The organism is Archangium sp., from assembly GCF_036277355.1.
GTDB lineage: Bacteria > Myxococcota > Myxococcia > Myxococcales > Myxococcaceae > Archangium.
On record NZ_DASUNC010000016.1, the window covers coordinates 113,951 to 171,621 of the forward strand.

The window sequence follows — 57,671 nt, forward strand, 5'->3', positions numbered from 1 at the left end:
ATCTCGGGTGCGCGCGTGCTGTTCCGCAGCATCCGTCCCATCCTGGAGGCCGCCCGGCGCTCCAGTGCCAGCACCACGGGGGGCGCGGCCGCTCCCCTGCCTCCCGAGGTGGCTCCTCCGGAGACCCAGGCCCTGCTCGAGGTGCGCGACCTCGTCTTCAAGCACACGGGGGCTCCCCGGGCGGTGATCGAACGGGCCTCGCTGACGGTGCGTGCCGGTGAGCGCGTGCTGCTCGAGGGACCCTCCGGCTCCGGCAAGTCCACGTTCGCCTCCATCCTGACGGGACTGCGGGGACAGGGCTCGGGGCTGCTGCTGCTGGGCGGCCTGGACATGGCGACCTGGACGCGGGACGGGTGGGGCGCGCAGATAGCAGGGGCTCCCCAGTTCCACGAGAACCACGTGGTGTCCGGCACGCTGGCGATGAACCTGTTGCTGGGGCGCACGTGGCCTCCCACCCCCGATGACCTGAGCACCGCGAAGGCGCTCTGCGAGGAGCTCGGCCTGGGGGAGTTGCTGGCACGCATGCCCTCCGGATTGATGGAGCTGGTGGGCGAGCGCGGCTGGCAGCTCTCGCACGGGGAGCAGAGCCGTGTCTTCGTGGCGCGGGCGCTGCTGCAGCGGGCCCGGGTCGTGGTGCTCGATGAGGCCTTTGGCGCGTTGGATCCCGTGACCATGCGCAAGGTGATGGCGTGCGTGGAAGCCCGTGCCTCCACGCTCATCGTCATCGCGCATCCCTGAGGGAGGCGCTACGCCTGCCGAGGGCCGTCACCAGGCGGTGTGGCGGTAGTCCTTGAAGAAGTTGCCCCACACGAACTGGCGGGTGTTCTCCGACGTCATGACGGGGTCCACCACGCGGGCCGCGCCGTCGACGATGTCCAGCGGCGGGTGGAAGTCGAGCTCGTTCTGCTTGCGCTCGGAGTGCTGCGCCGGGTCCTCGTCGGTGACCCAGCCGGTGTCCACCGCGTTCATGTAGATGTTGTCCTTCGCGTAGTCGGGCGCGGAGGTCAGCGTCATCATGTTCAGCGCGGCCTTGGCCATGTTCGTGTGGGGATGTTTGTCCGTCTTCGTCCCACGCGAGAAGCTGCCCTCCATCGCCGACACGTTCACGATGTGGCCGGGCGAGGCGCGGTCGCGCATCATCAGCGGCTTGAGCTTGCCGCAGAGGATGAAGGGCGCCACCGCGTTCACCAGGTGGACCTCCAGCATCTCGGCCGTCGACACGTCCGCGAGCTTCATCCGCCAGGAGTTCATCTCCCGCAGGTCCACCTGCTGCAGGTCCGCGTCCAGCTTCCCCTTCGGGAAGAGGGCGCTCGTGTCGCCCTCCTGCTCGAGCGCATACGGCAGCAGCGACAGCGCGGCGGACGAGTGGATGCCGATGGCCGGGTCCGTGCTGCGCCACGTGGGCATGAGCGACGACGGGTCCGTGCCACCCGCGCCGAGCGTGGGCTGCACCGCCGCGACGCATTCCACGTGTCCGGCGAGCAGCGGGCGCAGCTCCGGGGGGAGGTCCTCGACGCGGCGCAGCTCGCCCGCCAGCAGGTGCTCGTAGAAGCCGGGCGGCCGGCGCACCGTCTGCGCCGCGTTGTTGATGAGGATGTCCAGGCGGTGGTGCGTCTGCTCGAGGTGCCGCGCGAAGAGCTCCACGCTGGGGGCGTGCCGCAGGTCGAGCCCGTGGATGTGCAGCCGGTGCGACCAGTCCGCGAAATCGGGCTCGCGCGCGTAGCGCTCCGCCGAGTCCATGGGGAAGCGGGTGGTGGCGATGACGCGCGCCCCCGAGCGCAGCAGCATCAGCGAGGCCTGATAGCCGATCTTCACGCGCGCGCCGGTGATGAGCGCGACCTTGCCGGTCAGCGGCGCCCGCTGGGTCCGCTTCGCGTAGTTGAAGTCCCCGCACTCGCGGCACATGGTGTCGTAGAAGAAGTGCAGCTTGCGGTACTCGGCCTTGCACACGTAGCAGCGGCGGGGCACCTCCAGGATGCGCTCCGGACCCTCCTCGGAGGGCGGGGGCGGAGGCAGCTGCGGCACGTTGAAGACGGGGGAGCGGCGCAGGGCGCGGATCTCCGTGGTCGCGCGGACGTTGCGGTCGTGCTCGCGCTTCGTCTCCTTGCGCTCGCGCCGCATCGCCTTGTGGAGCCGGGAGAGGGTGGTGCGCTCCGGGTTCAACACGCGGCCGGCCGCCTCCAGCATGGCCTTGCGGTCCGCCTCGGGGATGCCGTTGAGCAGCATGCGGTTCTCGGCGATGGCTCCGAGGATGCGCGTGACCTGGTGCACCTCCTCCAGCGACAGGGCGGACGAGGTCTCCGTGGACGGGGGCAGCTGGGCTTGCTCGGCGTTCTTCATCGCACCGGTGCATACCTGCCGGGGCGCCGGGAGAAAAGGGTCATGGAGGGGCCGGGCCTGGTGGGTGGGAGGGGGGCCCTGCGGCCGGGCGCCGCTCAGGGGCGGGTGGAGGACTCCGGCTCGGGGGGGAGGAAGGAGCGGTGAGCCTCTCCGCGCGTTCTCGAAAGCTTGCTCGCCGGGAGAGAAGCCCCGCCGCCCGGATCGGCGGGTTCCTTAGCCAAATGAGTGTGCGCTGCGCGCGACTTGGGGCGACGTTCGCCACCTTCGAGCACTTCTTTACCGCGGAGAGCATCAAGGAAGGCCCTTGCCTGCTCGTGCGTGAGCTGCGGCTGCTTCCCACTCTCCTTCAATGAAGATCTCCAACTTGGAGCCGTGGTTCGCGCCGCTCTCCTGCACCCTTACTCGTGCCTCTTGGTCGCTTCCGGACTCGAAGGCGATGTGCGTGTACGGGCTGTTCCCGTCCCAGACCGTCCCAACGATGGCCAGTCGGACAACTGCCCCATCGTCAGGCCGGCTTCGGGAGGAATGTCTCCATGCCCCCCACCGGTTTTGAAGCCCTACCGCCTGCTCCCTCCCCAATGAGAAGCACCACGGGAGTACTCCCCGCGCCTATCCCCGGGAGAGAGGCGGGTCGTACAGCTCGTACGTCCCCTGGCCGGTGTTGCTGATGCCTCCCACGATCAGCAATCGGCCGTCGTTCAACAGGGCCGCGTCATGGTGCTCACGATCCACTTGCAGGGAGGCGACGCGGTTCCAGGACGCCAGGTGCGGATCGTACAACTCGGCCCCCGTGAGGATGCCGACGGCCTCGTGGTAGCCTCCGGTGACGAGGACATGTCCGGTGTCCAGCAGGGTCGCGGTGTGATCGCGGCGGGGTTGTTCCATGCGGCTGGTGGCCTGCCAGGTGCCGGTGGCCGGATCGTACAACTCGGCCGAGCCGCTGGTGTCCTCGATGCGGTTTCCTCCGGCGACCAATACGCGTCCGTCCTTCAACAGCGTGGCCGAATGATCGTACCGGAGGGTGCCCATGACTCCCGTGAACCGCCAGGTACCCGTGGTTGGATCGTACACCTCGGCGGAGGCGAGCCTCTGGGTGGAGGTGTTCTCGCCCCCTGCCACCAGCACCCGCCCATCCTTCAGCAGCGTGGCAGTGTGCGCGCCCCGGGCGGTATTCAGGTTGCCGGTGGTGGTCCAGGTGTTCGTGGCCGGGTCATACACCTCGGCCGAGGCATGCCGCGTGCCCGAGGCATTCTCGCCCCCTGCCACCAGCACCCGCCCATTCGGTAGCAGCGTGGCCGTGTGTTTGATTCTACCCTCGCGTATGGGGGCCGCGGCCCGCCAGGTTCCGGTGGCCGGGTCATACAGCTCTGCGGTGGATGGTTTGTCCTCGCCCCCCATCACCAGGACGCGGCCATCCGGCAGCAACGTGGCCGTGTAGGTGCGGCGGTTGGCGGAGGTATCGCCGGTGGGCACCCAGGTATCGGTGCGCGGATCGAAGATGTCGACCAGGGGAACCCAGTCTCCGAGTGCGAGCACCCGGCCATCCAGCAGCCGCACGATGCGAGCCTTGGCCTTCTGGCTCCGGCCCGCCGGCTTCGGGATGCTGAGCGAGCCCTTGCGCATCCGGAAGACGTGCCGGCCCAGGAGCGAACTGTTGTGGCTGGTGCGGGTCAGTCCCGTCGCCGCGTTGCCGTCGAGCAGCGCACCGGGGAGCCGCGAGCCGGGAAAGCCGAAGAATGTGTCCGGTTTGCCCGTGCCCGCGGAGAAGCCCGCCGCCGCGGACTGGCCTCCCAGGCCGCCGTTCCCTCCGCTGGCGGCCCCGGACTCCCACTCGAGGCGGTCGTAATTCATGACGATGTCGAAGTTGCCCAGCCCCGAGTCGTTCCTGTCCACCAGCAGGAGTTGGAAGCTGTTGAGCTTGTCGGTGCGCTCCCGGCTGTAGCCGACGGAAATCCAATTCACGCAGAAGGCCAGGTGGCCATCGAAGCGCACGGTGCCGTATCTGACACGTCCGGAGCCCGCCGCCCGCGTATCCACGTCCGCCAGGAAGGGGGCGATGATGGGAATGCTTCCGGCCGTCACCTCGAAGGGGATGTATTTGTAGAGCGGCGCCTGGAATGTGACGCTGCCATTCGTGTTGATGTGGAGCCGGGTGTAGAAGGTTCCGAAGAAATTGATGGGAAATCCCAGCTCGATCGGACCCACCGAGCCATCATCACTGGCTGGCAGTACGTAGGCGTTGGAGCCCTCGTCCATGAGGATGGGTTTCGGGGGGGAGCCACTGGCTTCGTTCGAGATGTCTGGCATTGGCATTGCCTCCAGTCTTCAGTTTCCAGCCGGGCGTAGCTCCGCGGGGACATGGCGCCCGAGTTTCTTGTACTCGCTCGCGAAGCCTCTCAAGAGGTCTGTGTACTCAATGGGACGCGCTTCCTGGCGCGCGAGCACCGCCGCGAGCAGCACGGCATTGCGGATGTGGCCACCACTCAGCTCCGCCATCGCGGCCAGCCGGTTCAGGTCCTTGGGCGCCACCCGGTGCCCCTCCCCGAGGTGCGCCTGCCAGAGGGAGCGCCGCTCCTCGGGTCCGGGCATCGGGAACTCGATGATGGAGTCCAGCCGCCGCATGAAGGCCGGATCGAACCGGCCCTTGCTGTTGCTCGTCAGGAGGGCCACCCCATCGAAGGACTCGATGCGCTGGAGGAGGTAGTTGGTCTGCGCGTTGGCGAAGCGGTCGTTCGAATCGCGGATGTCCGTGCGGCGGCCGAAGAGCGAGTCCGCCTCGTCGAACAGGAGCATCACCTCGGCATGCTCGGCCCGCGCGAAGAGCTGCGCGAGGTTCTTCTCCGTCTCTCCAATGTACTTGCTCGACACGCTGGCGAGGTCCACCCGGTACAGCGGCATTCCCAGACGTGTGGCGAGCCAACCCGCCGCCAGCGTCTTGCCCGTGCCGGAGGGGCCCACCAGGAGCGCCGTCACGCCCGTGCGGTAGCGCGTGGTGGCGGAGGCACCGAGCCCCTGGGCCAATCCCTCGCGCGAACGGCAGCGCAGCAGCAGCGCCTGGAGCTCGGCGGTGAGGGGCGGGTTGGCCACCAGGGCCTCGTCGCTGATCGGCTCGGGCAGCGCCTGGGCCAGCGAGCCCAGCCCGGCGCCCTCGGCCGACCACGCCGCGGCCACCAGGTCCCGTGCCTCCGGTGCCGCGCGGCCCGCCACGGCGGCGTGACGCCGCGCCAGGCGGCTCAATTGGGAGATCCTCCCCGCGCGGTGGCGGTGGGCGCTCGCGAGGTGTTCGGCCAACGGGGCGTCTCCCAGCGCCGCCTCCCAGAGTGCCCGGCGCTCCTGCTGACCGGGGACGGGCAGCGTCCAGGTGAGAAGGTTTCCCTCGGGCCATTCGAGGTTCCCCTCCGGCCCGCTGGTGAGCAGGACAGGGCCTTCGTAGAGGGGCGGGGAGGGGACGAGCTTGCGCTCTCCGGGGCCGAGGTCGAAGCAGAACACGGGCAGCAGCGAGCGCAGGTGGAGATAGGGGCCGAGCGCCTCGGTCCGGTCGGTTTCGAGGAAGAGGGGTCGCCGGCCCATGGCGGTGGCCAGCGCGGCCGCCACGGTGCGGAGCTCCGCCGTGGAGCCGCCGCGCAGCAGGAGCGCGCTGCGCGGATGGGCGGCGAGGGTGTCCGCATGCCGGCGCACCTGGCCGAGGAGGGAGGCGGGGAGGAGGAACTCGGGGTAGGGGCCGGGCCCGAGCGTCGTTCCGGGCCACGAGGCTTCCTGGCCGCGCAGCGCGAAGTAGAGGGGCAGGGGCAGCGCGAGCGTCTGCTCGGCGAGGGGGGCCTCGGTGCCGGAGCGGGAGAGCAGCCCGCCGCGCACGGCGGTGCCATGGGCGAGGCCATGCAGTGGAAACAGTCCCGGGGGAGCCGCCTCGGCGAAGGCCGAGGAGACGAGGCCCAGCGAGGGACGGGAGGTGCTGGCGGGGTGCTGGAGGAAGGCGAGGGCACGGCCCACCAGGGGCTCCTCCTCCACGGCCGCCGCGAGGGCCACGGTGAGCAGCTCCAGGAGGGAGAGGTTCAGCTCCCGGGCGAGCCGCACGAGGGGCGCGTCGCCGGGGGTGGGCGTTTCGAGGCAGGCCCGCGCGGCCGTGAGCCAGCCGGGGTGCGAGGCTTCGACGCCCTGCCGGGCGCGGAGCAGGACCCGGAGCTCGTCCGGGGTGTCGTCCTCCGAGGGGTCGAGCTTCCGCGCCAGGGCCGCCAGGGCGCAGTCGCGCAGGGTGAGGAGCGTTGCTGAGGGAATACCCATGGGGATTCTCCTGCTCGAGATATTTTTGTCATTCCCAACTGCGGAACGACCAGTCCGCAAGAAGGTCGTCGATACCGCGATACTGTGTTTCGCGCATGGTGTTACCCCAGTACTCGGCGGAGACGAGAAGATCATCCCAGCGGCGAGTACCGGGCTGCCTTGTCAGGCAGGTCATCAGGTCGTATGTCGATTCGACGATTACAAGGCATTCCAGGCGCCGCCCCGCCTGCCATCTGTCTTCCTTCGCCGGAAGCAATTCGGGTGTATGGGAAAACAACTGCTGGGCCGGGTCGACGGACTTGAGAAACTCATCGCTCTTGAGGCGCACGAAGCCGTGCAACTCCCACAGGGTTCTCAACGACCGCGGAATTTCACCCATCTCTCCTTCGAATCGATCGATGCACGATGGCGGCGTGGGCTTTCCAGCCATCATGAATCCATCTTCGTAACCATTGATTCTGTTTTCATCCCAATCCTTGAGCTGATAGACCAGGATGTGGCCCGTCCCGCAGACTCCGATCTTCGCGTCGAGAATGCTCCTGGACAGGTAATCGACGAAGCGTGGCAGGACCTCCGATGCAGGAGCCCAGAGCTCACGGACATGGACCGCGTCGGGGCTCTTGACGAGCGCGAGCCAGGCTTCGGGCACCTCGCCGCTCAACCTGTCGAGCTCCTGTTCTTGGCCAATCAGTCGTGGGCACCAGTGCCCGCATTTGCCTAGAAAATCATCCCAATTCAATGTTCACTCCCCTCGCTCATCTTGCCGCGGCGAGCACGTCCGCTCGCAGTGTCTGCAAAAATGCATCGATTTTGCTGCCACCAGGCGGGTTGATGATGTTCGTGTAGACTTGGCTTGTCAGTGGTCGATCTTGAGTTCCCGCCGGCTGCTCCAGGGTTTTTTTGATGCCGAATAGCTTGTCGTGGATGATGTCCTCGATCTTGTCCTTGGTGAATTGCTCCAATTGTGCCTGGGTGGCCTTGGCATATTGGTTGCCTACTGGAACGCTGGCTGGGGCGTGTCCGGCGTGACGCTTCAGGAGCGTCCAGGGACCCTGTGCGTTGTCACAGGTTTTACACTGCGCGTCCTCTGTCACTGCGGGGCCTTTTGTGCTGGTTCCCGCGGAAATGATTTTCTTGACCCAGCGATCCTGTGTCGTGACTCCGAATTTGTGAAACACTCCTTCGATTGCTTTTTCCCAGACGCTTTGGGAGATGACGCTGTGCGGACGAGTGTCGCCAACCCGGCCAGAGAAAGCTCCTCCCGAGCCGATGGTTTCGGTGACGGTGCCGCAAGCGGGGCAGACATCATCCTTGTAGATCTGAACGATCTCGGCATCGAAGGTCTCGCCGCTGACCCCATGCTTGAAATGAGCCGTGGTCTTGTATGCTGGCCATGCTGGTTCGTCGAAGGTGACGGTTGCTCCGTGCCGGTCCGCGGCTTCCCGGCAGATGGAGCGGAAGAATTGCTGCGAGGGAAGTAGGTTCTGGGCGTGCTTCTCGATCTCCTTGATCAAAGGATCCAGGTTCTTCAGTGCGCCTGAATACGTCGCAAGACCCACGACCGTGGGATTGATGTTGCCATCGAAGCTGATCCCCCTATCGGAGCGGGTCACCATCACCTTCGAAACTCCCGTCTGCTGGGCGATCTTTGCTCCCACCTCTGCTACGGACTCCGACCTCTCGAGGGGGTCGTGCTTGACTGGCGGAAGCGTGAGCTGCCCGCTCGGCCTGTCGTATCGAGCATCTTGGTGCTCCGCGAGCAGTTTCTTCGTTACCTGCCTGGGATCGCCTCCGGCCTTGTAGACAACAGACCCCGATTTGATCGTGGCCAACTCCCTGGCCAGGGCGGGCGACACCTTGTTCATGGTGGCCGAATGCGGTTCGACAAGCGTCTTGGGGACCGTCTCTCCACCCTCCTCGCCAACCCTCTCGCCCTCGTCCTTGCCCGGCTTGCCTTTCCCTGGCTTCCCCTTGCTGTCTTTGCCAGGTCTGATCTTGTCCTCTGCGGGTTTCGTACTCGCGCTCTTCTTGCTTCCCTTCTTCCCACCTGGGGCGGGCGCCTTCGCGGGAGCGGAGGCACTCTTGCCACCCGCGCCTTTCTTGCCACCGGCGGGTGCGGCCGCCGCTCCTCCCTCGTCCCACTTCGCCGGCTGGTGGTCCTCGCCGCCCTTGCTCTTGCCCGGCACGCTCTGGCTGAGCAGGTCGCTCATGAATTTGCCGCCGTCGAACTCCACCTCCGTGAACTTCACCGCCGGCCACTGCTTGGAGCCCAGCACGTGCTCCACGTCCGCCCCGATTCCGAACTCCCCCGGCAGCGGGTACTCCAGGCTCCCCAGCGGCCACGTCCACTTGTCGTCCGGCAGCGGCGACCACCACGGGCTGTCCACCTCGAAGAACAGGTCTCCCCCCAGCCCCAGGAAGGGCTGCGCCGCCAGCTCCATGTGGCCCTGAATGTAGAACTCCCCCGCCGCACCCGCCTTCTGCCGGTAGCCGATGATGGGCGTGGCCTCCACGTAGCCTCTCACTCCCGTCAGCGCCCACACTCCCACGCCCGCCTTGATGTCGTGGCCGAGCAGCTCGACGCCCACGCCACCCTCGGCCCGCAGCCGCAGGCCCGCGAACGCCGAGATGTTCAGCGTCGCCTGCAGGTTCAGCTCCTTGTCCACCCGCTTGTCCGTCGAGTACTGCCCCGACAGCTTGATGTTGTAGAGCTTGCCGGGTCCGATGGTGGCCAGTGCCTCCAGCCCGACGTTGGCGAACACGAACACGTTGCCCACCACCGGCAACCCATAGGCCGCTCGCGCCTCCAGCTTCAGCAGGCTCTTCGTCCACTCCTTCTGCTCGAAGAGGATGATCTCCTTGGGCGGGGCGATCTCCCCTCGCACGGTGGCCTCACCCGTGCTGCCCACCACCACCTTCGCCTTGCCGGTGAGCCACTCCGTCAGCGAGAAGTCCAGCTCGCCCCAGCCGCAGAAGGCGCGCGGTCCTGGTTTCGCCTGCGCTCCGGCCGCGCCCGGGCTCGCGGCTCCTGGGGCCGCGCTTGGAGCACCCTCGCCACCCGGCGTGGGAAGTCCGCCGGCCTGTGGGTCCTTCGTCGTGATGTCGCGCGCGGTGGCCGCATCCGTGGCGAGCAGTGTGATGCTGCCCTTGAGCCGGTCGCCCGCGTAGCTGGCCGTTCCCTGGATGTCGAGCACCCCCTGGTTCAGCCGCGCGTCGGCCCCACCGGACACCTTGCCGATGGACACCTCCAGGTGCGTCTCGCCGGACAGGCCCGTCTCGGGGCTGTAGCTCACCTGGAGCTTGCCGCCCGAGCCACCGGGGAGCTTGACCTCAGCCTGGCCGCCGAAGCTCACCTGGCCATTCTCGAAGCCGAGCTGTCCGCTGCCGGTGACGAAGCCGCTCAAGGTGAAGTCCACCGACTCGGCGCCCAGCTTCAGGACTCCGTTCTCCAGCGTGTTGTGGATCGACTTGATGCCCAGCTTCGACAGGCCCTGGAGGCCCAGGGCTTCAGGCTCCTTGCCGAGCATCCCCAGCAAGGACGAGTCGTTCCGGGGCACCGCGCGTCCGGGTTTGCCGAGGGCGGCATGGCCGGTGATCACGTTGTTCTCGATGCTCACCACCAGCACCAGCCTCCCGCCGAGGATGCCGTCGAGCGGGGGCAGGGAGAGCGGCAGTGCCGCGCCCTGGCCCGTGGTGCTGTAGCCGCCCTCGCCCTCAACGAGCTCGAGCTCACCCGCGGCGAGATTCCCGAGCCGGGCCATGGCCCTCCCGTTCTCGTCGAGCCGCACGGTGGAGGCGTCCAGCATCCCCTTGCTCAAGTCGATCTCGCCCGGCTGGGCCTTCGGGTTCGTCTTGGGCGCCTGTTGGAGCTCGTCCCGCAGGTAGCGCGGGAGGGTGCTCTCGCGGCTCCGGGCCGTGGAGACGTTCCCCTGGGGTTGCTTCCGGCGCCCCTCCTGCACGGAGGCCGGCGAGGAACTGGCGGACGGCTTGCGAACGGGTTCAAAGGCCATGCGCGTTCCTCACGACTCTCCGTAAAGGTAATGGAAGCGCACCACCCGCCCGAGCCAGGGAACCCATCCTGGATCCACATCGAGCCCCGCGCTGCGTACGCGGATGTCCACCTGCTGGATGTCGAACAGGATGTCGACATGGGTGCGTGTCGCGGTGATGCGCGCGGGACGGCGGATGAGGGTGTGGAGCCCGAGCCGTGCCTGGAGGCGGCACCATCGCCGGGCCTCCGTCAGCAGGCCCCGGAGCCTCGGGCCGAGCTCCTGCTCTTCATGCGGTGTGAGCGGGCTCGCCGCTTGAGGGGCGAAAACCACGCGCGAGGGATCCGCCGCGGGCGCGCCGAGCCGCCCGGCGATGAGTGTGAGGAAGCGGTCGGGCAGATCGAGCTCGGCGAGAGACGGGTGCTGCTCGAGCAGTGTGGCGATCCCGAGCCGCTCGAGAACGGGCACGAGGAAGAGGAGCCCGCCGACCACGGTGGGACGAGGGTGCTCCGGCCACTCGGCGGGTGACACCGTCGCTGGCGCGAAGGAGGGGTCCGGCGGCTCCGAACCGCGCTCGAGGGAAGGTGGCTGCGGACGGAGGGTGGGCTCGTGCGACACGGGGCGCGTGCGCGGCGCGGCGAGGCGGGAGGCTTCCTCCGAGCTCATCTCCCTCGCGGCAGCCTTCCGAGCGGAGCTTCCGGGCGTCGGGAGTGCGGTGTTGCCGGCGGGCAGCCGCGAGGCCGCGGGCGTGGGCGTGAGCGTGAGCGTGGGTTCCTCCTCGGGGCGGGATGGCACTGCGCTGGAACCCTCTCCGGGTGGAAGTGCCTTCGCGAGCGCAGCGCTCTCGGTGGAGGCGGGCACGGTTTCTTCGTGTCCGCCGTTTCGCTGCGTCACCAATGCCGGTGGGGACACGAGCCTGGCGGCGAGGTGCGCCGCACGTTCGAGCAGCCGCGCGTCGGCGAGCCGCCCCCGCCGTTCGATGACGAGAGCCGCCGCTACAAGCCAGATGGAGCGAGCATCCGTGGCGCTCCACGTCTCCACCCATCGTGTCACCGCGGCACGCAGGGCGGGGGAGCGCGGTTCTTCCACTGGCGCACGGGAGGCCATTTCCCCGGGACGAAGCACCGGGGCCGATGGTGCTCCTCCGAAGGACCGGACCAGTTCCGGGCCCTCCTGCCAACGCAGGGACTGGAGCAGGACGTCGAGGAGCCCCTGGGCATGCAGCGTCTCGACGAGCCGTACCGCGGCGGCCGGTCCCGCGCTCGTGCGCAGGGCGGTGGAGAGCGTCAGGCGCAAGGCCTCGTCGCGCGGCTGGGTGGGGTGGAATCCTGGCACGGCGAGGGGCCAGAACCAGGCGGCCACGGATGAGCCACGTGCCAGCCGCCCCGCGAGCAGCGTGGAGGGCTCCGCGTCGTCCCGGAAGAAGACGGCCCCCCGGCGCGCGGCGGATGAATCCTCGGCGTGGACCGCGGACCGGGACAGCTCGCGCACCCGTTGCTCCAGGGTGAGCGCGAGGCTCGAAGGCGGAAGGTGGCCGTGGATGACCCCCACCGGGAGTGAGCGGATGAGGAGGACCCGGCCAGGGCCCGCTTCGGGGAACGAGGCGGTGCGCAGGGCGTCCTCGAGCAGCAGCGCGCCGTGGCGCACGAGGGCCTCGTTCCTCGCCGATAACCGGAGGGTGTCCACGCGTCGCATCGGTTCACCACTCGGCGCCCATATAGGGGAGCAGCGCGCCCGTGCCGCGGGCGGGATCGGCGAAGCGTGCCGACGTCTTCTCCGGCAGGTGCACCGTCGTCGACGAGGCGGACAGCACGCGCGCCTTCACCACGCTGGAGGAGAGGTCTTCCACCACGGCCTGGACGGTCTGCTCGCCGGAGCGGATGAGCACGTGCATGCCGATGCGCACGCGGGCGGGATCCACGGCGAGCTCGAGGGTGCCGCCCACCCTGGCCACGGATGGCTTGGAGACGTGGCCGGAGAGCAACTCGTCGACAGGGGCGTGGCTGGCCAGCAGCAGGCAGATGCGCACCAGGTCGTTCATCAGCGACATGGCCTCGGGCTCGGTGGTGACCACGCGCTGGAAGAGCCAGTCCACCAGCGTCTGCATCTCCCTCCGCTCCGTGACCTCCAGCTCATCCCACCGCGGAAGCCGCGACAGATCATGCAGGTCCACGGGAGCGTCGTACTGGCTGAGCTGCTCGGCCCATTCCAAGCGGATGACGGGCAGCACCTCGCCGAAGCGCTGATAGAGGCCGGTGGCCACCTTGGAGATGTGCTCCAGCTCGGTGGCCGTGTTCCGGGCCACGTCCGAGCGGCCATGGGCCATGTCGATGAGGTCGCCGAGGGAGAGCTGCGCGTGGGCGCTCTGCTGCAGTTCCAGCCACGTCTGCGTGTAGAGGACGGCGGGCTCGAAGCGGATGAAGGCGCCACGCTGGCGGGCGATGAAGTCCTCCCGGGCCGACATCAGCCGCGAGAGTCCCAGCGCGAGGCGCGTGGGCGTGCGTCCGGAGATGATGGGCAGCGAGATGGGCATTCGCTGGAGGGCGCGCACCTGCGCCCGGGCGAAGGTGCGGTGGATCAGCTCGGTGCGGTCCAGCCCGCGCAGCAACTGGGGCGCGAGGGTGAACCACTTGAGGGACGAGTCGCGGACGAACTCGACGTAGGCCAGCAGCTCGGGCGGCGCGGCGTCGGTGCTGGCGAACACCTCGGGGAGGATGTCCTTCACGAGCCCCGGATCCAAAAGCCGCGAGGGTGTGTCACGGGTGAGCTCGCGGTGGCGGGATCGTTGGAAGACGAGGAAGGGCACGTGCTGCTCAAGGATCTGCGCGCGGCGCTGGTTGACGGCGTCGATGCGGGCCATCTCCTCGGCGAGCAGGGCGCGGGCCACGGTGACGTCCTGGCGGCCCTCGGCCACCTCTCCGTCCACGAGCCGCATGCGCTTGTCGAGCTCGGACCAGAAGGCCTCGATGCGGTCGAGGGTCGCCTTGTAGTTGCTCACGGAGCCCACGCGCGTCGTCATGCGCAGCTCCAGCGTCCGTAGCAGGGCGAGCGTGTGCTCCAGGTGCCGGAGCGCCGTGGAGAAGTAGTCGGACTCCGTCCACTTCAACCGGGCCTGGGCGAGTGCCCGCCGCACGTTCTCCGGTTCCTCATCGAGCCGGCGGAGGGCATCCTCGAGCAGCGCCGCGTTGTTCACCAGGTCGCGGAGGGACAGGTCCTCCCGGACGACGGTCTTCGTGTCGATCGTCGTTCTGCCCGGCCAGGTGACGGGAAGGAGCTCCACCCTCCGGGGCGAACTGCCGGGGACAATCTTCGAAATCCCCAGCAGGAACATGTTCGTGAGGTCGAGCCCGATCTCCTTCACCCGGACGATCTTCTTCACCAGTTCGACGAGCTGCGCGGTCAGCTCCCTCCGGACCGTGCTGGCCTGCTCCAGCGCTTCCATGGCATCCGACAGGCGGATGCGCGCCAGCCCCACGCGCGGATGGAAGCGCGTGAGGAAGTCGCCGTTGCTGTTCTGGGTCACCAGCGGACTGCCCACCAGGGTGCTGCCGAAGGTGGCGGACACGGCGAGCCGGCTGGCCTCCGTGCTGCTGGTGAGCATCAGCTCGCGGACGTGTTGGAGCTCGTCCTGGATTCGCGCGCTACTGGTGCGTACGAAGTCCAGGGCCTGTTTGTGTAGGCCCTCGATGTTGCCGATGAGCCCTCGCAGTCCCTGCTGCCTCACTGTCACCCGCGTGCTGTCGGCCACCTTCTTCAGGTGCAACAGCCCGTTATTGGAGGCCATGAGGACATCGATGGGGTTGGTGCCATCGAGCACGACGCTGAAGGACTGGCGGCTGGTGCTCACGGAGAGGAACTGCCGGGTCAGCAGCTCGGCGGTCTGCCAGCGGCCCTCGTCGAACAGCCGGTACGTGAGGGGCCCCGGCATGGGGAACGTGTCATCCCACCAGAACGCGTGGATCCTCCCGTCCCCCTTGGAGACGACCTCGAGTGCATCGGCGTTCGTCTTGCTCACCATCTGCATGCCGAACTTCCAGCTCCCGGCGTCGTACCAGCCGTGCCGGATTCCCTGCGTCGCGCCATTGCTCAGCACGAGCACGTCGAGCCGCGGAGACCTGTCGTCCGCCTTGGAGATACAGGCCGCGAGCTGGAAGCCCTTGAGGCTCTTCACCTCCACCACGTCGAGCGTCGCGTCTCCGTCCGCCTGGCGCAGATCGGGACCATCGCCCTCGTGGAAGCACGAGAGGTGGTGGAGCCAGTACTCGGCGTAGCTGGGGTCCGATGGGGATCGGCCCAGATAGAGCAGCTCGAGCCGTCCCGCCGACGGGCTGAGCGCCACGATCTGGTTCACGGTCCTGCTGACGCTGGTGTTCAGCACCTGCACGTCCTGGGGCGCGCCGTCGAGCCAGGAGACCTTCAGGATGCTGCTGGTCGTGCCCACGAACGCGTCGATACGCCCGGGACCCCAGGAGACGGCGGTGAAGTGCAGGATCGAGCGGGGGGAGATGCCCGCGCCCAGGTACTTGGGCACGCTCGTCACCCAGCCCGTGGGCGTGCGCCGCATGAAGGCGACGCGGGGAAATCCGGGGGTGGGTCTGTCCTTGAGCAATGGGTTGTAGGCGAGGATGACGATCACCAGCTCGCCGCCGCTCCAGACCGCTTTGAAGTCCAGCCAGGCCGCCGGGTAGTAGAGGAAGTCGCGCGCCACCGGCGAGTCCTTGGTGAAGCGGCGCACGGACAGGTACGAACTGGAGAAGGACGAGTAGTACCGGGTGACCACCGCGAAGGTGCCCTTCGTCGGCGAGACCGCGGTGGACACCGCGCCGGAGTCCCATCCCAGTTGCTCGGGCTGGGCCCAGGTGCCATTGAGCCACAGGGCCTCCTCGAGCACGGGCACGGTCTTGCCCTCGGTGCCGTAGGTCGCCTCCTCCGGTCCGTACTGGCTCGGATCGAGTGGCACCTCGCCCTCGTATTCCCCGGGGATCCACGCGGGATCCTCCGTAGGGTAGCGGTTCGACCGTTCACCCTCGAGCGCGTTGAGCAGCAGCGTGGCCTTGCCGCGCAGGTCCGTGCGCCGCCGCAGCCATTCTCCGAGCCGCTCGAGTCCGGAGGTGATGGCCTTGGGGAAGGCGGGGTCGAGCAGCTCGCTCTGGAGCAGGCGGGGCTCGAAGTGGGCCTCGGGCACGGGGACGAGCACGCGCACGCGCTCCTGCGCCGAGGTGTCCAGCGGCGCGAGCGAAGCACTGGCGAGCGCCACCGCGTCGAGCTGCTCCAGCGGCATGGGGGCCGCGTCGATGATGAAGGGCGCGGGGAAGAAGCGGTGCGTCCACTGGCGGAAGTCGACGGCCTGCTTGGGCAGGCGGCCCACCGGAGGCAGGAAGGCGAAGGACTGGATGGCGGTGCCATCGGCGAGCTGCTCGGACGAGAAGGTGTCGAGGTGCTCGGAGAACTGCTGGAGGCGGGCCTGCCAGAGCAGGGGATTGCCGTGTGCCTCGAGGAGCGGCGGGCGGCTCCGGGGCGCTCCACCCGTGCGCACCACGCTGGCGCTGTCCGCGAAGAGCGGCGTGGCGGGCGCATCCACGTGCATGGGGGGCGTGAATCCGATGAGGGCCAGGGGCACGCCCACCTCCTCCCAGGGCGCGTACGTCTGGTGGGGGCGCTGGCGCTCGGCCTCGAAGAGGGTCCAGGCCAGGCGGTTGCGCCAGGCGAGCGCCTCCGGGTCGGGCATGGGCCAGCTGTCGGGCCAGGCGAAGAGCACCAGCGCGTAGCCATCCACCAGCCGCTGGTCCTCGAGCGCATGCCGCTCCGGATCGAGCTCGGCCGGGTCGTTGGGAGCCGGCGGGTCTTCCCGCTTCGACACCACGGGCACCAGCACGAGCACGGCGGCCCGCAGGCCCTGGTGTGTCTGGGTTGCCTTCACGCTGGCCAGCACGTCGAGGTCGAAGCTCGAGGTGTCCTGGCCCTCCCGCAGCCGGAAGACCGGCACCTGGTCCACGCGGACACGGGTGGCGCGGGGCTGCAGCACGTCCTCGCCACTGACGGTCAGTCCCAGGCCGGGGCCGACCTCGAAGACGTGGAGGTCTTCCTTTCCATCCGCTCCGGGTTCGCGATCCAGGCGGACCTCGAGGCCGGCCACCACGCCAGGGGCCACGAGCTGGCCGCGCAGCGCGAGCCGGCCCGAGCGCTCATGCTGCTCGCGGGAGAGGGATTCCGCCGAGAGCGCGCGGTCCGTGTAGAGATGGGGGCGGACGCGCCAGCCGGCGTTGACGAAGGTCCGCGGTGGAGGCTCCACCTGGAGGATGTGCTCGTCGGGGAGAGGCGCCTTCAGTGGTTTCGTGCTCATGGGCTACCTGTTCACCGCTTGAGGCCTACGTAGGGAAGGAGGGCGCCCGTGCCGCGGGCGGGATCCGAGAAATACGCGGAGGTCTTCACCGGCAGGTTCACCGAGGGCGCCGTGGCCGACAGCACGCGCGCCTTCACCACGCTGGAGGAGAGGTCCTCCACCACGGCCTGGACGGTCTGCTCGCCGGAGCGGATGAGTACGTGCATGCCGATGCGCACGCGGGCCGGGTCCACGGCGAGCTCGAGGGTGCCGCCCACCCTGGCCACGGACGGCTTGGAGACGTGGCCGGAGAGCAACTCATTGACCGGAGCATGGCTGGCCAACAACAGGCAGACGCGCACCAGGTCGTTCATCAGCGACACGGCCTCGGGCTCGGTGGCGACCACACGCTGGAAGAGCCAGTCCACCAGTGTCTGCAATTCCCGCCGCCGGGTGACCTCCAACTGGTGCCACTGGGGCAGCCGTGAGAGGTCATGCAGGTCCACGGGAGCGTCGTACTGGCTGAGCTGCTCGGCCCATTCCAGGCGGATGGCGGGGAGCACCTCGCCGAAACGCTCGTAGAGGCCGGTGGCCACCTTGGAGATGTGCTCCAGCTCGGTGGTCGCGCGTCCGCCCACGTCCGAGCGGCCATGGGCCATGTCGATGAGGTCGCCGAGGGAGAGCTGCGCGTGGGCGCTCTGCTGCAGCTCGAGCCACGTCTGCGTGTGGAGGATGGCGGGCTCGAAGCGGATGAAGGCGCCGCGCTGGCGGGCGATGAGCTCCTCCCGGGCGGACATCAGCTTGGAGAGTCCCTGCGCGAAGCGCACCGAGGTGCGGCCGGCGATGAGGGGCATCTTGACGGGCACCCGCTGGGTGGCGCGCACCTGTGCCCATTCGAAGGTGCGGTGGATGAGCTCGGTGCGGTCCAGTCCGCGCAGCAGCTGGGGCGCGAGGGTGAACCCCTTGAGGGACGAATCACGGATGAGCTCGACGTAGGCCAGCAGCTCGGGAGGCGCGGCGGCGGTGCTGGCGAACACCTCGGGGAGGATGTTCTCCACGAGGCCCGCATCCAGCTGCCGCGAGGGCGTGTCGTGGGTGAGCTCGCGCTGGCGGGGGCGGTGGAAGACGAGGAAGGGAACATGGTCCGCGAAGACCTGCCTGCGGCGCTCGTTGATGGCGTCGATGCGGACCGTCTCCTCGGCGAGCAGGGCGCGGGCCACGGTGACGTCCTGGCGGCTCTCGGCCACCTCGCCGTCCACGAAGCGCAGACGCTTGTCGAGCTGGGACCAGAAGGCCTCGAGCTGGGCGAGGACCTCCTTGTAGCTCTCCATGGCGCTCGCCTGGGGAATCGTGCGCCGCTCCAGCTCCCGCAGCAGGACGAGCATGTCCTCCAGGTGTTGCACCGCGGTGGAGAAGTAGTCGGTCTTCTCCCACCGGAGGGGTTTGTGGTTGAGCAGGGCCCGGTCGACGGCCTCCAGCTCGTTCCCGATGCGCTCGAGCACGGCGTTGAGCGTGCTCGTGTTGGTCACCAGGCTGGACAGCAGGATGCTCTCCCGCTCGACGGCCTTGCTCCGCGTGCCGTCCACATTGGGGATGAGGATGGCCTCGATGCGCGTGCTCATGTCGTAGACCTTCACGACCCCGGCCACCGTCATGCCCGTCACGTCGATTCCGAGCTCCTTCACCAGAGCCACGAGGCGGGCCATCAGCTGACGCCGGGTCGCGGTCGCCTGCTCCATCGTTTCCCGGGCGTCCTGCTCGCTGGTGGGATCCTCGTACTCCGGCTCGTAGCGCTTCCGGAGGAAGCGCGTGAAGTAGCTCTCGATGTCGGACCGGGCCGCCAGCGGGCTCTGCACCATGGTGGCGCCGAGGATCGGCGACACCACGAGCCGGCTGGCTTCCGTGTGGCCGCTGATCATGAGCTGGCGCACGTTCTGCGTGTCCGCCTGCAGCTGGGTGGAGCCGGCGCGGATGAACTCGTCCACGCGGCCCAGCAGGCTGTCCGTCTGGGTGAGGAGCCCCCGGAGCCCTTCCTTCTCCACCAGGGCGCGCGTGCTGTCGGGCAGCATCTTCAGGTGCTGGAGTCCCTGGGTCGAGGCCAGGAAGAGATCGATCTGGCTGGTGCCGTCGAGGATGACACCGACAGGCTGCGCGCTGTTGTGGAGCTGCACCTGCGTCAGCGCGACGGGCGTGGTCCAGCGGGTGCCGTCGAACCAGCCGTACATCAGTGGCGAGGCCGCGGTGGTCTCCCGCTTCCACCAGAAGGCGTGGACCCGGCCATCGAGCCGTGACGCGGCCACGAGCACATCGCCCGCGGTCGTGCTCACCGGCTCCGTGTCGAACTTCCAGTCCGTGGCGTACCGCCCGTGGAAGAGTTTGCCTTCACCCATCACCAGGGCATCGAGCTGGGCAAGGCCCGTGAGGCAGACCGACAGGACGTTGCCCTTGGCGTCGGTCGTCTCGACCATTTCGAACTGGCTCAGCTCCTCGCTGCCCTCCGTGTGGAAGCCGGAGATGTGGTGGAGCCAGGGGTTGTTCTCGGAATCCGGCTCGCGCCCCAGGAAGAGCAGCTCGACACGCCCATCCTTGGGCCGCTGGAGCGACACCATGGCACTCACCTGCCTGCCCGCGGCCTCCGGGAGGGGAACTACCGCGGGTTGCTCATCCTTGCCATGCATCCAGGTGCACTTCAGGAGCTGGTAGTTCGTGACGGAGCCCGTGTCCGTCACCGTGGTGCGCTCCACGGCCATGAACGTGTCGAGCCGCCCCGCTGCCCAGGACACGGTGGCGAAGTGCGGGACGCGTGTTGCCGTCACGTGCTCCAACTCCACCCCCTCCCGGCCCGTGGCTTCCAGGTGATGGTAGATGCGCAGGAAGAACGTGCGGTCCGACCCGGTCGTCGTGACGGTCCCCAGGGGAGCGGGGGGCGGGATGGCCTGGCTGATGAGCGCAACGAGCACGAGCCCGTCCCCGCTCCAGACCGTCCTGAATCCCTCGAGGCGTTGATCCGCGCCGAGCGGCACCTTGGGGATGCTCTCCCAGGGCTGCCAGGTTTCGTTGTAGCGGGTGTGCATCAGGGTGGCGTCACCCTGACGGGAGACGAGCGCGAACTGGCCGGCCCTCGAATCCGCGGTGGCCACCTCGTTGGTTTCGATTCCCAGCAGCGCGGGCACGTCCCAGGTTCCGCCCTGTCCCCATTGCAGCAGGGCCTCCTCGAGCGCGGGGACGGAGTTGCCCTCGGTCCCGTAGGCCTCCTCCTCTGGCCCGTACTGGGCCTCATCGAGCGGAGCCGTGCCCGGTACCTCTCCCGGAATGGAGGAGGGATCCGGCTCCGGGAAGCGGTTCCGCTTCTTGCCCTCGAGCACGTTGAGCAACAGCGTGGCCTTGCCGCGCAGGTTCTTGCGGCGCCTCAGCCACTCGCCGAGCCGTGCGAGCCCGGAGGTGATCGTCTCGGAGAAGGCGGGGTCGATGGCCTCGCCCCGCAGGAGGTTCGGATCGAAGTGGGCCTCGGGCACGGGGACGAGCACGCGCACGTGCTCCTGCCGCGAAGTATCCAGCGGCGCGAGCGAGGCGCTGGCGAGCGTCACCGCGTCGAGCTGCTCCAGGGGCACGGGGGCCGCGTCGATGATGAAGGGCGCGGGGAAGAAGTGGTTCTTCCACTCGAAGAGGTCGACGGCGCGCTTGGGCAGCACCCCCACCGGAGGCAGCCGGGAGAAGAAGCGGACGGAGGTGGTGAGCTGCTGGGGCGGGATGGAGGCGAGGTGCTCGGAGAACTGCTGGATGCGGGCCTGCCAGAGCAGGGGATTGCCGTACGCATCGAGGAGCGGAGGCCGGGTGCGAGGCGCTCCACCCGCGCGCACCACGGAGGCCCGGTCGGCGAACAGCGGCGTGGCGAGGTCATCGATGGAGGCGGGTGGCGTGAAGCCGATGAGGGCCAGGGGCACGCCGACCTCTTCCCAGGGCGCGTACGTCTGGTGGGGGCGCTGGCGCTCGGCCTCGAAGAGGGTCCAGGCCAGGCGGTTGCGCCAGTCGAGCGCCTCCGGGTCGGGCATGTGCCAGCCCCGGGGCCAGGCGAAGAGGACCGGCGCGCAGCCGTCCACCCAGCGCTGGTCCTCGAAGGAGTAGGCCTCCGGGTCGGTGGGATCGGAGGGGTCGTCCTTCCGGGACACCACGGGCACCAGCACGAGCACGGCGGCTCGCAGCCCCTTGTGCGTGGCGGCCACGTCACTGTTGGACAGGATGCTGATGTCGAAGCTCGAGGGATCCTGCCCCTCGTCCAGCCAGAAGGCCGGCACCTGGTCCACGCGGACGCGGGTGATGCGAGGCAGCAGCACGTCCTCGCCACTCGCGGTCAATCCCAGACCGGAGCCGAGCTGGAAGAAATGGACGTCCCGCTTCTCGAGCTCGTCGTACCGGGTCTCCAGGCGGACCTCGAGGCCGGCCACCACGCCGGGGGCCACGAGCTGGCCGCGCAGCGCGAGCCGGCCGGAGCGCTCGCGCTGCTCGGTGGAGAGGGACTCGGCGGAGAGGGCGCGGCCCGTGTGGAGATGGGGGCGGCTGCGCCAGCCGGCGTCGACGGTCGGTCTCGGCCGGGGCTCCACCTGGAGGATGTGCTCGTCGGGGAGCGACTCCTTCAGCGGTTTCGTGTTCATGGGCTGCCTTCCCTCGTGTCCGGGACTAGTAGGGTGGGTGCTCGTAGTTCTTCCTGAACGCGGCGACGGCATCGTCCAGCGTCTTGCCCGAGCTCAGCGACTCGTAGACGGTCTCCTGGAGGAGCCCGCTCTTGCCGTCCGTGATGGCCAGGAACGCGTACTTGTCCAGCTCGGCCACGGAGCTGGCCCGCGCGAAGTGGGGCAGCGCGATGACGTACCGGTATCTCTCGGCGACGGCGTTGATGAGCTGCGAGAGCCCCATGCCCCGGTTCGCGTAGGTGTAACGTTGTTGCACCCCCTGCACCGTTCCGGAGTTGATCCACTTCTGGCGCAGGATCTCCCCGCCAACGCCCGCCAAGAGCGGCTTGCCCGACGCGGAGTCTCCCTCCAGGAAGGAGCCCCTCATCAGGGTGTAGGCCCGGGCGATCGCGAGCGCCGTGGCGCGCTTCGGGAGCGAGCCGAACTCGTCGTAGAGCTCCGCTTCCCGGAGGACCTTCGTGAAGTCGTCCTCGAGATCATCCGGCTCCTCCACGGTCTGGCCGATGGCCGCTGGCTTGTAGGGGAAGTTCCGGCGGCGCGCGTACCAGAGCGTGGTCGCGCTGGAGAGGAGGTTGCTCCAGGCGGCGTCGGCCAGGCTGGGCCCGGTGGCCGAGGTGGAGGTGGTGGTGTCGGCCGCGAGCGCCGTCCTCCGCAGCGTCAGGGCCCGGAGCGCCTCGCCCGGCTGGCGTCTGGCCACGAGCCCCGAGGCGGTGGCGCGCAACTGCACCGTCGCGCTCCGCTCCGCGGGGAAGAGCGTGGAGAGGGCCTGGTCCATGGATTGGCGGGGCACCGGGACCAGTACCAGCACCGAGGTCGACGACAGCTCCTCGCCCGTGCGCGTGAGGTCGATGGGCGAGAGGAAGAGGCTCTCCTCCAGCAGCGCGCCCAGCTCATCCTCGGGGACGACCGAGAGCTCCACGTCCACCTCGGGCGGGAAGAAGACCTCGGTGAGACTCTTCGGGTCCACGGCCGCCACCGGGAGCGGGCCGGCCGGGGGCAGGGTGAAGAAGTGCTCGCTCGCCGCGAAGCGCTCGCCGCGGTTGGATTTCTTCCGGTCCGCGAGGACCTCCTTCAGGTGCTGCTGGTACTGCAGCAGGTGGGCCTCCCTCAGCGCGCGGGGCGCCTGGCTGAAGCCGAGGAAGTCCGTCTGCTCCGAGCCCACCTCGCGCCGCACCAAGTACTTGTCGATCCACCGGATGACGCCATGGTCGAGCGCGATCATCGCGATGGGCAGCGCGTCCACGGGAGGCCTCATCCCTCCGTTGCGCACGAAGGTCTCGTGGGCCACCCGCGAGCGCCGGGACTCGTAGCCCGCCCCCGCCTGGCTGTCCGGGTAGGGGATGAGGGTGACGGCGGTGGCTTCGATGATGTCGCCATCCTGCGCGGTGCGCGTGCCGCCCGCCGAGCTGGGGTAGGAGGCTACCGGGTTCGCCGTGTACTCCACCGGCCTCAGCGCCACGATGTAGAGCCCGGAGCGGTTGCGCGCTGTCTCGCGCGGAATCTGCGCGAGCCCGAAGGCCGCATCGAGCCGTTGGATCTCCGGGATGTCGTCCAGCCGGACGTTCGCCAGGTCGCGCGGGATGACCACTGCTTCACCCGAGTGCGTGACGCCGTGTCCGGCCGTGATGCGCAGCGCGCGCGGATCCGGTCCGTTCTCCACGTGGAGCCCCGCCACGACGCCGATCCCTCCTCCGCGGCCGAGGTCCGCCTGCCGCGTGAGGAAATAGGTCTGCTCGCGTGTCAGGTCCCTGGCCGTCAGGAAACGGCCATCGAAGAAGAAGGAGCGCAGCCTCCGGTCGTCATGGACCAGGGTCCCCGCCGTTTCGAGCTTCTTGACCACGTTCGGCTCGAGCTGCTCGCGGGCCGGTCCTCTTGTCGTATCGAACATCGCACCCAACCTCTCTGGTTTCTTGATGTCTAGATGCCCAGCCAGCGCGTCAGCGCCGCCACCGTGACGGCGAACGGACGCAGCTCGTTGTCCACGATCACGGTCCCCGTCCGGACGGGCCGGTTGCCGCTATCGGTACTGCCGGAGACGCCGATCACCACCCGCGCGAGGAACACCCAGGCGGGATCCGACTCCTTGCCCTCCGGCTGGCTCTTGTCGAAGCGCAGCTCGTCCGGAAGGAAGGCGCTGCCCCAGAGCTTGTCCAGCAGCGCCGGGCGCCCCGGGTGCCACGAGTCGAGGATCGCGTTCTTCAGCGCGCTGCGCCGCGCCGCCATGTCCCCGGGAGCCGAGGGAGCCGGCCAGGGCTTGCCGCCCGTGGGCAGGGGCCAGGGGCTGTCGGGGACGTTCGGAGGATGGAGCTCCGTGCGAGGCACGAGCCGCAACTCGTAGCCGTCCCGCAGGCGCGCGGGCGACACCGCGTCCGTTGCGTCGTAGAGGCCCGAGGCCATCGCCGGCGTCCAGCCGCGCTCGTACACGCGGAAGCGCAGGAAGAGATCGGCCACCACGCCCTGGTCGGGCAGGCCACTGACGGCCGGTCCGACGTTGAAGTCGGTCTTGGTCCGCCGCAGCAGCTTGCCGGGCTCATACCCCTCGAACCAGCGCTTCACCCGGATGCAGGACTTGGAGGACACCTCCACCTGCCGGCCCAATGGATCGAGCGCCAGGCCCGGGTAGACGGCGAGCTCTCCCTCCTGGATGGGGTCCAGGGCGTTCGTCTCATGGGCCACGCGCAGCCCGGACGCGGTGCCCACCCCATGCAGGGTCGCGAGCGCCCGCGCCAGCCGGCCCCGGTGGTACGTCTGTTCCGTCACGAAGTCCGCGGTGTCGAGGAGGACGCCAGTCGCGTAGTAATTCCGATCTGGCGCCTCGTTCTCGAGCAGCGGATCCTTGGGCGTGCTCATCGGTCAACCTCCTGCGTGAAGTCGAGGGTCGAGGCTGGGCGGGCGCTCGATCAGGTTCTTGCTTCCGAGCGCGCTCCGCCCCACGCGCATGGGTTGTGGCCTGGGCTTCGGGCCCAGATACGTGTCGATGCCGACGAGCGAGGCCACTCCCACCATCAGGGGCTGGCTCGCCAGCTTCACCGCGAGGCTCACGTGCGCGGGGGCTTCCTGCTCGGCCACGCGCTGGATGAGGCCGAACTCCTGGGCATCGAAGTCCTGGTGCACCAGCACCGTGACGCGATGGGCCTGCTGGTTGAAGAACTCCTCCACCGCGGCCTCCTCGGCCGCCGTCTTGGGAAGGTCCTCCCCGAAGAGCGCGAGGAACTCCTTGCGCCGCTCGTCACCCAGCAAGAGCGTGTCTCCCACGAATGAGTTGCCGCTCTGGTGCAGGCCGGGCAGGAGTGGATCCTCGTCGTCCGACAGGTCGATGCCGAGGAGGGTGGAGAAGGTGCGACGCAGCCGGAACTCCTCCACGATGACCAGGCCCCCCCGCGACACGGCACCGCCCGTGAGCGCATCCAGGGCCCATGACAGGCCGCGCAGCGTTCCCCGCCAGGGCCGGATCGCCGGGGCCGCCTCCAGCATCTGGCGCCGCCGCTCGCGCGAGAGCGCGGGATCGAAGGAGACACCGAGCCAGGCCGCCAGCCACTCGAGCGACTCCTCCGGCACCGTGCGGGGATCCGTGAGCAGCGAGGCGCTCGCGATCCGGTCCTCGAGCGGGGTGAGGATGCCCTCGGCGAGACCGAGGAAGCGCTCGAGGAAGTCGGCGGGGGTGCTCGTGCCCTTCGCATCGGCGTCCGGGCCGAAGAGCTGCTCGCGGTAGAGCTCCGGCAGGTAGTGCTCCGCGTAGGAGAAGCGAGGGCCATGGGCCCGGAGCGCGAAGAGCTCGGGAGTGGAGCGGCCGTCACCGACGAGCTGGACGCGCACCCACAGGTAACGCCCCTGGAGCGTCCGGACGTGCAGGCCCGCACGCTGGACGAGGACGGTGAAGAGCCCCCGGTGCTCCGGCTCGGGCGCTTCGGTCATCAGTCCGGGGTGGAAGGGCAGCTCCGAGGGCGTGGGCAGCCATACGCCTCGGGGCACATGGAGCGCGGTGCTCGCCGGAGCCACGTCGCCGAAGACGTGCTCGTGCCAGGCGGACGGATCGTCCTCCAGGGGACGCTGGGGCGTGCTCGTCGCGGCGAGGAATACGCGGATGCCGCAGCGGGGCGGAATGCAGGCCTCCAGGTAGAGCCGGTGCCAGATGGCGCGGGCGCTGCCTCCATCGATCAGGGGCGTGCCGGCGCCCGTCTGGTTCCGCATGGCGCCCGTCGGCGCGAAGGACGGCAGGGAAATGGGGTGCAGGGGCGCGGGCGCGCCGTCCTGCGTGGGGTAGTGCGGGGGCGCCGTCAGTCCATGCAGCAGGGGGCCCGCCGCGTACGAGGTGAGGGGGTAGTAGTCCCCGAGCGGGGCGGCGCTCGGGACATCCTCCTCGAGCGCGTAGGCCACGGCGATGATGGACGGGGTGGACGTGCGCAGGAGCACGACGATGCGATCGGCCGACAGCCACGCGAAGCTGAAGGGCCGGCGGGCACGCAGGAGGGTGATGGGCGCCGTCAACTCATTGCCCGTGAAGAAGCGGATGCGCGCATCGTTCCCGGAAGCGCCGGCGCTGGCGGCGTCGTACACCCAGCTGAGCAGGGCGAGCCGGCCCTCGGGGCTGGTCGCGAGCCCCACCAGCACCTCGCCCGGCAGCGGGGGTGCATCCAGCACGAGCGACATCCTCGGGGGCTCCGTGTCCTCTTCCTGTGGCCGGAAGACCGTGGGAGCGCGCTCGCGCAACACGTCCCGGTACAGCGGAAGGCCCGAGACCCGGGCGAGCCGCACCCGCGCGGGACTCGCGGGCGAGAAGGACGTGGGACGTGGAATCGCGAAGACGCCTCCCTTCGGAGCGGGGGCGAGCCGCCACGCCTGGAAGTCCGCCACCGAGACGGTCGCCGGAGCCCAGCGGTCGCGCAGGTCCTTCAAGAGAACCTTGCCACCGCCATCGGCTACGTACAGGACGTCATCGTTCCCGAGTACCAGGTCCGAGGGTTGGCTGAGCGGATTGCCCGGGTCGAAGGAGAGCAGCCCGAGGGGCTCGGCGTCCGCTCCCGCGGCCATGATGGCGCCCTGCTGCGCGTCGAGGTACGCCCATGTCCCGAAGGCGTCGAACGTGCCCGGCGTCTGCTGGACGAGCAGCTCGGACTCGGCCTGGCCCGCGGCGTCCGAGGGCTCGTCCCAGTGGAAGTCCCCGGGCGCGCTCGCCAGCCGGACAGTGCGGCGGCTCGCGTCCCGGTGGACGTTGGAGTGCCCGTCCTTGTCCAGGAGCGGCTCCCAGTGGCGGAGGGGCTCCGCCAGCATCCAGAATCGCAGTTGGTTCGCGTCCATGTCAGCAGACCTCGGGGACGACGGGCACGGCGACTCCGGAGGTGCTCTCGCCCGCGAACGGATCCGGCGCTCCGCGCAGCGTGTCCGGCAGGCCACCGTCCGCGTCGACGACCACGGCCAGCAGCTCGGGGAGCTGCCACGGACGGAGGATGAGCTCGACGGGCGTGCTCGGATCCGGGCCGCGCAAGGGCTGCCAGCCCGGGGTGCTCTGACTGGAGCTGGCGGGAAGCGCGGCGCTGGAGGCGCCCTGGGATGCTCCCGACGAGACGGCGTCCCCCATGAAGCGGGCCGAGGTCAGCCCACCTGCGTACCCCTTCGTGGTCTGGTTGACGGGCTTCACCCAGCTGGCGCTGAACAGGCGCACGCCGGTGATGGAGTCGACGCCGGGCACCTGTGCGATCGCCACCTCCAGCTCCCGGTCGCGCACGGCCCTCGCGAGCGGCCAGCCCTCGCCCTGCGGCCCGCCCGGAGGCAGCGGCCACAGCCAGCGGAAGAGGGCCTCGCGCACGGCGTTCACCACCGTCTCCCGGCCGAAGCCCTCGCGCACGGTGATACCGGTGGCCAGGCCGAGCGGCACGTACTCGCAGCCAATGACATACAGCTCGGTGGCCAGCGGACGGCGCGCGTCCAGGTTCGTGTGCACGGCCTCCAGGAAGGGACGATCCGGGCGCGGGTTGGGCGCGCGGAAGGTGTTGGACGGTGGCAGCACCATGACGCTGACCACGCCCGGCACGTTCTCGCGGCGCTGGTGCGGCTTGAAGCGGGGCAGCACCTCCACGCGGCCCGGGGACGCGCCGGGACTGCCGGCCGCGAGCCACCGGAAGTCCTCGGCGGTGACCGCGCGCTGGCCATGGCGCAGGGTGGCCGGGATGCGCCGCTCGGCCTCGGCGAGCGTCTCCGCGTCCTGCCCGCCCAGCGTGGGCAGGCTCTGCACCACCTTCAGCGTCCCCGTGGGCGCCGTCCCGTCGAGCAGGGTGGCGTTGAGGGCCTTGAGGGTCCCCGCGGAGAGGTTGCCGGCCACGCCGCCACCCGTCCTCATCCGCGCCACGCGCACGCGCATCCCGGCGGACGGAATCCGTCCCCGCACTCCATCCCCGAAGCGGACGGTGCCCGCCTCCGCGTCGAGCTGGAACACGGCCTCGTCCCGTCCCGCCAGGGACAGGTCGTCCACGGCGGCCCAGGGCCGGTAGCCCATGCCCGGCTCCTCTACCTCGAGCTGGAGCGTCTCGCGTTCGACGGAGCCCGTGGGCAGACGCAGCTCTTGATCCGCGGTGCCGTCGCTCTGGCCGATGACGAGGGCGGTGTACGTGCGCCGCTGTTCGATCTCCACCGCGTTGATGCCCACCCAGCTCAGCGCGAGGTGGGAGAGCTTCACGGTTGGCCGCAGCCGCAGCCACGCGACGAGCCGCTCCGCGCGCTTCGGGTCATCCAGCCGCGGGGGACGGTCTCCGACGCCCGCCTTCAGGTTGTCGCGCACGTCGTTGGAGGGCACGCCGATGTCGCTGCCGGGCATGAGGAGATGGAGGACGCCGCGGCGGGTGAGGCCGAGCGTCGAGTCGTGGGCCACCGAGAGCGGGTGGTAGGTGGGGTTGCCCTGCGCGTCGGGCGTGCCGGTGAGCTCCCACTGGTGGGGGATGCGCGCGCGCGGGCCGATGTCCTCCACGAGCGCGGGCACCTCGATGGCGGGCATGACGCCCACGCTGAGCATTCGCGGGGCCCCGTTGGAGCCCGTCTTCAGCTCCGTGCGCACGGCCTCCACGCTCTGTCCCTCCGGCGCGAGCAGGGCGAGCCACAGGCCGCGGTCCACCGTGCGCTCGATGAGATCGAACCCGGCCGGCTCGCTGGTGTCGTGGGGGAAGAGCGCCGTGGTGACGTAGTACGAGGCCTGGGCGCCGGGGGCGAGCCCGTAGACGCGCGAGAGGCCGGGGAGCAGCTCGCCCAGCTGCTTGCGCTCGGCGCTGGTGATGGGCCGCTTGTAGTAGGCCTCGGCCGTCAGGTTCAGCACGGTGAGCTCGGTCCGGGTCTCGAAGGGCACGGGCCCCTTGAGCTCGGCGGACGCGCGCAACACCTGGGTAGGCTGCGGGGTCGGGCCGTCCTGGAACACGCTCACCACGCCCGTGGCGGCGGTGGCCGGCCGGAGCTGGATGCCGAGCAGCCGCAAGAAGGCGAGCCGCTGCCGCTCGGGAATGAGATTGGCCCGGTAGAGAAGCGTGTCCGCCAGCCAGGCGAACAGCTCGAGCATCGTGCGGCCCGGGTCTCCCACGCGGGCGTGGGTCCACTCGGGCGTGTGGGCCGGGATACGGGCCAGGAGCTCCTCGACGAGATCCTCGAAGCTCCGGTCATCGAGTCGGGGCGGGACGATGGGCATCCTAGGCTCCGAGGTCCAGGGTGAGGCCGAGTGCCTGCACCGCGCCATTGCGGCGGAGGCGGTAGACGAGCTCGACACGGACATGCGAGGGCGCGTCATCGACCTCCAGCACGTCGATGCGCTCCACGTCGATGCGCGGCTCCCAGCGCGCCAGCGATTCCGCGACCAGATCGCGGATGCGGCGGCGCGTGGTGAGCACGTTGGGCTCTCCGACGAGCTCCTCCAGCCCCGCGCCGAACTCCGGACGCATGAGCTGCTCACCGGGGCGGGTGCGCAGGATGACCTCGATGGCCTGGCGCACGCTGGTGTCGAGCGAGGGGAAGTGGAGCTCCCCGCGCTCGTCGGGGACGGGCAGGAGCGGGAAGCTCACCGGGGGTCGTGCAGGGGTCGTCATCACGTACTTCTCCAGTCAGCCTCACGGGAACGAGGGCGGGCGCGCCGCGGCTCGGCGCGGCAGGGGGATGCAGATCTTGATGAAGGGCAACCACCAGAAGAGGAGGTTGAACAGTGCGAGGAAGATGCTCAGCACGATGAAGGCGCAGAGGGTGATGATCGGGATGTTGAATCCGCAGATCCAATCCAGCCCGCCCGAGCCTTGTCTGGCTTTCTGCTCGAGGAAGTCCTTGGGCTTGTTGCTCGCGAGCAGGTTGAAGATGTTGCCCGGGACCTGGAAGGCCACATTGGGCAGGAACTTCTTCACGTTGTCCGGGGTGATGGGCGGAAGGGCGACCTGGACGGGTGGCAGCTTGCCGTTCTCGTACCAGGCGGCGATCTCGAAGGGCTGGCTGGGCGCGCTCCAGACGAGCGCGGGAGGACAACCGTCATCACGCCGGACGCGGATGAATCCGCGTACCTCGTAGCGGTCGCTGGAGGGATCGAACCGCCTGCGCCGCGGCAGGAGGCTTCCGAGCCGCGCGGCGGAAGCGTCCGAGGCGGCACGCACGAGGGTGGAGACATCGCTGGCCGACAGGCGCGGCCAGTTCCTGGGCATGAGGAACGTCTTGTCCGGCTTCTCGAGGACGAAGACATCGACGGCCTCCGCGAGCACGTCTCCCAGCGGGCGCTTCTGGGGCGCGGTGCCGTGCTCGCACGGGATGCGGTTGAGCGCCGCGTGCAGGCCCGCGTGCTCGAAGGCGTTGAAGACGCTCACCAGCTTGCGCAGCATCTGGGCGAACTGCTCGAGCCGTTGCTCGGCCTGCGAGACCGCGCCTCCGGAGAGCGCCGGATCCGCGCGCAGCTCGTCGGCGTACCGGATGGAGTAGCGCTTGTTCGCGATGCCCTCCAGGCTCACGCCAGTGTTGGCGGCGAAGTAGGGCGCGAGCATCAGGCGCAGCTCGTCCTCCTCGTAGCGCATCGCCTGGGCGACCTCGCCGGAGATGGCCTCGGAGCTGGAGACGGGCACCAGCCCGTAGAGGATGGTGCGGCGCGCGGCGGCGCACACGTGCGGGGGCGCCACGAAGAGCAGGGAGACGCTCTCCTCCAGGGGCTCGGGGGCGCCGAGCGTGTTCTCCAGCAAGGCCTCGAGCTCGGGATGGCCGGCGGGGTACGCGGCCCCCCGGCGCGCTGGATCGGGATCCCTGTCCTGCTCGCGTGCATCCGCCAGGGGCACCCAGCCGCGCACCTCACCCCCGCGCTTCATCCACGCCTCGCTCCGGCCCGCGCTGGAGCCGAGCCGCCGGACCACGAGTCCGCAGCTCTCGATGCGCGAGGGCTCCAACCGGGGCTCACCGAAGGTGTCGCACGCGGCTTCGAAGACGGCCAGGTGGAAGGAGTGGTGGACGGGCTGGTGCAGCTTGAGCCCCTGGGCCCGCTCACCCGCGTTGCGAACCGTCCTGGCCAGCCGCTTGCGGCCCTCGTCGCTGGCCAACTCCTCGAGGAACGCCTGGACGAAGTCCTCGTCGGTGCGCTCCACGAGCACCGGACGGTTGTCCGTCGCGGGCATCGGGCGGCCGCTCCCGGCGTCGAAGGTGAGGCCGCGGAAGATGATGGGGTGATCGCCTACCATACGTTTCCAGCTCCGGGCGTGTAGGTCGCGGCCACGACGGTGGTGGCCTGGAGGACGTCGCATTTGACGATGCCGGAGAAGGTGGACATGGCCGCGTCCACCTGGACCTGGGCGGCGCTCACCTGGACGCGGCTGGCGGAGACCTTGACCGTGAGGGGCGTCTCGATGCTGACGCCCTTCGTGTCCAGGGTGACCTTGTTGCCGGCCGCCTCGAGCGTGAGCTGCCCGCCACTCGTCTGCGTGAGGGTGACGCGCTGCCCACCGGGCGTGGAGAGCGTCACGGTGGCCTGTCCGTCCGTCTCCTCGACGATGGCGATGCGGCTGCCGCGCCGGCCCGTGAGGGTGTAGCGGTCCACTCGCTGCTTGTTTCCGCCGAGCTGCTCGGGAGCGCGGTCGGTGCCGTTCCAGAGCCCGCCGATGACGAGCGGCTGGCGGGGATCTCCGTTGACGAAGACGACGGCGACCTCGTCCCCCACGTCCGGCAGGAGGAAGGCACCCCGGCCGCCTCCGGCGATGGGGACGGAGACGCGGGCCCAGAGGGCGGCGTCGGCATCTCCCACGGCTTCGGGTGTGCTCACCAGGCGGACCTGGACGCGGGCGAGCTCCTCGCGATCTTCCACCGAGATGACGCGCCCCAGATAGGTGCCGTGCAGTGCGCCGAGGTTCGGCGCCGAGGGAGGAGTGGGCAGGGGTTGCATCAGGGGGCTCCCAGGAAGGCGCACTCGGCCTCGAAGTCGGTTTCGTACCCGTGCGTCAGGGCGTAGCGATGGCAGGCGCGGACGACGTAGTAGGTGTTGTCGAAGCGGCGGCCCAATCCCCGGAGGGTGACGTGGGTGCCCACGCGCAGGGAGGGATGGCCCTCGGAGGTGCCCTCCACGCAGACGAAGCGGCGGGCGCGTTGATCGAAGGCCGCGGAGGCGATGGCCCGCGCTTCCTCGTCCGTCATCGCGGGGATGTTCCCGAGGTGCTCCGAGCGAGCCCCGAGCGTCTCGCGCAGCAGGTCCGCGCCACGCCGGCCCGCACCGGGCCCGAGGCTCGTTCCGGTGCCCTGGCCCGAGACGCGCTGGCCCGCGCGCGCGTCCCAGCCGGAGGCGGTGATCTCGGTCACCTGGTGGGCCAGGTCCACGGTGACGCGCGCGCGCCGCAACTGGCTGTACAGCTCCAGCTCGACCGCGCCCCGGCGCACGTCCTGGCGCGGGGAGACGTGGAGCTCCTCTCCCACCACCTGCAGATCCCCATCGCGGGCGGAGAGCAGGCGCCGCAGGAAGGCGAGGTCGCTCTCGTTGAGCTGCACCTGGGTGCCGATGCGTTCGGAGAAGCCGGTGATGACGGGGCGCATGCCCAGCCGGGTGGCCAGCTCCCGGGCCAGACTGTCGATGCCGACGTCCTCGTGCACCTGGGTGCGCCGCGCGAGCCGCGCCCGCTGCAGCGCGTCCTCCGCCAGCACGAGCAGCTCGGGTCCCTCCGTTCCCTCGAAGCTCGCCTCCAGCCCGGTGACGAGCCCGCGGAAGATCTCCCGCGGCGCGTTCTCGTCACCGGCGTAGATGGCGATCGACGCGCCCAGCCGGAGGATCGCCTCGTCCTCGAAGGCCAGGCCGACCTGGCCATCCTCGAAGCGCGCCGTGTTCTCCAGACGCAGCTCGAGCGAGGACATGCCGCCCTCGGACTCCGTGAGGCGCATGGAGTTGAGGAGCTCCTTCACCTTGTCGGAGGCGCGGCCGTTGATCCGCACCGTGGGTTGGGCGGAGTAGATGCGCGAATGGCTCAGTTTGCTCTCGGGCATGGGCTTCCGTCCTCAGTCCGCGTGAAGCCTCGTCCGGCGCCACGCCCTCATCCGCAACTCCCGCTGCACGTCCTCGGCATGGGGGGGCCGCGACGTGGCGGCCTGCTGCTCCGGGGGCGCTTGTTCCATGGAGGGCTGCTCCGGCTCTCCGGGCTCCCCCTGCACGCTGCCAACCACCTCGCCAATCGAGACGATGCCCATCGCTCATTCCTCCTCGAACCGGATGCGCGCCCGGGTGCTCCCACCGAGGCGCGAGCCCCGTGTCCTCATCCGCCCGCCCAGTTCGAAGAGGGCACCGTCATCCGTGGCGTGGGTGTGGGTCTCCACGCGGTTCGCGAGCCGGCGGGGATCGAGCCGCTGGGTGAGCGTGGCGGAAGGCGTCCTCAACCCCGCGAAGGCGGAGAGGGCCGCGGGGGCGCCGCCCGGAGAAGCGCCGCCGCCGGGCGTGACGCCGAAGCCCGCGGGAGGGGCGAGCGCCGCCGGCGCATCGACGGTGAGCGTCGGCGAGCGTGGAAAGCGCATGCTCTCCTCGCCGTTCTGGGCCGCGATGGCGCGCCCGGCCTCGGGAGCTCCTCCCCGAGTGGCCGTCGTGGTGGTGGAGCCTCCCAGCTGCGGGGCGCTGACCTCGGCGGGGCCCGTGGTGTCTCCGGTGTCACTCCAGCCGGCGGCCTTCGTGTTGGCCTCTCCGCGGGAGAAGATGTCCTCGTCCTTCGTCATGCCGAGCGACACCGTGGAGCGCAGCGGCACGCCGTCCACCGAGAAGAACTCGAGGGTCTCCTTGTAGGAGTCCACGATGCCGGTGAAGCTGAAGGCGCCCCAGTCGAACGTGACCTGCGGGGGCGGCTGGTTCTTCTCGCCCAGCAGGCGCGCGATCTCCACCGTCTTGTCGCACACGTTCTCGAGCGTGTCCGTCGTGTCGAAGACGAGGTCCACCGAGAGCTTCGCCGAGCCCTCGTTGACGACCTGCGAGCCCCCGTTCTTCTTGCTCTTGCCCTTGCTCTCTCCGAGCCGGGTGGACAGGGTGAGCGAGAGCGTGGCCGGGTTGAAGTGCGCCGGGATGATCTTGTTCGTGCGCTTGATCCGGAACTCGGCGGTCTTCTTGGGCGCGGTCATCGTGTCATCCTCCCTTCGTGTTCAGGGTTTCGAGGAAGAGCCCCTCGTGGGCCAGGTGCAGCTCCTCGATGCCCACGTCGGTGGCCCTGGCGTTGAAATCCGCGGCCTTGAACTTGATGGGCAGGGCCCGCTCCAACCTCCACGCGAGCACCACGGTCTGCTCCGTCCCGGGCGGCTCGGGCAGTGCCTTGAGCTGGATGCTCACCGTGCAGCGGTGGCCGTAGTCCCCGCTGGCGACGCGCTCGAACCACTTGAAGAGCCTGCCGTCGCGGGAGATGCCGCGCTTGAGCACCACCGTCGCGAACGTCACGGGGCCGGCCCGTTGGATGGCGCCGAGGTTCAGCCCACCGGCCTTGATGACCTTGGGCTCCATGGTGGCTTCCAGGCCCGTGCACTCGGAGAAGGCGCCCGCGAGTGGAGGATTCAGCGTCCCTCCGACGCCCTTGGGCAGGGGCGCCTCCTGGAAGTAGACCTCGAAGCGGAACGCGAACAGGGGATCCATCGGCGGGGTGCCGGGCTGGTTCATGGTGAGCCCTCCGTGCGCAACGAGATGGCGCCTTCCTCGGCCACGGTGAGGATCACGTGGAGGCGTTCGATCGCCGCCGCGGCGTCGAACTCCACCTCCGCCACCAGCCGTCCCGCATCGATGTCGTCCTGGGTCATGGTGGTCCGGTCGCAGCGGACCTGGAACGCCTCGCGCGCGTTCGTGCCGCGCAGGGCGCCCACCTCCCAGAGCCGGACGAGCACGGCCTCGAGCCGGTACACCAGCGCGAGCCAGGTGCGCGCCTGGGAGGGCTCGAACACCACGTCCTGGCCCACCCGCCGGGCGGCGCGCAGGAGCACGGACAGGAGCCGGTTCACCCCGGCCTGCCGCCAGGTCTCGCTCGGGCTCGTGGTGACGTCGGAGAGGACGCGAAGGCCACCGGGCGACGGCCCGAGCATGGACACCCGCTCCAGCAAAGGGCGCACCGTCCCCCCGGCGAGCACCACCGGGGGCGGCGTGGAGAGCGTGCCCCGGGCCATGAGGGGGAATAGGTCCTGGACGTCCGCCAGCTCCAGGTTCATCGCGTTGCGGAAGGTGCCGCGCAGGAGCGCGTTGCGGGCGAGCACGCCCGTGAGCAGGCCCTCGGGGCTCTCGAGTCCCTCGGGCAACGCACCGGAGCCGGGCGTGCGGGCCCACGGATAGACGAGCTGCACGAAGGCGCTCTGGAAACGTTGGAGATGGCCCCTCTCGAGCAGGAAGCGGTAGGGCGTCTCCTCGAATATGCCCGGCAGGGGGATGGCCGCCACGAGCTGCACCTCGCGGACGTGGCGGCTCAGCAGTGTCTTCAGCCGCACGAGGAAGCGCGACCAGCGTTCGTAGCCGGCCTCGTCGCAGCGGGGCGCGGCCCGCGTGGAGGTGAGCGCCTCCCCCGGCCGCGGGGGCTGCTCGGTGCAGTCGACGAACACCTCCGGGCTGGCCGGGACCTGGACGGGAGGCGGCAGGGGCTCGGCGTCCACCGCGAGCGCGGCGGCGAGGTCCGGCACGCAGAGGAACGACACGTCCGGCAGCCCGAAGAGGTGCGCCGCTCCCTTCCAGGTGGTGCGATCCCGGGGCGAGGCCTCGAATTGCTCCCCGGTGCCGGGGAGCAGCTTGTCCGGCCAGGTGGCCCGGAGGTCACGGCTGGCCTTCGTGGGCCAGGGCTCGGCGGCGCGTACGACGTAGCACTTGCGTCCGCCCTGCGCGAAGAAGGAGCGGACGGCGGCGCCCAGGTACGTGCCCTCCGAGTCGAAGAGCCGCGCGAAGTCGCTCCAGCGCTCGATGGGCACCGGGACGTTGTCCAGGGCGAGGGGTTTGCCCCAACCCTGCTCGAGGAGCCACTGCTGGATCTCCGGCGGAAGGGGCGCGCCGGAGCGGCGGACGAAGCCCACGAAACAGGCGACATCCGCGCGCTCGGGTGCGCTCACCGGAGCGCGGGCATTGGCTTCGAAGACGAGGCCGTTCATCCCAGTTCCCTCTCGTGTGCGTGCGAAGCGCCAGGTCAGGCCACGTTCGGGAAGCCGGCCAGGATGTCCTCGGCGGAGAGCACCAGCTCCTCCATCGCGACATCACCGCCACCCTTGGCCGCCAGCGTGGGCCCCGTGTACTTCATGGGCGTCACGTTGAGCAGCTTCCACGACTGCACCGGGGTGCGCGTCTCGTCCAGGAGCGTGATGAGGACGTAATCCTTGCGGCCCTGCACGCCCGTGCTGCGCACGGCTTCGATCCAACTCCAGACGACCTGGGAGTTGATGACACCGCGCTTGAGCGTGACATCGCCCGTCTTGTAGATGCCGGGCACCTTGCGCACGTGGTTCTTCGTGTCCGTTCCCTCCCGGTACTCGGCCATGGCGAACTCGGTGTTCAACCCCGAGACGTCGGAGAAGCCGCCGAAGGAGTCACCGCCAAAACTGATCTCGAAATTGAATGCGCCGTACGGCGTGGGACGCGTGCTCATGTGTGTATTCCTTTCCCCTAATTGCGAGCGTCAGCCGTCTTCTGGCCGATCCGGAAGATGACGAACTCGGCGGGCTTCACCACGGCCACGCCTACCAGGCAGACGAGGCGGCCATTGTCGAGGTCGTCCTGGGTCATGGTGCTGCGGTCGCAGCGGACGAAGAAGGCCTGCTTCGGGTCGCTGCCGAGCAGGGCTCCCGAGCGCCACTGCGTCTCCAGGAAGCTGGCGACCATCTCCCGGATGTTGGACCACAGCCGCTCGCCATTGGGCTCGAAGACGGCCCACTGCGTGCTCACGTCGATGGAGCGCTCCAGGAAGTTGAAGTAGCGCCGGACGTTCACGTACTTCCACTCGGGATCCGAGCTCGCGGTGCGCGCGCCCCAGACGCGGTAGCCGCGGCCCGGGAAGAAGCGCAGGCAGTTGATGCCCAGCGGGTTGAGCACCTCCTGCTGCGCGAAGTGGATGTCCGTCTCGAAGCGCAGGGCGCCGCGGACCACTTCGTTGGCCGGGGCCTTGAAGACGCCGCGCTCCGCGTCATTGCGCGCGTAGATGCCGCAGATGAAGCCGGAGGGCGGCAGGGCGATCTCCTTGGGGATGCGCTCGTCGCCCGGCCGGGCCAGCGGATTGGCCACCACCACCCACGGGTAGTAGAGCGCCGCGTGCTTCGAGTCGATCTCCCCTCGCCAGGCACGGGCCTGGGTGGCGCCCTGTTCCGGAGGCGTGTCCAGCACCGCCACGCGGTACGCGCGCCGCTTCTCGGCGTGGGAGATGAGCGCGTTGCGCACGCCCCGCGCCGTGGTGTCGCCATGGGCCGAGGAGCCCGGCGCGGCGATGATGGAGATGTCCTCGACGCCGGACAGCACGGCGAGCGCGGCCTCGTACTCGGCCGCCGTCGGGGCGCTCCCGTCGCCGCCGTCCTCGAGGGTGAAGGTACGGGGCTGGCCCAGGTCCAACAGGGCGCCGTACATGGCCAGACCGTCCGCCGGGGTGCCGTCGAACTGGATGGCGTACAGCCGCTGGAGCGCCTCGGACTGACGGCTCGGCTCCTCCGAGAGCACGCCGCCGATCCACCGGGGGTGCTGGGGATCCAACCCCACGCCCTCGTAGCTCGCCTCGCGGCCGGCGCCGTCGCGGGTGCGCACCAGCAGCGTGACGAAGTTGCCCACGGGCGCGTCCTTGTCGAGCGGCAGCCCGCTGGCGGCGGCGTGGCTCTCGTCGATCCACCCCGAGGCCGTCTTGAGGTAGGTGCGAGCGCTGCCCGCGCCGATGGCGGGTTGGGCGCCCAGGCCCATGGGGTCCGTCCCGCCCCCCCACGTGAGCCGGGCCGTCTCGCCCATGCGCGTGGTGCGCAGGGCCACCTTGCCGTTGACGGACGTGGCCCGGATGCCCGCGCCGCGGAGCGCCTGGTCCAGCTCCTCCACCGACACCGAGGTGAGGCTGGTGACGTTGGCGGCGCCCACCGTGCCGGTGACGCCCAGCGCCTCGTTCTTCTTCACCACCACGGAGACGCGCGCCCCCGCCGAGGGCACATAGGCCCCGAGGATCAGCGCGGCCGCGTCCAGCCGGGCGTAGCCGCCGTGGAGCTGGCTGTTGAGGGCGTCGACGACCTGCTGGGCCGACAGGTTGGCGGCCAGCTCGATGGCGGGCTGCGCGATGCCGCTGAGGACGAGCTCCACCTGGGTGGGGCTCGAGCCCGTTCCCGAGAAGGAGCCGATGACGGTGGCCTCGGCCTTGCCCACGGCCAGCTTGATGGAGACGGACTCGTCGGACGGGGCCTCGCCCAGCGTGAGCTGGAGCGTGTCACTGGCCGAGAGGTTGAAGGGGGCCGCCCCGCTGCCCTGGAGCAGTGCGGGCGCCGCGTCCCCGAGCAGCACCGAGCCGAGCGGGGCGCTGTCCATGCCCCGGATGGTCGCGGGGCTCAGCACGGGCTCGAGGGTGATGGTGCCGTTGCCCACCTTGCCGGCAAAGCGCGCGGTGAAGCGCGCCGCGCCGTTGATCTCCGCCACCGCCTTCGCCGCGCCCAGGGGCACCGCGCGCGACACGTAGAGACGTGAGCCGCCCTCGTTGAAGTAGGCCCGGACCGCGTGCGCCAGGTAGTTGGTGGCGCGGCCGCCGGGACCGAAGTCCAGGTCGTCCAGCCCTCCGTAGATGCGCTCGAAGTCCGCGAAGCTCGTGATGAGCTCCGGCGTGGCTCCGTGTGGACCGGTGAGCGTCGGTCCCGCGAAGCCGGTGGTGCTGGTGCTCACCCCTTCGATGGACCTGGCGCGGAAACTCTGCTCTTCGACGTAGACAGCGGGTGCGAGGTATTCGGGCACGTGAACCCCCTCTATGAGGTCGGGATCTGGATCCGACGGTGGATCTCCAGGCCGGAGGCGACCTGGAGGGTTTGAGGCAGCGGCGTGAAGCTCGGGGCCGGCATGTCCGGGGCCGGCAGACCCGCGACACTCGGAGCGATGGCGGACTCCAACGTCGCGGGGAACGTGGTGTGGATCAGCGCGTCGCCCTCTTGCTGGCCCCACCGGATGATGGGGATACGCGGGACGAGCAGCAGCACCTCCCCCCGCTCATCCGAGAGACCCAGCCCCTCGACGGCGGGCTTGTCCGGGATGGCGACCCGGAGGCGGATGACCACACGGGCGAGCGGGTTGTCCTGGCCATCCCTGAGGGACAGTCGCACCACGGCGCTGCCCGGCGCGCGCCGGGCCGTGGGCGCGAGGTACATCCGCACGTCCACCGGTGCGAACACGGACTGCTCGGGGTGCTCGGGCCCCAGTGACGCGTCACGCGGCAGCTCGAGCGTGAACCCGCGCGGGAGGTGACGCCCGCTGGGATCCACGACGGTCACGGGAAGGGTGGCCGGGGCTGGCTCGGGCGGCGCCTCGAACCGGGCGGTGTAGCTTTCGAAGCCGGGGGCCGCCGTAAAGGCATACAGGCCCGACGGGTTGCGCACCACCCGGATGCCATTGCCGGAGACGTGGAGGGGGCCGGTGAGGGGCTGACCGGTCTCCCCGTCGAGGAAACGGATGGCGGCCAGGGCCCGGCTGTCGAGTCGTTCCAGGCTCATGCGCCACTTCCCGTGCCGGAGAAGGAGAGCCGCCGCGCCACCACCGGCCTGCCGCTCGGGGTGCTGGGAGGAACGTCGATCCGGACCACTCGCGCGATGTACGAGATGCTGAGGGTATAGGGGCGCTGGAAGGCATCCCAGATGCGCATCAGGTCCTCGTTGCTCAGCTCCGCCGGAATGAGTTGGATCATCTCTCCCGAGCTCCACCCTCCGTCCTCGTTGAGATCCGACGCGCTGAGCGTCTGATGGGTATGGAGTTGGTGCATGGCCCAGCCGAGCAGGCGGTGCTCGTCCCGGGCGTTGTCCGCCCAGACGGTCAGCAGGTAGTGCAGATCGAGCGCGAGCGGTGGGGGCTCACCCGAGGTGCTGCCCGTGTATGGCTGATTCCGCAGGTGCTCATTCATCATCACACGATAGAGAGAGAGCGTCAGCGCCGGACGGCTGGCGGTGGGCTCGGAGGCGGTGGGCCCGCCCCCCAACTCCCGGCTCGACACGAGCGAGAAGACCGGGTCCGCGCCGGAGAGCAGCGTGTCCTTCTGCTCCTGGGGCAGCGCCTGCCAGGCGTGCGCGAAATAGGAGACGAGGGATTCGCCTATGGAATGAATTGCAAGGAGATTCGCCATGATGTCCCCCCGGCCACGGAATGAGCAAACCCAACCGTGCCGGGTCTTCTCCCGACGAAAGCGAAAACACCGTACGTGAGTCTTCATTGGATTTCAATACGTGGAATCATTATCACCTTGGGAGTCATTGGGAGTTCGAGACCCCGGGCGTTGGAGATCCCATGTCTGGGGTTGGGCATGGCGTTTGACTTCTGGGGGAGCCGGTCCCCTCGCGTGGGCCCCCATGTCAGACCCGGGGTGTACGCTCGTGGGTCTCGGGCGGGGAGTGGGCAATGACAGGCATTGCAAGAGTCTTCATGAGGAGTGGAGATGAGCTTCAAGGCTGTCAATAGACCCGAGCCGGCGGGGGCCAGGTCTTCGGAGACCAAGGCCCGGAGCAAGGCGTCCGTGGGCGCGGGTCCGGCGCGGCGCCCGGGCGAGCAGCCGCGGCTCCCCCTCTATCTGAGGAGCGAGGCGGCGGGAGAGATCGATCTGGGCAAGGGGCGGGTGGATCCGGCGGCGATCGCTCCGGATTCCGAGGGGAAGGTGACGGCGCGCCTGCCCGGGCTCGCGGTGGGCGAGCTGGAGCTGGAAGAGACCGCGGACGGATACAAGACGCGGGGGGAGGGTGCAGCCCTGCCCCTGGCCGTGGGCCCGCTGGCGGGCGTGCTCGGCGACTCGCTGGTGTTGGTGGTGCGCATCGAGAACAACGTCATCACCGGCCGCGCCGCGGTGGGAGCGCCCGGGCGTGCCGTCCCCAAGGGGGACTCGGCCCTCTTCCGCGCCATCGAGAAGAGTCCCGAGGCCCTGGGCTGGGCGGGGCTGTCGAAGGTGTCGGTGGGGACCAAGGTGAATGCCCTCGAGGGGGGCTCGCTGACGCTCGGGGCGGAGTCACTGCGCTTCACGCTCGGCGGCTTCGTGGAGGGCTCGGGCAGCTTCAGCGTGGAGGGAGATCACGTCTCCTTCAGTGGCTCCGCCGAGGTGAAGCTCCCGGGCGCCTCGACCGGCAAGCTCGAGGTCAACTACAGCCCCGAGACCGGCCTGTCCGGCGAGGCGCACCTGGAAGTGGGGGTGGGCAAGGTGTCGGGTGGAGTGGATGCCCGGTTGCGGCGGGGCGTGTTGGACATCCAGGGCACCGCCGGGTACGCGGGCGATCGGCTCAAGGGCTCCATCACGCTGGTGGCCACGGACGCGCAAACGGCGCGGGAAATCACCCGCAAGCCTCCGCGGGCGGGGGAGTTGCCGGGGCAGGACGGCGCGGGTGTCGCGGGAGGGTCGGAGGCGGGGGGGGGGTCCGGCGGCCACGCCCATCGCGGCGAAGCCCGGGCCCCGGGCCCTCTGCGGCTGGGGTGAGCTGGACTTCTCGCTGACGGAGTGGCTCACGGGGAAGGCGAAGGTGGTCGTCAACAGCCAGGGCGAGGCCACCGTCCAGGGCGAGATTGCTCCGCCCAAGGAGATCATCCTCTTCGAGCAGAAGGAGTGGACGAAGAGCCTGCTGAAGGTGGAGGCGCGAGCGGCCTACGGGTTGCCGGTGGTGGGCAACGTGTTCGTGTTCGCCAACGTCGGACTGGAGGCGCTGGCCACCATCGGGCCGGGCAAGCTCTACAACATCAAGTTGTCGGGGCAGTACTCGACGGACAAGCAGGTGGACAAGGAGCTCAACCTGCAGGCGACGCTGAACATCTCGGCGTTCGCGGGCCTGCGGCTGCGGGCCGAGGGGGGCGTGGGCGTCGAGCTGCTCGGCCACGACATCAAGGCGGGCGTGGGAGTGTGGGCGCTGGCGGGAGTGAGAGGCTACGTGGAGGCCACGCCCATCATCGGCTACCGGCAGAAGGCGGGAGCGGCGGGAGAGTTCTACATCCAGGGCCACATGGAGCTGGCGGCGCAGCCCTTCCTGGGGCTGGGGGGCGACTTGTTCGTCGAGGTGGACAGCCCCTGGTGGTCGCCGCTGCCGGACGACAAGTGGACGTGGCCGCTGGGGAGCCTGGAGTACCCGCTGCCGGGAGAGTTCGGAATCGGGGCGGACGTGGAGCACGTGCTGGGCTCCAAGCAGTGGCCCGAGGTGAAGTTCACGGAGGTGGAGTTCGACGGCGGCAGGTTCATGAGCGACCTGCTCAGCCAGAGCGCGCCGGGCAAGAGCAAGGGCGGCGAGGACCACAAGCCGGCGAAGTGGAACGAAGGCGGAGCGGCGGGAGCTCCGGCCGGTGGCAAGCCGGGGGGCAAGAAGGACGCGGCCCCCGCGAAGGCGCCCGCCCCAGGTGGCAAGAAGGGGGGCAAGGCGGGTAAGGAGAAGCCCGGTAGGGACAAGCCGGTCAAGGGCAAGCCGGGCAAGGATGATGCAACGGGAACTCCCGGGCAGGTGGGCGAGCCCGTCCGCTTCGACGCGAAGGGCGAGTCGTACCGGCTCTGGATTCAGGTGAAGGGCAAGAGCGCGACCCTCCTGATCGCGGCTCCGCAACAGGGCGCCGCCTCCTGGATTGCCTCCCAGGAGCGCAAGGTGGGCGGCAACCACCCGAAGCAGGAGCAGCAGAAAGCCCATGGGCTCGGAGGCGAGGCCCGGGCGCTGGCCTCGGCGATCGATCAGCACGCCGATCGCGTGGCCTCGGGCAAGGGGGACAAGGCGGCGCTCCAGCAGGCCGATGCCCAGCTCAAGAAGGACGAGCACAGGCTGGTGGGGATGCTGCGGCAGCTCGCGGAGCTCTCCGGCGGCGAGAAGGGCGAGCTCTCCGTCGGCGAGCCCGTCTCCTTCACCGGGGGCAGGGAGGCGCACCGGATGTACTTCGTCGTCAAGGGCGGCGATGCCGTCCTGATGGTCGCGTCCACTCCGACTCCCCTCGGAACCCGGCTCGACGACTTCGCCCAAAGGCTCGAGGGCAGTCACGCGGGAGGCGAGGGCGTGGGGTACTTCTCGGACTACCACACCCGCAACCGGGCCCGGGAGCTGCTCAGCAAGGCGAGGGTGCTCAGCACGGGATTGAACGGAGACGCGGACGCGCTCGTGCGCGAGCACCGCGAGAAGATGGACAAGGCGAGTGCCGCGGAGACGGCGAAGATCCTCGCCGAGGAGCGCTCGCTGGCGTCGATCCTCTCCGAGCTCTACGAGATGTTCGGTGAGCACGTCGGTGACGCCGAGCTCACCATCCGCGCGCGTTATGCCGGAGCGGCGGGCGCGGGCGAGCTCTCGGTGAAGCGCTCATCGCAGGGCAAGACGGCCTATGTGATGGGCAGCGGCCCCATCTTCGGGCTCGTGCCGGGGGCCAGCCGCGGACTCGTGACGGAGGAGATGGCCGCCCTGCGGAAGCAGTTCGAGGCGCAGGGAGACGCTCAGACGATCCTTCCTCCGCCCAAGGGCGTGGAAGACCAGATGGCCGTGTTGAGCCAGAAGGCGAAAGCCGCGGAGGACACCCTCAGCGGCCATCTGCAGGGCCGCTCCAAGAACACCCGGGAAGCGGCGGTCTCGGAGACGACCGGGCACCTCCAGGAGGCCGCCGCGGCCGCTGGCCAGGTGGCGAGCGTCAAGCGGGTGGGCGCGGGCGAGCTCGTCGAGCGGGCCGTCTCCCTGCTGGCGGACGAGAAGAGGGCCGAGGTCGAGAAGCTGGGGTGGAAGGGCAAGACCGTCTTCGACATCTCCACGGAGATCCGCCATCAGATCGAGAAGGATGCCGCGGCCGTCGAACTGCGAGATGCCGAGCACGAGGCGAAGCTGGCGCAGCAGCAGGCCTCGGTGACCCAACAGCCGGAGGTGGAGAAGGACAAGCGTCCGTCCAGGTCGAAGCGCTCGTCGCGTCTCTCGGCGAGCCAAGGGCCCTTCGAGGCCGCGAGGAACACGCCGTCCCGCACCCCGGTGAAGAAGGAGTACACCCCTGCTTTCGTTTCCTCCTTCCGAGGCACGCTCGTGAGCGCGCTGGGGACCTACGAGGAGATCCGCGCGACCCTCCCGAAGGCCAAGGACTCCTTCGCCGCCGAGCTGCTCCAGGCGCTCCACCAGAATCAGGTGCTGCTGAGGTTGCCCAGCAAGGAGCGCAAGGAGAACGAGTTCCTTCTCTCGGAGGAACGGGACGAGGCGGGCAGGGTGAAGAAGCGTTACAAGGACCAGAACCAGCTCGTCGCCGAGTGCCGGCTGCTCTTCCAGGTGGAGATGACACGTGCGGCCGCGGCCTGGGCATTCGGTGTCTCCGGTCTCTTGAATGCAACCAATGCCCAACAAGCCGCCGACGCCTTCAAGACCGACGTGTACCCCCATGCCATCGAGGGCTTCATGGAGGCCTACCGCAAGCACGGCGCGGCGCTCTTCGATGGTGCGGCGAAGAAGCTCTTCGAGGAGCTCGGGGTGAAGTTCCAGAAGGAGTCCCAGCTCGACAAGGGCAAGCACGTCTTCCTGGCACCTGCTCAGCTTCATACGGCCGTGAAGGTCATCGAGGACAAGCTGGCCGAGATGTACGAGAGTTCCCACTCCAGGAAGGGAGCGACATGATGGAGATGGAGAAGCAGCTCTGGCCCTCGCTGCGCCTGGCCTTCACATACCAGGGCGAGCTGGATGAACCCGAATTCGAGGAGCGGCTGCGGGTGGGGAATCTGACGCTCGAGAACCGCCGGGAGAAGGGCGATCTGGAAGTCCTCGAGTGTGAGTCGCGCGACCCGGGCTTCGTGAGTTCGGTGACCCTGACGCGCTCGCGTGAGCTGGCGGATATGGGGTGCGCGTACTTCTCGGGGCCGGATCGCATCGACGTGGCGATGAGTCTCGTCACGGTCCTCCAGTTCATCCCGGCCGGGCTGCTCCACCTCGGGGCCCGTGCGGGCCCGGACAGGCAGGTCCGTGTGAACTCGCTCCAGGTTCTCTCGCAGCTCTACCTGGCGGAGGAGGGCGGCGCCTGTCGTGACTCCCACGTCGAGCACACCACCCGCCTCGTCCGGGGTGATGCCGACCGGGAACTGCGGTGGCGTGCCCTGTTCATCGAACTGGTGGGGAAGCTCCCGGGAGCCCGGCGGCACATCCGTGAGTTGCTCGAGGCCGAGACGGAGGCAAGGGAGCGCCAGGTGCTCGAGGACTTCCTCGCGCGGGCCGAGCGGCAGGAGGGCACGTCCGAGGCGGTGGAGCCCGCGGAAGCCGCCCCCGAGCCCGAGTTGCGCCTGGCGCTTCCGTTCATGCAGCGCAGCCCGCCGCTCGATGCGCTCCTGGAGCACCTCGAGTCCGTCTGTGAGCGGGTCCAGGAGATTCGCGAGGGAGACACGCGGTGGGTGGAGCTGCGGGCTCGCGAGCTCGATGGGCGGATGACCTTCCTCTCTCCCGAGGGCTCGGACGTGGGCTGTCTCTACTTCTCGGGCGCGGATGCCGCGGAAATGGCCATTGGGACAGGCTCCATGCTCGCCTATCTGCCGCCGGAGCTGGCCCGTCTGGCCCTGCGTTCCAGCCGGTTCGATGAGTACCGGGTGCAGGCGCTCCACGCGCTCGCGCTGTCCGCCTCGACGCGGATCCTCCCTGGCGGGGGAGTGGATGCGGAGCTGCGGGCTCTGCTCCAGGCGGCCATGGTGGACCCGGTGCCCGAGGTGAAGGGTGCGGCCATGAACATGAGCTTCTTCTTGCGCGAGGAGTTGTCCCGAGCCGGGTAGCTGGGGCGCTCGCGCCCGGTGTAGAGGCAGACGGAGTGCTGTTCGTCACGAGGGGGAATCGTGAAATTCTTCAAGGATTTCGTCGTCGTGGTGTTGTTGTTGGGCTGTGTGTCCGGCTGCGGCAATCCCGATCCCGGGGACGGGCCCGCGGACTCCTGTCAGCAGAATCCCGGGGCCTGTGCCGATTCCGGTACGCCCGGAGGCGATGATGGGGGCACGCAGACGGGGCTCCCGCCGGAGCTCCGGGAGGCCTCCCAATCCGCGTTCCAGTCCACCGTGGGCGAGCCCGTCACCTTCCGCGTGTCGGCGAGCGATTCCCAGGGCGGTGTCCTGGGCTTCTCCTGGTCGGCCAATGCCGGCCACCTCGGTACGCCGGAGAGTGACGCGGCCTCCAGCGCCGTCACCTGGACGTCGCCCACCTGCGCGTCCGCGGGCGTGCCGGTGCCCACCGTCACCGTCGTCGTGACCAATACCCGCGGGCGTTCCTTCTCCAAGGACTTCCAGATGACCATCCGCTGCACCCAGTGGTCCGCCACGGGCAGCATGGTCTCGGCGCGGAGTGGTCACTCCGTCACCCTGCTGCCCGATGGCAAGGTGCTGGTGGCGGGTGGCAGCGTGGGCGGCGCTCCTCTGGACTCCTCGGAGCTGTACGATCCGGCCACGGGCTCCTGGAAGGAGAGCGGACGGATGGCCTCGGCCCGCCAGTTCCACACCGCCACCCTGTTGCCCAATGGCAAGGTGCTGGTGGCGGGCGGTACGAGCAGCGGTGGCGTGCTCTCCCTGTCGGAGCTGTATGACCCGGCCTCTGGCACCTGGAGCTCCGCGGGGGTCATGTCCGAGACCCGTACGCATCACTCCGCCATCCTGTTGTCCACGGGCACCGTGCTGGTGATGGGCGGCTCGAATGGCACCAGCGCCTCGTCCACCGCGGAGCTGTACACGCCGGCGACCAACTCCTGGGCGTCCACCGCGAGCATGTCCGCGGCGCGCATGGACGCGTCCATCACCGGGCTGCCCTCGGGCAAGGTGTTGGTGGCGGGAGGCTCGGGCCCCGGCGGCCCTCTCGCCAGTGCCGAGGTGTTCGACCCCAGCACCCGCACCTGGGCGGCCACCGGTTCCATGTCCACGTCCCGCTCGGGTCATGCCGCCGTGCTGCTGATTGCCTCGGCGCGGGTCCTGGTGGGGGGCGGGACGGATGGCGCCGGGAAGGCCACGGCCAGCGCGGAAGTGTATGACCCGGGGAACGGCACCTGGTCAGCCACCGGTGTCATGTCCCAGGCCCGCGCGGGTTCCACCCTGACACTGCTGCCCTCGGGCCGGCTGTTGGCGATGGGCGGCTCCAATGGCACTGGCACGCTGTCCAGCGCGGAGGTGTACGAGCCGGGGACTGGAATCTGGACGCCCACCGCCACCACCGCCGGAGCTCACTCGGGCCACGTGTCCGTCATGCTGCCCTCGGGCCGGGTGCTGGTGGCGGGCGGCCTCGGTGCTGATGGCAACGCCTCCGCCGGCGTGGAGGTGTTCGAGCCCATCGCTGGGACCTGGTCGCGCACCGGGAGCCTGGCCGCGGCCCGTCACAATCACACGACCACGCGGCTGCCCTCGGGAAAGGTGCTGGTGGCGGGTGGCTCCAATGGCTCGGGAGCGCTCGCCACGGCGGAGCTGTATGACCCCGCGGCCGGTATCTGGACGGCCACCGGGAGCCTGGCCGGGGTCCACCAGCGCCACACCGCCACCGTGTTGCCCTCGGGAAAGGTGCTGGTGGTGGGCGGCTACAACGGCAGTGGGGGCGTGGTCGCCACGGCGGAGCTGTATGACTCCGCGGCCGGCACCTGGTCGGCCACCGGCAGCCTGGGCACGGCTCGCTATGCGCACACTGCCACCGTGTTGCCCTCGGGCAAGGTGTTGGTGGCGGGCGGCTACGACAACAATGGCGGCGTGCTCTCCACGGCGGAGCTGTACGAGCCCGCGACCGGCTCCTGGTCGGCGACCGGCTCCCTGTCCAAACCCCGTGGCGAGCAGGTCGCCGTGCTGCTGTCCTCGGGGAAGGTCCTGGTGGTGGGAGGCGCCAACGGCAGTGGTGTCCCGGTGGTTACGGCGGAGCTGTATGACCCCGCGGCCGGCACCTGGTCGGCCACCGGCAGCTTGAAGACCTCGCGCATCGCGCACTCGGCGATCGTGTTGCCCTCGGGCCGGGTGCTGGTGATGGGCGGGCAGGATTCGGGAGGCACCGTGCTCGCCTCGTCGGAGCTGTACGACCCCGTGGCTGGCACCTGGGCGACCACGGGCAGTATGAACCTGCGCCGGATGTCGCATCAGGCCGTCCTGTTGCCCTCGGGCAGGGTGGTGGTGATGGGGGGCTCCAGGGTGGTGGGCTCGAGCCAGGTGAACCTGGGCTCCGCGGAGTTGTACGACCCGGCGACGGGCAACTGGTGGAGCACCGGGGACATGGCCACGGCCCGTAGCACCCACACGGCCACGTTGTTGTCATCGGGCCAGGTGCTGATTACGGGGGGCGGTGACCCCGACCTTCAGAGCGAAATCTACACCCCGTGATGAGCAGGTGACGCAATCGCCAGGGACGTAAAAGGGACGTAATCGAACGGACGCCCCCGAACGCCGGCGAACACTTGCGTCCGATGGCTCACTTGCCTCAAACGCCCTTTTTCAGAGGGGAAATGGGTCGGTAGGACAGAGGAATCGAACCTCCCAGGGACATGTCTCCATGCCCCCCACCGGTTTTGAAGCCCGGAGGGGGCTCGACTCCATCGCGAAAGGTCCACCTCCGTACACTCCCGGCGGCGTTCTGTGCGCGAGTGATCCGTCGTACCCGGGGGCCGGGTGGCAGATGGGAAGGAGAAGGCCCACCCTGGGCATGAAATGACACCGGAGCGAGAATTGGATCTCCTTCCCGCGCCCGCCTCCGTGGCCACGGCGTCGGGTGAACCGCGGTTCGGTACCTATCAGGGCGAGCTGCCCGAGGTGGATCTCTCCCGGCTCAAGGGCCGGTGGGCTCCCGCCGCGGCTCCCGCCCGGTTGCTCAAACGCAAGCGCTGGCATTACACCCTCGCCGCCACGCCCGAGGTGCTCGCCCTCTTCGCCGTGGTGGACGTGGGCTACTCCGCCAACGCCTTCGCCGTCGCCCTCGACCTCAAGGAGCAGCGGCCCCTCTGTGACGTGAGCTTCCTCGGTGCCCCCGGCCCGCTCGCCGAGGTCGGCGACAAGCCCGGCGCGGGGCTCACGGCCTCGTTCCGCACCCTCGGCGGCCGGCTCACGGCGCGCCGCGGCGAGGACGACGAGCGCTACCACCTCCAGGTCGACGTGAGCCGGTTGCGCACCGGCAGCCTCCAGTCCTTCCAGTGGAATGGAGACCTCCTCGTGGCCGGTGGCCCTCCCGCCCTCACGGTGATTGCCCCCGTGGAGGGCGATGGCTTCGTCAACGTCACCCAGAAGCGCTGCGGCATGCTGGCCTTCGGCAGCCTCGAGGCCGGGGGCAAGCGCTTCCGGCTCGACGGCGGCGTGGGCGGCACCGACTACACCCAGGGCTACCTCGCGCGGCATACCGCCTGGCGGTGGGCCTTCCTGGCGGGCAGGCTGGCGGATGGCACGCCGGTGGGCATCAACCTCGTCGAGGGCTTCAACGAGAGCTCCGGCATCAACGAGAACGCCCTCTGGCTGGGCTCCCGGCTCTACCCGCTCGGCCGCGCGCACTTCGAGTACGACCGGCGCGAGCTGATGAGCCCCTGGCGCATCCGGACCGGGGACGGCGCGGTGGACCTGCGCTTCCAGCCCCTCTACGTCCACCGGGAAGACCACGACTTCAAGGTGGTGGTGAGCCACTTCGCCCAGCCGCTCGGCCTCTTCGAGGGCACCGTCCGGGTGGGCGGCCAGACGCACCGGCTGTCCGGGGTGCCCGGCGTCACCGAGGATCAAGACATGCTGTGGTGATAGGCTCGGGGGGCCTTGTCCTCCATCGAGCCTGGGACCACCGTTGGCCGTTACCGCGTCATCCGCCTCCTCGCCCAGGGCGGCATGGCCGAGGTCTATCGCGCCGAGCAGGCCCTCACCGGGGGCATCGTCCGCCCCGTCGCGCTGAAGGTCATCCGCCCCGAGTACTCCGAGTCCGAGGACTTCCGCGAGATGTTCCTCGACGAGGCGCGCACCGCCTGCACCCTCAGCCACCCCAACATCGTCCACATCTACGAGGTGGGCGAGGTGGACGGGCTGCTCTACATGGCCATGGAGCTGGTGCCCGGCGTGTCGCTCACGGAAGTGGAGCGCGTGCTGCGCCAGCGTGGCGAGCGCTTCACCGACGAGGCGCTGCTGGCCGTGGGCATCGCCACCTGCGCCGCGCTCGAGGCCGTGCACGAGCGGCCCAACCTGGTGCACCGGGACGTGTCGCCGCAGAACCTGATGCTCTCGGCTGGCGGCACGCTCAAGCTCATCGACTTCGGCATCGCCAAGGCGGCCACCAACCGCAACCTCACCCGCGCCGGCACCACCAAGGGCAAGGCGGGCTTCTTCTCGCCGGAGCAGGCCCAGGGCAAGGTGCTCGACGGGCGGAGCGATCTGTTCTCGTTGGGCGTCACCCTGTACCAGCTCGCCGCGGGCGTGGGCCCGCTGGATGCGTACCCCACCCTCATCTCGCGCAACACCGCGCTGGTGCGGGGGGAGTGGGAGCCGCTCTCGCGCGCGTGCCCGGAGCTGCCGCGCGGCCTCGTCTCCGTGGTGGAGCGCGCCATGCGCGTGAAGCCCGAGGAGCGCTACCCCGACGCGCGCACCATGCGCGAGGAGCTGGAGTCCGTCGCCTTCGCGGCCGGCCTGCCCGTGGGCCCCGGCTCGCTCACGGGCTACGTGCGCGCCGAGGGCGAGTCCGTCTCCGTCTCGAAGTCGAGCCCCCGCCGGAACCGGCCCGGTGGCACCGGACCCGCGGCGCCCTCGGTCGCCACGGCCTCGCGTGCGCCGGCGGCGCGGAGTCTCCCGGGGGGCCGCAAGGTGTGGGCACCCGTGGCGGGCGTGGTGGTGGGGCTGGTGCTCTCGCTCGCGGGAGGTGCCTTCGTTCTCACGCGCCAGGCGCCCGCGCCGGTGACTCCGCCCGCGCCTGTGCCTCCTCCCGTGGCCACGCGCGCGCCCGCGCCTGCTCCCGAGCCCGTCCCCACCACGGCCGTGGCCGAGGCGCCCGCTCCGGCTCCCGAGCCCGCGTCCGAGCCTGTTTCCGAGCCCGCGCCCGTTCCCAAGCCTCCTCCCTCCGCGGCGGTGGTGTCCGCCTCCTCGAAGCGGGTGTCCAAGCGTTCCCGGGAGCAGGCCCACGCGGCGGCGGCTCCCGCTCCCGCGCCCGCCCCCGCCGAGGAGGAGCTGTCCGGCGAGGGGGTCTTGCGCATCGGCCCGGCCCCGGGGGTCAAGGGACAGGTGAAGGTGCCCGGGTACGAGTTCGAAGAGATTCCGTGCGGCCAGGGGCACGTGAAGGCGGGCCGCTACACGCTGCAGTTCATCTCCTCCGGGCGCCCGTCGAGCTGTGAGGTGGTGGTGCGCCCCGGGCGCCGCACGCTCGTCATCTTCGACGGCAAGGGCTGCACCGTGAGCTACTCCGGCTGAGTGGAGCTCCACCCGCGGTCATGCCAGCCACCTCGTCCAGGCCGCCGCCGACGAGGAGGGGGCTGTACCGCCGCGGGCCTCCCCTGGCCTAGACTGGGGGCCCCGTTTCGGATCCCCCATGAACTCCTGCTCGAGCTGTGGCCACCCCTTTGGCGATGAAGTGCAGTACTTCTGCCCCGAGTGTGGCCAGGAGGTCCCGGGCAGCGAGTCCTACGGCGGCGACTACGGCGGAGGCGAGTTCGCGGACGGCGCCTCGTGGGAGCCTCCGCCTCCCTCTCCCTTCGAGCGGCTGGAGGAGGTGCTCTCCAAGGTGTCCGTCCCCGTGCTCGGCGTGGTGGGACAGGTCGGCGCCGCCTTCCGGAGCGTGTTGGATGACCCGCGTCTGCGCTCGCACCTGCCGGGTGGCTCGCTGACGCTGCTCGGTCTGGGGCTCGTGGTGCTGGCCCTGCTGCTCTCGGTGATTCCGTTCGTGCAGGGCATCGGGTTCCTGGGCTCGGTGGTGGTGCTGCCGTGGGCCGCGCTCGTCGCCGTGAACGAGTGGCGCCTCATCAGCTCCCCCGAGGCCCAGGAGCCGGGCTCCCGGCCCGTCCGCCCCCTGCCTCCGGCGCTCGCGAGCCTTCCCCGCGACACGCGCCACCCGGGCATCGCGCAGACCTTCGCCCTGCTCATCTGCACGTCCGCCGTGCTGATGCTGGGCTTCGGCCCCATCTCGCTGGTGTGGATGCTGGCCGGCGCGGTGCTCGGCTACGACCAGGGCTGGCGCTACTTCGCGGACAGGGACGGGGACTCGGACGGCATGGAGGACACCGGTCCCCGGCTGCACCGCTGGGTGGTGGCCGGCGTCGTCCTGTGTACCTTCGCCCTCCTGCTCCCGTGGACCCGGGGCACCCTGCGGGTCCCGGGGCTCTCCGGCGGAGACATGCCGCTGTCGACGCATTCCCTGTTCACGCTGTTGCTGCTCGCGTGCTCCGGCGTGCGTCACCGCGGCCTGTCCGCCTTTCATCCGCTCCTGCTCATCCTCGCCGCCATCTGGCTCGTGATGTGGTTCATGCTCAACATGAGCCCCTACGCCGTCGGACCCTGGTTCTTCCTCCCAGGCCTGCTCGCCGTCGAGGCCGCCATCGTGCGCCACCTCACCCTGCTGCGCGGCGGCGGGGGCACCGTGGAGCAGGGGGACTCGGCTTCCGATCTGGATCTCCAGGGGTAGGAAGCCGGGGTCCGGGTACCCTCACCCCGTCCCTCTCCCGAGGGGAGAGGGGTTGTGACGCGGTGGGGGTTGTGACTCGGATGTCCTGGGGTGGATGAGGCTCTGGCCTACGCCTGACGCTTCAGCCAGGCGCTCACCTCGGGCATGGCGCGCTCTCGCAACGCCACGTCCTGCGCCAGCTTCTCCAACGTCTGCTCCGTGGCCTGCTTCGCCTCCTCCACCGGGCTCCCCGTCAGCAGCTTGCGCACCTCGTCCAGTTGCTTGCGCTCGCGCAGCGCCCCCATCGACTCCACCACCCGACGCAGCAGCATCGGCGCCCGGCCCGTCCTCGCCAGCACGTCCTGCCAGCGCTTCTGCATCTCCGCCCACCACGCCTCCCGCCCCGTCCGGTTGCTCATCAGCCCCGTCACGAAGCTCGCCACGTCCTGCATCTTCACCTTGTCCGTGAAGAAGAGCTTCCGCGCCTCGTCCGCCAGCGCCGGATCCTCGAAGGACGTCAGCGCCATCAGGTAGCGACGCTGTGTCGCCGGATCCGGCTCCCCCGGCATCTTCTCCAGCAGCTTCTCGTAGAGCGCCCGGTCCCCCGAGCGCGCCACCATCGCCACCGCCACGTCCAGCAGGTTCGGCTCCAGCACCCCCTTGTCCCCGTCCAGCATCCGCAGCACCCGCGGCCTCGCCTCGCCCAGCGCCTCCGCGCTGCGCGCCACGCCTCCCACCGCCCTCACCAGCGCCGCGCGCCGCAGCTTCACCCGGTCCGACTCCCCCGGCGCCGCGTTCCAGCCGAGCTTCTTCAGCCCCGCCCCCAATAGCTTCTCCACCCACTGCTGGAAGCGCTTCTGCTCCTCGCCGTCCACCAACCGGCTCTCCACGTACGCCAGCCGGCTCACCAGCTCGTCCAGGACGGCGTCGTCCTCCTCGTTGCCGAAGCGGCTCGCCAGGTCCAGGAAGGCCGCCACCGTCGCCTGCCCGCTGCGCGCCAGCGCCCACTGGTCCGCCAGGAGCGAGATGCGCTCCGCCGGCGCCAGCGCCGTGACGTTCGCCGACATCTTCTCCAGCGCCGGAGCGTCGTACTGCACCCGGTAGAAGCCCGTGGAGCCCGCGTTGGCGCACAGCCACTTCACCTCGCCCGAGCCCTCCAGCGTCACCTTCGTCTGCGCCTCCCGCAGCAGCACCCGCTGCTCGCGCACCCCACCCGCGTCCGCGAAGCGCAGCACCATCGGCACCGGCCAGCGCTCGCCGCTCTTCACCCCGGGCTCCGAGTAGTAGCGCTGCTGCGACAGCGTCACCGTCCGCCCGTTCATCGCCACCGACACCAGCGGGTAGCCGCCCTGGCCGATCCACGCGTTGGCCAGCTCCAGCACCGGCTGCGACGAGGCATTCGCCAGCGCCCGCCACAGGTCATCCGCCACCGCGTTGGAGCGCGCGTGCGTGCGCATGTACTGGCGCATGCCCTCGCGGAAGGGCCCCTCGCCGAGGAAGCCTTCAATCATCCGCAGCACCGCGCCGCCCTTCTCGTAGGTGATGAGATCGAAGCTCTCACCGGCCTCGTTGGCGTTGCGCACCTCGCCGCGCACCGGGTGCGTGGAGCGCAGCGCGTCCAGGTGCAGCGCCGCCGCCTTGCCCGCGTCGAAGTCCAGCCACACGCGCCAGTCCGGCTTCCAGCTGTCGACAATTTTGTACGCCATCCACGTGGCGAAGGCCTCGTTGAGCCAGAGGTCGTCCCACCACACCATCGTCACCCAGTTGCCGAACCACTGGTGCGCCAGCTCGTGCGTCACCACCTCGGCCACGCGCTTCTGCACGGAGAGCGGCGCGGTGGCGGGGTCGAGCAGCAGGGCGATCTCCCGGTAGGTGATGAGGCCCGCGTTCTCCATGGCGCCGGCCTCGAAGTCGGGGATGCCCACCTGGTCCACCTTGCCGAAGGCGTAGGGCAGCCCGAAGTAGTCCTGCAGCCGGGGCAGCGCCGCCAGCGCCGCGTCCTGGCCGAAGCGCGTCAGGTGCGCCTTCTCCGGCAGCGCCCACGTGCGCACCGGAATGCCCTGCACCTTCTCCTCGGGCGTGCCCACCAGCGGGCCGCACACCAGCGCCACCAGGTACGAGCTGAGCACCTCCGTCTCCGCGAAGGTCAGCTTGCGCAGCTTGCCGTCCTCCTCGTCCTCGAGCAGCGCGCCGTTGGCCAGCGTCGTCAGCCCCGGAGGCACCCGCACCGTCAGCGCCCAGCGCGCCTTGAAGGCCGGCTCGTCGAAGCACGGGAAGAGCCGCCGCGCGTCCGCCGCCTCGAACTGCGTGGCCGCCACCTTGCCCGCCGCGTACAGGCCCCGCAGGCCCTCGGTGAAGCGGCCCGTCCACGCCACGTCCAGCGACGCCGCGCCCGCGGGCAGCTGCTCGCCGAAGCGCAGCACCACCGTCTCGCTGACCTGCACGGGCTGGATTTCACGCGGCTTCAGGCTCTTGCCGTTGCCACCGCGGAACGTCACCTCGCCGAGCTGCAGCGCGAGGGCGTGGAGGATGATCTCGTGGGAGGGCTTCTCGAGCTCCAGCTCGATGGTCTGCTGGCCCGTGAAGCTCTTGGCCTCCATGTCGAGCGTCACCGTCGCCGCGTACCGCCGGGGACGGATGGAGAGGGGAAGCCGGAAGTTCTTGTCGTCGGTTGCGTGCGCCATAGGCCGCTGACTCTAGCGGGAGTGCGAGCGGACGCCCGCTGGAGAGTGATGCGTCCGTGCAACAGGCGTCCACCGGGCGACGGCTCGGGCTGGGGGGGGGCGTAGGGGATTCGTTTGCCTCGTGACGGGGGGAGGGGCTGGGGCATCCCCATGGCTGAAGGCCTCTTGGAAAACGGACTGCTCGCCCACTGGCCACTGCCCGTCTTTCCAGAGACACTCCTCCTTATGGACACCCAACTCGCGCGCGCACACTCGCTCTCACTCACCGATGCGCTTGGCTATCCACGCCCTCCGGCCCATTTCCCAGTTCACTCCGGCGGCCCGGTGCGCATGGCGCAGGAGGTGGTTGAGCGGGCGCTCGTGCTCAACATCGTCATAAACTGCGCATTCCAGATGCCCATCCCTCTTGTCAGGTCCTGGTTGAGGCAAGAGGGGCTCGAGGGAGCACTCACGCCAGGGGAGCAACGCTATCTGGAGGCGGTCGAGAAGGGGCTGGCGCCAGAATCGCAGGGCCATCAGCTCCAGGTCGAGGCGCTCTGGGCGTTGGTGTGGGCGCTGGCACTGGTTGCTGTCCTGGACTTCGGAAAGTACTGCGGCGACGAGCTGTCCGGGCTGTTGCCGGATCTGCGCCGGAGCGAAGGAAGCCGCAGCTTCCGGAAGAGAGCACACCTGCGGAGCCCCGAGGAACTCTACCAGGCGCTCGACCTCGCGTACTGCCTGTCATGGGGCATTGCCGAGGCCAACCTCACGCGCTCCGCGGTCCCGGGGCGGGTCGAGCAGTACGTCGTGTGGGAGCGTCGCCGGGCCCTGGAGTGGCTCCATGGTGATGACTGGGACAAGCCCCGCACCGACACCTGAGCCGGGTGGTGCCAGGTGAGGGAATCTTCTTGGGCGGTTGTCGTTTCAAGGGGCAGCCGGCATGGCGGAGGACCACGCACTCGTCGCCCGGAAGCTCCCCGACGGGGACAACCTCGGCACATTCCTCGTGGTGCTGGCGCTCTCTGGCAGCATCAACACCGGCCAGGCGCGGGCCTGGTCGCGGCGCACCTCTGGCCAGCAGTTGTCGGCCACGGCGCCGCCGCAACACGTGCGTGCCCTGAGCTGCTCCTGGCTGGGCTCACGCAGCACGTGTTCCTTTCCAACTCGTACAGGTGCGGAGGTGCAGCATGTCCACCCGTCGTGGTGATGCGTCCACCTCGTGCGCACTGCCGCCCCCAGCGCTGGCGGCATTCCTTCCGGCGCATGCGTACATGCACCGGGTCGAATCGCGCCCCGGAGCACCGGCGCCGCGGCCGGCACGTACTGGCACGGGGCCGGAGGTTTTGGCACTCGCCCCAGGGAAGTCGAAGGCGGGAAGCGGAGGGAATAGGGGCCTGTCCCCTTGGGTCAAGGGGCTACGGGCCCTCCTGCTCGCAAGCGGCCTCGTGGCCAGCCCCAGCGTGGCCGGCGAAGAGCTGAGACGAGCGCGGGTGAAGCTCTCGGCCCAAGCGCATGCGCGAGCCCAGGCCCCTGGTCCCCGCGTGGAAGAATGGAAGGGGGACGTGCTCTCCCTCCGGGTGATGGACCCGGGCACCCTCGTGGTGGAGGCAGGTGATGAAGTCATCGCCGCGGGCGAGCTGCTCTGGGGCGAGGGCACGCGGCTGCGGGTGGAGCAGCGCAGGGGCCACCCGCCCGCGCCGCTGCCCCGGCTGGTGAGTCCCGAGCCGGGCCGGGAAGAGGTGGAGGTGGACGTCCCGGAGGGAGTGGGCGCCGGAGGGGTGCTCACGCTCACCTATGAGTGGGGCCGCCAGGACACGCCTGCCCTGGAGCGCACCTGGCGCCTCCCGCCCCTGGAGGACCTTCCGCCAGAGTGGCTCGAGGACGAGCTGGTGGAGACGGAGCAGGAGGGCACGCCGGAGGACGGGGAGGACGGCGTGCTCACCTTCCTCTCGGCCCGGGAGGCTTCCTTCCCCGTGCAGGTGGACGCGGAGCGGCCCGAGCTGCTCTGGGTGCCCGGGTACGCCTCGCGGGAGGAGATTGCCTCGCGCCTCTTCGGGGATGCCGCGGCGGCGGGTGCTTTCGACATTGTGCCCCGTGCGCCTCCCGCCAGCGCCGCCGAGGGCCTCCAGGTCTGCGTGCGCGTACGCCACCCGCCAGCGCTCGTGCCGCAGGTGCTCGCCACCCTGCGCAGTGCCCTGGAGGCGCAACTGGAGGCGGATGTCGCCTGGAGCCGCTCCCAGCTCCCGGCGGGCGCCCGGGACAGGGCCGCGGCCGCCGCGCTGGT

36 protein-coding genes (2 of these 36 running past the window's edge) are annotated in these 57,671 nt (G+C 69.8%); 11 read left to right on the top strand and 25 right to left on the bottom strand.

The genetic code is table 11. The features are described from left to right. A protein-coding gene (locus VFZ09_RS03410; protein WP_329726006.1) for an ABC transporter ATP-binding protein crosses the window boundary here: on the top strand, positions 1-738 show its 3' portion. The gene continues 1,395 nt to the left of window position 1, outside the view; the window shows 738 of its 2,133 coding nt (coding positions 1,396-2,133); the start codon falls outside the window, past its left edge; it ends in the stop codon at positions 736-738. Between the two features lie 27 nt (positions 739-765). Here VFZ09_RS03410 and VFZ09_RS03415 read toward each other — a convergent pair whose 3' ends face one another. The 24 genes from VFZ09_RS03415 to VFZ09_RS03530 all read right to left on the bottom strand — a co-directional run bounded on the left by VFZ09_RS03415 (position 766) and on the right by VFZ09_RS03530 (position 40,354). After that, entirely contained in the window at positions 766-2,340 is a 1,575-nt protein-coding gene (locus VFZ09_RS03415) for an SDR family NAD(P)-dependent oxidoreductase (RefSeq protein WP_329726007.1), read from the bottom strand. Between the two features lie 609 nt (positions 2,341-2,949). After that, positions 2,950-4,647, bottom strand: a complete 1,698-nt coding sequence (locus VFZ09_RS03420; RefSeq protein WP_329726008.1) for a kelch repeat-containing protein — start codon at positions 4,645-4,647, stop codon at positions 2,950-2,952. Positions 4,648-4,665: 18 nt separating this feature from the next. Then, the gene (locus VFZ09_RS03425; RefSeq protein ID WP_329726009.1) at positions 4,666-6,621 is read right to left on the bottom strand and encodes an ATP-binding protein; all 1,956 of its coding nucleotides are present in this window, start codon (positions 6,619-6,621) and stop codon (positions 4,666-4,668) included. A gap of 28 nt (positions 6,622-6,649) precedes the next feature. Then, positions 6,650-7,282 carry a hypothetical protein gene (locus VFZ09_RS03430; protein WP_329726010.1) on the bottom strand — a complete coding sequence of 211 codons (633 nt, stop codon included), beginning with the start codon at positions 7,280-7,282 and terminating at the stop codon, positions 6,650-6,652. Between the two features lie 94 nt (positions 7,283-7,376). After that, on the bottom strand, positions 7,377-10,631 hold the full coding sequence (locus VFZ09_RS03435) for a hypothetical protein (protein WP_329726011.1): 3,255 nt from the start codon (positions 10,629-10,631) through the stop codon (positions 7,377-7,379). A 9-nt stretch (positions 10,632-10,640) separates the two neighbouring features. After that, a complete protein-coding gene (locus VFZ09_RS03440; protein ID WP_329726012.1) occupies positions 10,641-12,305 on the bottom strand; it encodes a hypothetical protein in 1,665 nt (554 codons plus the stop codon). A gap of 4 nt (positions 12,306-12,309) precedes the next feature. Further along, positions 12,310-16,953 (bottom strand): hypothetical protein, encoded by a 4,644-nt coding sequence (locus tag VFZ09_RS03445; protein WP_329726013.1) that lies wholly within the window; start codon positions 16,951-16,953, stop codon positions 12,310-12,312. Between the two features lie 11 nt (positions 16,954-16,964). Then, entirely contained in the window at positions 16,965-21,584 is a 4,620-nt protein-coding gene (locus VFZ09_RS03450) for a hypothetical protein (protein ID WP_329726014.1), read from the bottom strand. Between the two features lie 25 nt (positions 21,585-21,609). Further along, a complete protein-coding gene (locus tag VFZ09_RS03455) occupies positions 21,610-23,511 on the bottom strand; it encodes a hypothetical protein (protein WP_329726015.1) in 1,902 nt (633 codons plus the stop codon). Between the two features lie 29 nt (positions 23,512-23,540). Beyond that, positions 23,541-24,473, bottom strand: coding sequence for a hypothetical protein (locus VFZ09_RS03460; protein ID WP_329726016.1), 933 nt, complete (start codon positions 24,471-24,473; stop codon positions 23,541-23,543). Between the two features lie 3 nt (positions 24,474-24,476). Beyond that, entirely contained in the window at positions 24,477-26,921 is a 2,445-nt protein-coding gene (locus VFZ09_RS03465) for a phage tail protein (protein ID WP_329726017.1), read from the bottom strand. Position 26,922: 1 nt separating this feature from the next. Continuing rightward, positions 26,923-29,289: a putative baseplate assembly protein gene (locus VFZ09_RS03470; protein ID WP_329726018.1), complete on the bottom strand. Its 2,367-nt coding sequence runs from the start codon at positions 29,287-29,289 to the stop codon at positions 26,923-26,925. 1 nt (position 29,290) lies between these two features. Next, entirely contained in the window at positions 29,291-29,683 is a 393-nt protein-coding gene (locus VFZ09_RS03475) for a GPW/gp25 family protein (protein ID WP_329726044.1), read from the bottom strand. Positions 29,684-29,704: 21 nt separating this feature from the next. Next, a complete protein-coding gene (locus tag VFZ09_RS03480) occupies positions 29,705-31,294 on the bottom strand; it encodes a hypothetical protein (protein WP_329726019.1) in 1,590 nt (529 codons plus the stop codon). Then, positions 31,288-31,992, bottom strand: coding sequence for a phage baseplate assembly protein V (locus VFZ09_RS03485; protein ID WP_329726020.1), 705 nt, complete (start codon positions 31,990-31,992; stop codon positions 31,288-31,290). Before VFZ09_RS03485 ends, VFZ09_RS03480 begins: the two co-directional genes overlap by 7 nt. Continuing rightward, positions 31,992-33,077 (bottom strand): hypothetical protein, encoded by a 1,086-nt coding sequence (locus VFZ09_RS03490; RefSeq protein ID WP_329726021.1) that lies wholly within the window; start codon positions 33,075-33,077, stop codon positions 31,992-31,994. The genes VFZ09_RS03485 and VFZ09_RS03490 overlap by 1 nt, the downstream gene beginning before the upstream one ends. Before the next feature lie 12 nt (positions 33,078-33,089). Further along, entirely contained in the window at positions 33,090-33,278 is a 189-nt protein-coding gene (locus VFZ09_RS03495) for a hypothetical protein (RefSeq protein WP_329726022.1), read from the bottom strand. Positions 33,279-33,281: 3 nt separating this feature from the next. After that, positions 33,282-34,190, bottom strand: coding sequence for a hypothetical protein (locus VFZ09_RS03500; protein WP_329726023.1), 909 nt, complete (start codon positions 34,188-34,190; stop codon positions 33,282-33,284). Between the two features lie 4 nt (positions 34,191-34,194). Next, positions 34,195-34,716 (bottom strand): phage tail protein, encoded by a 522-nt coding sequence (locus VFZ09_RS03505; protein ID WP_329726024.1) that lies wholly within the window; start codon positions 34,714-34,716, stop codon positions 34,195-34,197. Beyond that, positions 34,713-36,176, bottom strand: a complete 1,464-nt coding sequence (locus tag VFZ09_RS03510; RefSeq protein ID WP_329726025.1) for a phage tail sheath protein — start codon at positions 36,174-36,176, stop codon at positions 34,713-34,715. The genes VFZ09_RS03505 and VFZ09_RS03510 overlap by 4 nt, the downstream gene beginning before the upstream one ends. Positions 36,177-36,211: 35 nt before the next feature. Beyond that, positions 36,212-36,667: a phage tail protein gene (locus VFZ09_RS03515; RefSeq protein ID WP_329726026.1), complete on the bottom strand. Its 456-nt coding sequence runs from the start codon at positions 36,665-36,667 to the stop codon at positions 36,212-36,214. A 17-nt stretch (positions 36,668-36,684) separates the two neighbouring features. After that, entirely contained in the window at positions 36,685-38,982 is a 2,298-nt protein-coding gene (locus VFZ09_RS03520; RefSeq protein WP_329726027.1) for a phage tail sheath family protein, read from the bottom strand. An 11-nt stretch (positions 38,983-38,993) separates the two neighbouring features. Next, positions 38,994-39,731 (bottom strand): hypothetical protein, encoded by a 738-nt coding sequence (locus tag VFZ09_RS03525; RefSeq protein ID WP_329726028.1) that lies wholly within the window; start codon positions 39,729-39,731, stop codon positions 38,994-38,996. Next, positions 39,728-40,354, bottom strand: a complete 627-nt coding sequence (locus VFZ09_RS03530) for a DUF4255 domain-containing protein (RefSeq protein WP_329726029.1) — start codon at positions 40,352-40,354, stop codon at positions 39,728-39,730. Before VFZ09_RS03530 ends, VFZ09_RS03525 begins: the two co-directional genes overlap by 4 nt. A 309-nt stretch (positions 40,355-40,663) precedes the next feature. Between VFZ09_RS03530 and VFZ09_RS03535 the strand changes: the two genes are divergently transcribed. The 7 genes from VFZ09_RS03535 (at position 40,664) to VFZ09_RS03565 (ending at position 52,745) form a co-directional block, all read left to right on the top strand. Continuing rightward, complete coding sequence (locus tag VFZ09_RS03535; protein WP_329726030.1) at positions 40,664-41,686, top strand: hypothetical protein; 1,023 nt, start codon at positions 40,664-40,666, stop codon at positions 41,684-41,686. Beyond that, the gene (locus VFZ09_RS03540; protein ID WP_329726031.1) at positions 41,595-44,807 is read left to right on the top strand and encodes a hypothetical protein; all 3,213 of its coding nucleotides are present in this window, start codon (positions 41,595-41,597) and stop codon (positions 44,805-44,807) included. The genes VFZ09_RS03535 and VFZ09_RS03540 overlap by 92 nt, the downstream gene beginning before the upstream one ends. Further along, positions 44,804-45,943: a hypothetical protein gene (locus VFZ09_RS03545; RefSeq protein WP_329726032.1), complete on the top strand. Its 1,140-nt coding sequence runs from the start codon at positions 44,804-44,806 to the stop codon at positions 45,941-45,943. The genes VFZ09_RS03540 and VFZ09_RS03545 overlap by 4 nt, the downstream gene beginning before the upstream one ends. Positions 45,944-46,003: 60 nt before the next feature. Next, positions 46,004-48,499: a Kelch repeat-containing protein gene (locus tag VFZ09_RS03550; RefSeq protein ID WP_329726033.1), complete on the top strand. Its 2,496-nt coding sequence runs from the start codon at positions 46,004-46,006 to the stop codon at positions 48,497-48,499. 324 nt (positions 48,500-48,823) lie between these two features. Beyond that, positions 48,824-49,891, top strand: a complete 1,068-nt coding sequence (locus VFZ09_RS03555; protein ID WP_329726034.1) for a DUF2804 domain-containing protein — start codon at positions 48,824-48,826, stop codon at positions 49,889-49,891. 15 nt (positions 49,892-49,906) lie between these two features. Further along, the gene (locus VFZ09_RS03560) at positions 49,907-51,538 is read left to right on the top strand and encodes a serine/threonine-protein kinase (protein WP_329726035.1); all 1,632 of its coding nucleotides are present in this window, start codon (positions 49,907-49,909) and stop codon (positions 51,536-51,538) included. A gap of 118 nt (positions 51,539-51,656) precedes the next feature. Beyond that, positions 51,657-52,745: a hypothetical protein gene (locus VFZ09_RS03565; RefSeq protein WP_329726036.1), complete on the top strand. Its 1,089-nt coding sequence runs from the start codon at positions 51,657-51,659 to the stop codon at positions 52,743-52,745. Positions 52,746-52,852: 107 nt separating this feature from the next. Here VFZ09_RS03565 and VFZ09_RS03570 read toward each other — a convergent pair whose 3' ends face one another. Further along, positions 52,853-55,408, bottom strand: a complete 2,556-nt coding sequence (locus VFZ09_RS03570) for a M1 family metallopeptidase (RefSeq protein WP_329726037.1) — start codon at positions 55,406-55,408, stop codon at positions 52,853-52,855. 150 nt (positions 55,409-55,558) lie between these two features. On the opposite strand from VFZ09_RS03570, the gene VFZ09_RS03575 reads away from it, so the two are divergent. From VFZ09_RS03575 to VFZ09_RS03585, 3 genes are all read left to right on the top strand, one after another. Next, the gene (locus tag VFZ09_RS03575) at positions 55,559-56,266 is read left to right on the top strand and encodes a DUF4272 domain-containing protein (RefSeq protein WP_329726038.1); all 708 of its coding nucleotides are present in this window, start codon (positions 55,559-55,561) and stop codon (positions 56,264-56,266) included. Positions 56,267-56,327: 61 nt separating this feature from the next. Next, positions 56,328-56,594 (top strand): hypothetical protein, encoded by a 267-nt coding sequence (locus tag VFZ09_RS03580; protein ID WP_329726039.1) that lies wholly within the window; start codon positions 56,328-56,330, stop codon positions 56,592-56,594. Between the two features lie 355 nt (positions 56,595-56,949). Beyond that, positions 56,950-57,671 carry part of the coding region annotated (locus VFZ09_RS03585) for a hypothetical protein (protein ID WP_329726040.1) on the top strand (this coding region is incomplete at its 3' end). The annotated region continues 590 nt past the right edge of the window, so 722 of the 1,312 annotated nt are shown.

Excerpts from the sequence above, each read along its gene's own strand:
- VFZ09_RS03415 (WP_329726007.1), bottom strand. The coding sequence starts at position 2,340 with ATGAAGAACGCCGAGCAAGCCCAGCTGCCCCCGTCCACGGAGACCTCG.
- VFZ09_RS03420 (WP_329726008.1), bottom strand. The coding sequence starts at position 4,647 with ATGCCAGACATCTCGAACGAAGCCAGTGGCTCCCCCCCGAAACCCATC.
- VFZ09_RS03425 (WP_329726009.1), bottom strand. The coding sequence starts at position 6,621 with ATGGGTATTCCCTCAGCAACGCTCCTCACCCTGCGCGACTGCGCCCTG.
- VFZ09_RS03435 (WP_329726011.1), bottom strand. The coding sequence starts at position 10,631 with ATGGCCTTTGAACCCGTTCGCAAGCCGTCCGCCAGTTCCTCGCCGGCC.
- VFZ09_RS03440 (WP_329726012.1), bottom strand. The coding sequence starts at position 12,305 with ATGCGACGCGTGGACACCCTCCGGTTATCGGCGAGGAACGAGGCCCTC.
- VFZ09_RS03445 (WP_329726013.1), bottom strand. The coding sequence starts at position 16,953 with ATGAGCACGAAACCACTGAAGGCGCCTCTCCCCGACGAGCACATCCTC.
- VFZ09_RS03450 (WP_329726014.1), bottom strand. The coding sequence starts at position 21,584 with ATGAACACGAAACCGCTGAAGGAGTCGCTCCCCGACGAGCACATCCTC.
- VFZ09_RS03455 (WP_329726015.1), bottom strand. The coding sequence starts at position 23,511 with ATGTTCGATACGACAAGAGGACCGGCCCGCGAGCAGCTCGAGCCGAAC.
- VFZ09_RS03460 (WP_329726016.1), bottom strand. The coding sequence starts at position 24,473 with ATGAGCACGCCCAAGGATCCGCTGCTCGAGAACGAGGCGCCAGATCGG.
- VFZ09_RS03465 (WP_329726017.1), bottom strand. The coding sequence starts at position 26,921 with ATGGACGCGAACCAACTGCGATTCTGGATGCTGGCGGAGCCCCTCCGC.
- VFZ09_RS03470 (WP_329726018.1), bottom strand. The coding sequence starts at position 29,289 with ATGCCCATCGTCCCGCCCCGACTCGATGACCGGAGCTTCGAGGATCTC.
- VFZ09_RS03475 (WP_329726044.1), bottom strand. The coding sequence starts at position 29,683 with ATGACGACCCCTGCACGACCCCCGGTGAGCTTCCCGCTCCTGCCCGTC.
- VFZ09_RS03480 (WP_329726019.1), bottom strand. The coding sequence starts at position 31,294 with ATGGTAGGCGATCACCCCATCATCTTCCGCGGCCTCACCTTCGACGCC.
- VFZ09_RS03485 (WP_329726020.1), bottom strand. The coding sequence starts at position 31,992 with ATGCAACCCCTGCCCACTCCTCCCTCGGCGCCGAACCTCGGCGCACTG.
- VFZ09_RS03490 (WP_329726021.1), bottom strand. The coding sequence starts at position 33,077 with ATGCCCGAGAGCAAACTGAGCCATTCGCGCATCTACTCCGCCCAACCC.
- VFZ09_RS03495 (WP_329726022.1), bottom strand. The coding sequence starts at position 33,278 with ATGGGCATCGTCTCGATTGGCGAGGTGGTTGGCAGCGTGCAGGGGGAG.
- VFZ09_RS03500 (WP_329726023.1), bottom strand. The coding sequence starts at position 34,190 with ATGACCGCGCCCAAGAAGACCGCCGAGTTCCGGATCAAGCGCACGAAC.
- VFZ09_RS03505 (WP_329726024.1), bottom strand. The coding sequence starts at position 34,716 with ATGAACCAGCCCGGCACCCCGCCGATGGATCCCCTGTTCGCGTTCCGC.
- VFZ09_RS03510 (WP_329726025.1), bottom strand. The coding sequence starts at position 36,176 with ATGAACGGCCTCGTCTTCGAAGCCAATGCCCGCGCTCCGGTGAGCGCA.
- VFZ09_RS03515 (WP_329726026.1), bottom strand. The coding sequence starts at position 36,667 with ATGAGCACGCGTCCCACGCCGTACGGCGCATTCAATTTCGAGATCAGT.
- VFZ09_RS03525 (WP_329726028.1), bottom strand. The coding sequence starts at position 39,731 with ATGAGCCTGGAACGACTCGACAGCCGGGCCCTGGCCGCCATCCGTTTC.
- VFZ09_RS03530 (WP_329726029.1), bottom strand. The coding sequence starts at position 40,354 with ATGGCGAATCTCCTTGCAATTCATTCCATAGGCGAATCCCTCGTCTCC.
- VFZ09_RS03535 (WP_329726030.1), top strand. The coding sequence starts at position 40,664 with ATGAGCTTCAAGGCTGTCAATAGACCCGAGCCGGCGGGGGCCAGGTCT.
- VFZ09_RS03545 (WP_329726032.1), top strand. The coding sequence starts at position 44,804 with ATGATGGAGATGGAGAAGCAGCTCTGGCCCTCGCTGCGCCTGGCCTTC.
- VFZ09_RS03555 (WP_329726034.1), top strand. The coding sequence starts at position 48,824 with ATGACACCGGAGCGAGAATTGGATCTCCTTCCCGCGCCCGCCTCCGTG.
- VFZ09_RS03565 (WP_329726036.1), top strand. The coding sequence starts at position 51,657 with ATGAACTCCTGCTCGAGCTGTGGCCACCCCTTTGGCGATGAAGTGCAG.
- VFZ09_RS03570 (WP_329726037.1), bottom strand. The coding sequence starts at position 55,408 with ATGGCGCACGCAACCGACGACAAGAACTTCCGGCTTCCCCTCTCCATC.
- VFZ09_RS03575 (WP_329726038.1), top strand. The coding sequence starts at position 55,559 with ATGGCTGAAGGCCTCTTGGAAAACGGACTGCTCGCCCACTGGCCACTG.
- VFZ09_RS03580 (WP_329726039.1), top strand. The coding sequence starts at position 56,328 with ATGGCGGAGGACCACGCACTCGTCGCCCGGAAGCTCCCCGACGGGGAC.